Source organism: Flavihumibacter cheonanensis, assembly GCF_022352215.1.
Classification (GTDB): Bacteria; Bacteroidota; Bacteroidia; order Chitinophagales; family Chitinophagaceae; genus Flavihumibacter; species Flavihumibacter cheonanensis.
This window is the reverse complement of record NZ_JAKRWF010000003.1, coordinates 1-57,671: the sequence shown is the minus strand read 5'-3', so window position 1 is coordinate 57,671 and position 57,671 is coordinate 1. Positions and strand designations below refer to the sequence as shown.

At 40.7% G+C, this 57,671-nt stretch carries 49 protein-coding genes and 1 tRNA gene (1 of these 50 running past the window's edge); 31 read left to right on the top strand and 19 right to left on the bottom strand.

Translation table 11 applies throughout. The features are described 5' to 3' along the window. Positions 1–1,660, bottom strand: partial view of a SusC/RagA family TonB-linked outer membrane protein gene (locus MD536_RS14130; RefSeq protein WP_239601260.1) — the 5' portion only. The gene continues 1,454 nt to the left of window position 1, outside the view; 1,660 of the gene's 3,114 nt are visible here — the first part of the coding sequence; its start codon is at positions 1,658–1,660; its stop codon lies off the left edge, out of view. Positions 1,661–2,188: 528 nt separating this feature from the next. Beyond that, the gene (locus MD536_RS14125; protein ID WP_239601258.1) at positions 2,189–2,770 is read right to left on the bottom strand and encodes an RNA polymerase sigma factor; all 582 of its coding nucleotides are present in this window, start codon (positions 2,768–2,770) and stop codon (positions 2,189–2,191) included. 303 nt (positions 2,771–3,073) lie between these two features. Between MD536_RS14125 and uvrA the strand changes: the two genes are divergently transcribed. After that, positions 3,074–5,878 carry an excinuclease ABC subunit UvrA gene (gene uvrA / locus MD536_RS14120; protein WP_239601256.1) on the top strand — a complete coding sequence of 935 codons (2,805 nt, stop codon included), beginning with the start codon at positions 3,074–3,076 and terminating at the stop codon, positions 5,876–5,878. Here the strand turns inward: uvrA and MD536_RS14115 are convergent. The 4 genes from MD536_RS14115 to glyA all read right to left on the bottom strand — a co-directional run bounded on the left by MD536_RS14115 (position 5,871) and on the right by glyA (position 9,288). Next, a complete protein-coding gene (locus MD536_RS14115) occupies positions 5,871–6,296 on the bottom strand; it encodes a DUF4293 domain-containing protein (RefSeq protein ID WP_234866951.1) in 426 nt (141 codons plus the stop codon). The genes uvrA and MD536_RS14115 overlap by 8 nt on opposite strands. Before the next feature lie 39 nt (positions 6,297–6,335). Next, positions 6,336–6,977: a hypothetical protein gene (locus tag MD536_RS14110; RefSeq protein WP_239601255.1), complete on the bottom strand. Its 642-nt coding sequence runs from the start codon at positions 6,975–6,977 to the stop codon at positions 6,336–6,338. Next, on the bottom strand, positions 6,971–7,915 hold the full coding sequence (locus MD536_RS14105; RefSeq protein ID WP_239601253.1) for a hypothetical protein: 945 nt from the start codon (positions 7,913–7,915) through the stop codon (positions 6,971–6,973). Before MD536_RS14105 ends, MD536_RS14110 begins: the two co-directional genes overlap by 7 nt. A gap of 92 nt (positions 7,916–8,007) precedes the next feature. Next, complete coding sequence (glyA, locus tag MD536_RS14100) at positions 8,008–9,288, bottom strand: serine hydroxymethyltransferase (protein WP_239601252.1); 1,281 nt, start codon at positions 9,286–9,288, stop codon at positions 8,008–8,010. Positions 9,289–9,383: 95 nt separating this feature from the next. Here glyA and MD536_RS14095 point away from each other — a divergent pair, with 95 nt between their 5' ends. Genes MD536_RS14095 through MD536_RS14085 form a run of 3 tightly spaced genes read left to right on the top strand, consistent with a single transcriptional unit; the run spans position 9,384 to position 11,780 of the window. Then, complete coding sequence (locus MD536_RS14095) at positions 9,384–10,382, top strand: sugar phosphate nucleotidyltransferase (protein ID WP_239601250.1); 999 nt, start codon at positions 9,384–9,386, stop codon at positions 10,380–10,382. Between the two features lie 8 nt (positions 10,383–10,390). After that, a complete protein-coding gene (locus tag MD536_RS14090) occupies positions 10,391–11,344 on the top strand; it encodes an NAD(P)H-dependent flavin oxidoreductase (RefSeq protein ID WP_239601249.1) in 954 nt (317 codons plus the stop codon). A gap of 10 nt (positions 11,345–11,354) precedes the next feature. Next, a complete protein-coding gene (locus MD536_RS14085; RefSeq protein ID WP_239601247.1) occupies positions 11,355–11,780 on the top strand; it encodes a carboxypeptidase-like regulatory domain-containing protein in 426 nt (141 codons plus the stop codon). 71 nt (positions 11,781–11,851) lie between these two features. On the opposite strand, the gene MD536_RS14080 is transcribed toward MD536_RS14085, so the two are convergent. The 4 genes from MD536_RS14080 to MD536_RS14065 form a co-directional block, all read right to left on the bottom strand. Beyond that, on the bottom strand, positions 11,852–12,616 hold the full coding sequence (locus MD536_RS14080; protein ID WP_239601245.1) for a hypothetical protein: 765 nt from the start codon (positions 12,614–12,616) through the stop codon (positions 11,852–11,854). 252 nt (positions 12,617–12,868) lie between these two features. Beyond that, the gene (locus tag MD536_RS14075) at positions 12,869–14,161 is read right to left on the bottom strand and encodes an ABC transporter permease (RefSeq protein WP_239601243.1); all 1,293 of its coding nucleotides are present in this window, start codon (positions 14,159–14,161) and stop codon (positions 12,869–12,871) included. A 16-nt stretch (positions 14,162–14,177) separates the two neighbouring features. Then, entirely contained in the window at positions 14,178–15,110 is a 933-nt protein-coding gene (locus MD536_RS14070; protein WP_239601242.1) for an ABC transporter ATP-binding protein, read from the bottom strand. A gap of 85 nt (positions 15,111–15,195) precedes the next feature. Continuing rightward, positions 15,196–16,752, bottom strand: coding sequence for an NAD(P)/FAD-dependent oxidoreductase (locus MD536_RS14065; RefSeq protein WP_239601240.1), 1,557 nt, complete (start codon positions 16,750–16,752; stop codon positions 15,196–15,198). 137 nt (positions 16,753–16,889) lie between these two features. Between MD536_RS14065 and MD536_RS14060 the strand changes: the two genes are divergently transcribed. The 9 genes from MD536_RS14060 (at position 16,890) to MD536_RS14020 (ending at position 26,550) form a co-directional block, all read left to right on the top strand. Further along, positions 16,890–17,645, top strand: a complete 756-nt coding sequence (locus MD536_RS14060; RefSeq protein ID WP_239601239.1) for a 5'-nucleotidase C-terminal domain-containing protein — start codon at positions 16,890–16,892, stop codon at positions 17,643–17,645. Further along, on the top strand, positions 17,635–18,573 hold the full coding sequence (locus MD536_RS14055; protein ID WP_239601237.1) for a bifunctional metallophosphatase/5'-nucleotidase: 939 nt from the start codon (positions 17,635–17,637) through the stop codon (positions 18,571–18,573). The genes MD536_RS14060 and MD536_RS14055 overlap by 11 nt, the downstream gene beginning before the upstream one ends. Before the next feature lie 93 nt (positions 18,574–18,666). Continuing rightward, positions 18,667–20,100, top strand: a complete 1,434-nt coding sequence (gene dnaA / locus MD536_RS14050; RefSeq protein WP_234866936.1) for a chromosomal replication initiator protein DnaA — start codon at positions 18,667–18,669, stop codon at positions 20,098–20,100. A 78-nt stretch (positions 20,101–20,178) separates the two neighbouring features. Beyond that, positions 20,179–20,269, top strand: a tRNA-Ser gene (locus MD536_RS14045). A 545-nt stretch (positions 20,270–20,814) separates the two neighbouring features. After that, positions 20,815–21,408: a hypothetical protein gene (locus tag MD536_RS14040; RefSeq protein ID WP_239601235.1), complete on the top strand. Its 594-nt coding sequence runs from the start codon at positions 20,815–20,817 to the stop codon at positions 21,406–21,408. 221 nt (positions 21,409–21,629) lie between these two features. Further along, entirely contained in the window at positions 21,630–22,499 is an 870-nt protein-coding gene (locus MD536_RS14035; protein ID WP_239601233.1) for a toll/interleukin-1 receptor domain-containing protein, read from the top strand. Between the two features lie 227 nt (positions 22,500–22,726). Further along, positions 22,727–24,088 (top strand): hypothetical protein, encoded by a 1,362-nt coding sequence (locus MD536_RS14030; protein WP_239601232.1) that lies wholly within the window; start codon positions 22,727–22,729, stop codon positions 24,086–24,088. Positions 24,089–24,302: 214 nt separating this feature from the next. After that, complete coding sequence (gene dgt / locus MD536_RS14025) at positions 24,303–25,868, top strand: dGTP triphosphohydrolase (protein ID WP_239601230.1); 1,566 nt, start codon at positions 24,303–24,305, stop codon at positions 25,866–25,868. Continuing rightward, a complete protein-coding gene (locus MD536_RS14020) occupies positions 25,849–26,550 on the top strand; it encodes a hypothetical protein (protein ID WP_239601228.1) in 702 nt (233 codons plus the stop codon). Before dgt ends, MD536_RS14020 begins: the two co-directional genes overlap by 20 nt. A gap of 381 nt (positions 26,551–26,931) precedes the next feature. Here the strand turns inward: MD536_RS14020 and MD536_RS14015 are convergent, their stop codons facing one another. Then, complete coding sequence (locus MD536_RS14015) at positions 26,932–27,324, bottom strand: transposase (protein WP_239601227.1); 393 nt, start codon at positions 27,322–27,324, stop codon at positions 26,932–26,934. 636 nt (positions 27,325–27,960) lie between these two features. Between MD536_RS14015 and MD536_RS14010 the strand changes: the two genes are divergently transcribed. From MD536_RS14010 to MD536_RS13995, 4 genes are all read left to right on the top strand, one after another. Continuing rightward, positions 27,961–28,419 (top strand): DUF4145 domain-containing protein, encoded by a 459-nt coding sequence (locus MD536_RS14010; RefSeq protein ID WP_239601225.1) that lies wholly within the window; start codon positions 27,961–27,963, stop codon positions 28,417–28,419. Positions 28,420–28,828: 409 nt separating this feature from the next. Then, positions 28,829–29,374, top strand: a complete 546-nt coding sequence (locus tag MD536_RS14005; protein WP_239601223.1) for a hypothetical protein — start codon at positions 28,829–28,831, stop codon at positions 29,372–29,374. Positions 29,375–29,602: 228 nt separating this feature from the next. Next, on the top strand, positions 29,603–30,637 hold the full coding sequence (locus MD536_RS14000; RefSeq protein ID WP_239601222.1) for a hypothetical protein: 1,035 nt from the start codon (positions 29,603–29,605) through the stop codon (positions 30,635–30,637). Positions 30,638–30,780: 143 nt separating this feature from the next. After that, entirely contained in the window at positions 30,781–31,338 is a 558-nt protein-coding gene (locus MD536_RS13995) for a hypothetical protein (protein WP_239601220.1), read from the top strand. A gap of 46 nt (positions 31,339–31,384) precedes the next feature. On the opposite strand, the gene MD536_RS13990 is transcribed toward MD536_RS13995, so the two are convergent. Genes MD536_RS13990 through MD536_RS13980 form a run of 3 tightly spaced genes read right to left on the bottom strand, consistent with a single transcriptional unit; the run spans position 31,385 to position 36,974 of the window. Beyond that, on the bottom strand, positions 31,385–31,960 hold the full coding sequence (locus MD536_RS13990) for a hypothetical protein (RefSeq protein WP_239601218.1): 576 nt from the start codon (positions 31,958–31,960) through the stop codon (positions 31,385–31,387). Continuing rightward, positions 31,953–34,094 (bottom strand): DEAD/DEAH box helicase, encoded by a 2,142-nt coding sequence (locus tag MD536_RS13985; RefSeq protein WP_239601217.1) that lies wholly within the window; start codon positions 34,092–34,094, stop codon positions 31,953–31,955. The genes MD536_RS13990 and MD536_RS13985 overlap by 8 nt, the downstream gene beginning before the upstream one ends. 12 nt (positions 34,095–34,106) lie before the next feature. Next, the gene (locus tag MD536_RS13980) at positions 34,107–36,974 is read right to left on the bottom strand and encodes a BREX system ATP-binding domain-containing protein (protein WP_239601215.1); all 2,868 of its coding nucleotides are present in this window, start codon (positions 36,972–36,974) and stop codon (positions 34,107–34,109) included. Positions 36,975–37,024: 50 nt separating this feature from the next. Between MD536_RS13980 and MD536_RS13975 the strand changes: the two genes are divergently transcribed. Then, entirely contained in the window at positions 37,025–37,219 is a 195-nt protein-coding gene (locus MD536_RS13975; RefSeq protein WP_239601213.1) for a hypothetical protein, read from the top strand. Continuing rightward, a complete protein-coding gene (locus tag MD536_RS13970; protein ID WP_239601211.1) occupies positions 37,201–37,926 on the top strand; it encodes a hypothetical protein in 726 nt (241 codons plus the stop codon). The genes MD536_RS13975 and MD536_RS13970 overlap by 19 nt, the downstream gene beginning before the upstream one ends. 90 nt (positions 37,927–38,016) lie before the next feature. Here the strand turns inward: MD536_RS13970 and MD536_RS13965 are convergent, their stop codons facing one another. Next, positions 38,017–39,294 carry an SIR2 family protein gene (locus MD536_RS13965; RefSeq protein ID WP_239601209.1) on the bottom strand — a complete coding sequence of 426 codons (1,278 nt, stop codon included), beginning with the start codon at positions 39,292–39,294 and terminating at the stop codon, positions 38,017–38,019. Between the two features lie 244 nt (positions 39,295–39,538). After that, entirely contained in the window at positions 39,539–40,819 is a 1,281-nt protein-coding gene (locus MD536_RS13960; RefSeq protein ID WP_239601208.1) for a TlpA family protein disulfide reductase, read from the bottom strand. A gap of 158 nt (positions 40,820–40,977) precedes the next feature. On the opposite strand from MD536_RS13960, the gene MD536_RS13955 reads away from it, so the two are divergent. Further along, positions 40,978–41,355, top strand: a complete 378-nt coding sequence (locus MD536_RS13955; protein WP_239601206.1) for a helix-turn-helix domain-containing protein — start codon at positions 40,978–40,980, stop codon at positions 41,353–41,355. A 209-nt stretch (positions 41,356–41,564) separates the two neighbouring features. Here the strand turns inward: MD536_RS13955 and MD536_RS13950 are convergent, their stop codons facing one another. Next, positions 41,565–41,810, bottom strand: coding sequence for a helix-turn-helix domain-containing protein (locus MD536_RS13950; RefSeq protein WP_239601204.1), 246 nt, complete (start codon positions 41,808–41,810; stop codon positions 41,565–41,567). Positions 41,811–41,908: 98 nt separating this feature from the next. Here MD536_RS13950 and MD536_RS13945 point away from each other — a divergent pair, with 98 nt between their 5' ends. The 4 genes from MD536_RS13945 to MD536_RS13930 all read left to right on the top strand — a co-directional run bounded on the left by MD536_RS13945 (position 41,909) and on the right by MD536_RS13930 (position 48,799). After that, the gene (locus tag MD536_RS13945; RefSeq protein ID WP_239601202.1) at positions 41,909–42,496 is read left to right on the top strand and encodes an RNA polymerase sigma factor; all 588 of its coding nucleotides are present in this window, start codon (positions 41,909–41,911) and stop codon (positions 42,494–42,496) included. 72 nt (positions 42,497–42,568) lie between these two features. Beyond that, on the top strand, positions 42,569–43,768 hold the full coding sequence (locus MD536_RS13940; protein WP_239601201.1) for a FecR family protein: 1,200 nt from the start codon (positions 42,569–42,571) through the stop codon (positions 43,766–43,768). 148 nt (positions 43,769–43,916) lie between these two features. After that, positions 43,917–47,444 carry a SusC/RagA family TonB-linked outer membrane protein gene (locus MD536_RS13935; protein ID WP_239601199.1) on the top strand — a complete coding sequence of 1,176 codons (3,528 nt, stop codon included), beginning with the start codon at positions 43,917–43,919 and terminating at the stop codon, positions 47,442–47,444. Positions 47,445–47,455: 11 nt separating this feature from the next. Beyond that, the gene (locus tag MD536_RS13930) at positions 47,456–48,799 is read left to right on the top strand and encodes a RagB/SusD family nutrient uptake outer membrane protein (RefSeq protein ID WP_239601191.1); all 1,344 of its coding nucleotides are present in this window, start codon (positions 47,456–47,458) and stop codon (positions 48,797–48,799) included. A gap of 35 nt (positions 48,800–48,834) precedes the next feature. Here MD536_RS13930 and MD536_RS13925 read toward each other — a convergent pair whose 3' ends face one another. Beyond that, positions 48,835–49,131 carry a hypothetical protein gene (locus tag MD536_RS13925; RefSeq protein ID WP_239601188.1) on the bottom strand — a complete coding sequence of 99 codons (297 nt, stop codon included), beginning with the start codon at positions 49,129–49,131 and terminating at the stop codon, positions 48,835–48,837. 154 nt (positions 49,132–49,285) lie between these two features. Then, complete coding sequence (locus tag MD536_RS13920; protein WP_239601186.1) at positions 49,286–50,020, bottom strand: helix-turn-helix domain-containing protein; 735 nt, start codon at positions 50,018–50,020, stop codon at positions 49,286–49,288. 326 nt (positions 50,021–50,346) lie between these two features. Between MD536_RS13920 and MD536_RS13915 the strand changes: the two genes are divergently transcribed. The 7 genes from MD536_RS13915 to MD536_RS13885 form a co-directional block, all read left to right on the top strand. Further along, positions 50,347–51,273 carry a helix-turn-helix domain-containing protein gene (locus MD536_RS13915; RefSeq protein ID WP_239601184.1) on the top strand — a complete coding sequence of 309 codons (927 nt, stop codon included), beginning with the start codon at positions 50,347–50,349 and terminating at the stop codon, positions 51,271–51,273. A 224-nt stretch (positions 51,274–51,497) separates the two neighbouring features. Beyond that, on the top strand, positions 51,498–51,953 hold the full coding sequence (locus MD536_RS13910) for a hypothetical protein (RefSeq protein WP_239601182.1): 456 nt from the start codon (positions 51,498–51,500) through the stop codon (positions 51,951–51,953). A 51-nt stretch (positions 51,954–52,004) separates the two neighbouring features. Next, the gene (locus MD536_RS13905) at positions 52,005–52,322 is read left to right on the top strand and encodes a LytR/AlgR family response regulator transcription factor (protein WP_239601180.1); all 318 of its coding nucleotides are present in this window, start codon (positions 52,005–52,007) and stop codon (positions 52,320–52,322) included. Positions 52,323–52,557: 235 nt separating this feature from the next. Then, positions 52,558–53,124, top strand: coding sequence for a hypothetical protein (locus tag MD536_RS13900; protein ID WP_239601179.1), 567 nt, complete (start codon positions 52,558–52,560; stop codon positions 53,122–53,124). A 2-nt stretch (positions 53,125–53,126) separates the two neighbouring features. Then, positions 53,127–53,519, top strand: coding sequence for a DUF5675 family protein (locus MD536_RS13895; RefSeq protein WP_239601177.1), 393 nt, complete (start codon positions 53,127–53,129; stop codon positions 53,517–53,519). Continuing rightward, complete coding sequence (locus MD536_RS13890) at positions 53,516–53,743, top strand: hypothetical protein (RefSeq protein ID WP_234864721.1); 228 nt, start codon at positions 53,516–53,518, stop codon at positions 53,741–53,743. Before MD536_RS13895 ends, MD536_RS13890 begins: the two co-directional genes overlap by 4 nt. Positions 53,744–54,331: 588 nt before the next feature. Beyond that, on the top strand, positions 54,332–57,671 hold a 3,340-nt coding region (locus MD536_RS13885; protein ID WP_239601175.1), incomplete at its 3' end, for a hypothetical protein.

Genomic DNA, 57,671 nt, shown 5'->3' with positions numbered 1-57,671 from the left:
CCTGTGTGGTGGAAATAAAATCTTCGGTAATGTTCTTGTTCAAGGTAGCATTGATCTCATGGTTGATCAGGAACTGCTGGTTGTTACCAACGGATGCATATCCATTTTGAGTTGGGTCAAGAGTAGGACCACCACCCCAGAAACCCGGACTCGCATTGTAGGTGTAAGGAGGAATATAAGTGGTACCCACCTGTGAAATATTATCGATACCCATGGTATAATCAATGGTCAGATCCTTCATGGGTTTCAATTTCAAACCAAGCGAACTGATAATGCGGTTGGTCTGGTTGCGCTGTTTGATGTCTTCAATAATGCTAACCGGGTTGATACGTCCGCGTTCACCCACTGCCTGCAGGTTTCCATTGGCATCTCTCTGCCAGATATCATGGAAATTACCAATGATGGTAACACTGTTGATGGGAGAGAAGAAAGAGTTGCCATCGGGCTTCTCATTCGCCAGGCTGTTCACGTAGTTCAGTCCGGCATTCACACTAATCCATTTGGTGATTTCCTGGTCGAGGTTGACCCGGAAACTGAAACGCTGGAAATCAGTATTCTTGATGATACCCTGGTTGTAGAGGTGAGAAGCAGACATGAAATACTTGGTCTTGTCTTTTCCTCCGCGTACAGAGATATTATTGTCAGTACCGATGCCTGTGCGGAAGATATAATCCCAGTAATTGTAACGGGTAACAGGAGTGGTATTGGTTAATCCGGTTAGGAGAATGTCCTGGGTAACTGCACCCGGACCATCAGCCGGTCCGCCGAATTTGGTAGGCGCTTTGTTATACCCCACATCTTTTCTCAGCTGGTTCATGTTAACCGATGTATTGAAACTAACCACAGGAGCGCCGGAACTTCCTCTTTTGGTGAAGATCTGTACTACCCCAGCGTTCGCGCGACTACCATAAATAGCTGCAGCAGCTGCACCATTCAGGATTTCCACGCGCTCAATATCGGCGGGGTTGATATCCACCAGGCGGTTCGGGGCAGGAGAAATCAAGCCATCATAAGCATCCTGTGTATTGGTAACCCGGCGGGCACTGTTGCTTACGATCACACCATCCACAATATAAAGCGGTTCACTGGAACCATTGATGGTGCTGGTACCGCGCAGGCGCACAGAAATACTTCCTCCGGGGTCTCCACTGTTCTGTATGATCTGGGCACCGGGCGTTTTACCCTGCATGGCTGCCAACACGTTACCAGTGGCACCCTTGGTGAGCTCATCGCCTTTTACAGTGGCAACAAAATTACCCAACTGGCGACGCGTAGTACCCAGGGAAGTACCAGTTACAATCACTTCATCCATGCTGGTGGCGTCTGATTTCAGGCTGGCATCCAGGGAATAGGAGCTTACACCTGCTGTAATGGTCAGCGACTGTGTAATGGTTTTAAAAGCAATTCCTGAAAACTCCAGTACATAACGTCCGGGTTTCAGATCGCTGGTGATGGTATAGCTACCGGTTTCATCAGTAGTGGCACCAGCTGTGGTGGTTCTTACCTGTACAGAAATGGAAGGAAGCGGTAGTCCGTTTTCGTCGGTTACTTTTCCGGAAATGCTTACCTGTCCGATTACTGCCAGGGCAAACAACTGAAGCGGCAGGCCCAACAACAGCACCTTCCAACTCCTTCGTTTTGCACTTGTTCTTGAGTTCATAAAAGCAGTGTTTAGTTAAAATGAATGATGATTTCAAAACCTGCTGCATAAAACCGAAATACAGGCATGCACCTTATCGTACCTCAGCGTGGGTAGTCGGATGGAGGAAGGGCAGTTTAGTTCTCTCAATTTTAAGCAGCACCTGAAATTAACTATTATTTCGATACGATTGTTGCAAAAAACGGCAAAAAAATGCAGAAAATCTCAGATAAACTTATCAAATCAGAATAAATATTTCATAATCAGGGTAATAATGAGGAGGATCTGTAGGAAATTGCGGGAATGGAAGGAAGAGGAGACAAAGGAGACAAAGGAGGCATGGAAGAGGGACATAAAAAAAGCCCCCGGGTGGGGGCTTCAGTTAGGCGTCATTCTGTAACAGCCTTCTGGCTGGCAAGCGAACATCGGAAATGTCAGAGGGAGCTACAGAATGACATTATCTTGATTTGCTAATCGTTGTTTTACTATAGCAATATTACAGTGTAAAATTGTTTCAGTTCTTTTTTATTGTTTAAATAATCTTTAAAACTAGAGTGCAATATTTTTCTCTGTCATCATCTTACGCAGGTTGATCAAACCATAACGCATCCGACCCAGCGCAGTATTGATGCTGCAATTGGTAAGCGCTGCGATTTCTTTAAAACTCAACTCAGCATAATGACGCAGAATGATTACTTCGCGCTGATCCTCTGGTAAACGATCCAGCATCTGACGAACGCGGTCATGACTCTGACGCTTCATCATTTTTGCATCCGCACCTTCTTCTGTGAAATTGATCACTTCAAAGATGTCGCGATCATCACTGGTTTTGATTGCAGGAGAACGCTTCACTTTTCTAAAGTGGTCAACACAAAGGTTGTGTGCTATACGCATTGCCCAGGGAAGGAACTTGCCTTCTTCTGTGTAGCGGCCCGCACGCAGCGTGTCAATAATTTTAATGAGTACATCCTGGAAAATATCTTCTGCGAGATACTTGTCTTTCACGAGGAAAAGAATGGATGTGTACAACTTGTCTTTGTGGCGGAGAATAAGAGTTTCAAGGGCTGCCATGTCACCATCCATGAACAAATGGATGAGTTCATTGTCGGTTTTTACGCAAAGTGATTTCATAAACATCTACGGTTTTAGTATTAAATGGGATATTGGTTACTTGGATTTTTGGGAAAATTACGAGTGTATTAGTAATTCTACGATAGGCGAAGTATTTATGGTTTTTGTTTTGGACGTTTGGTTTACTAAAAATAATAATTTATTTGAAAAAACAAGAGGTTGTTAAAATTAATTTCCAGTTATCGAAAAATATCGTTCAATAGTCTAAAGGAATTTACCTAGATACATACGAAAAGACATAAAAAGGAGTTTGTTTTTCCCAACTATTTTTTTGGCAGCACGTTATCGTAGCTTTGCATGTCTATGAAATCAGCTACCAAACCCGCGCCTACCCAGACGCAGGATATCTATATAAAAGGTGCACGTGTCCACAACCTGAAAAATATCGATGTTACCATTCCCCGCAATAAACTGGTGGTGGTAACCGGAGTTTCCGGCTCTGGTAAAAGTTCCCTCACCATCGATACCTTATTTGCAGAAGGGCAGCGTCGCTACGCGGAAAGTTTATCCGCTTATGCCCGCCAGTTCCTGATGCGCATGAACAAACCTGATGTTGATTTTATTAAAGGGCTCTGTCCGGCTATTGCCATCGAACAAAAAGTGATCACCCGCACCCCACGCTCCACAGTAGGCAGTATGACAGAAATCTATGATTACCTGCGACTCCTCTTTGCGCGTGTCGGACATACCATTTCTCCTGTATCCGGTAAACGTGTTCGCAAAGATGATGTGGCCGATGTGGTGGATGCTATTAAAAAGCTGAAAGAAAGTGCCAAAGTGCTGGTACTGGTTCCATTTCACTTACATGCCAATCGCTCGGTTCCGGAAGAACTTAATATATTATTGCAGAAAGGCTTCAGTCGCCTCTACGATGGAGAACTCCTGCGCATTGAAGACCTGCTCGATTCTTTCCAGGAAGGCGGTGGCAAACCCTGGAAACCTTCTCCCAAAAAACCGGTATACTTATTAGTTGACCGGCTCGTGGTAAAAGCATTTGATGAAGATGACTTACATCGCATCGCTGATTCCATCGGCACAGCTTTCTATGAAGGAGAAGGCGCTGTTGAACTCCAGGTAGATGGTAACCAACACCTGCATTTTTCCAATCGCTTTGAACTGGATGGCATCACGTTTGAAGAGCCGGTTCCCAATCTCTTTTCTTTTAATAATCCCTTTGGTGCCTGTCCCACTTGCGAAGGTTTCAGCCAGGTACTCGGCATTGATGAAGACCTGGTGATCCCCGACAAACGGTTAAGTGTATACGAAGGAGCAGTAGCTCCCTGGAAAGGAGAAAAACTCGGCTGGTGGAAAGAGCAGTTTGTAAAAGCTTCCAAAGCTACCGGCTTCCCGATTCATAAACCCATTGTTGACTTAACCAAAGAACAATACCGCCAGCTCTGGAAAGGCATCTCGCCCGCACTCGGCATTGATGATTTCTTCCAGGAAGTAGAAGCCAATTTATACAAGGTACAGTATCGTGTGTTATTATCCCGCTACCGCGGACGTACTACCTGTCCCGATTGTGAAGGTTATCGCCTGCGCAAGGAAGCCCTCTATGTAAAAGTGGGCGATAAACATATTGGTGAACTCTGCGAACTTCCGGTGCGGGATCTGCAGCAATGGTTTGCTGATCTGAAATTATCCGACAATGAACGCCAGATCGCTAAACGGATCCTGATCGAAATTGAAACCCGTATTGGTACCTTAATGGATGTGGGACTAGGTTATCTTACCCTTTCCCGCTTAGCCAACTCCCTCAGTGGTGGTGAAAGTCAGCGTATCCAATTGACCCGAAGTTTAGGCTCCAACCTCACGAACTCTTTATACATCCTGGATGAACCTTCTATTGGATTGCATTCACGCGATACAGAACGTTTAATCGGGGTGCTTAAAAACCTGCGTGATCTTGGCAACACGGTGGTGGTAGTTGAGCACGATGAAATGATGATGCGCGAGGCAGATTATATCATCGATATGGGGCCCCTGGCTTCTCATCTCGGTGGCGAAGTAGTGGCAGCCGGCAATTATGATGAACTGATCGCCAACAAAAAAAGTTTAACCGGAAAATACCTCAGCGGTGCTCTTACGATTGATGCACCCGAGAAACCAAGAAAATGGATTCGTTCCATCACAGTAAAAGGCGCGCGACAGCACAACCTCAAAAATATTGATGTCGAATTTCCACTCGGGGTATTCACCGCCGTTAGTGGCGTGAGTGGTTCCGGTAAAACCACTCTCGTAAAACAGATTCTTTATCCCGCCCTGCAAAAACTGAAAGGAGAATCCTCTCCTAAAGTGGGCATGCACAAATCCATTGAAGGAGATGTGGATTTTATCACGCAGATTGAACTGGTGGATCAGAATCCGATTGGTAAATCCTCGCGTTCGAATCCGGTTACCTATATCAAAGCATACGACGAGATAAGAGATCTCTATGCTTCCCAACCTCTTAGTAAAATGCGCGGTTTCCAGCCCAAACATTTTTCTTTCAACGTGGATGGCGGAAGATGTGATGCCTGTAAAGGAGAAGGCGAACAAATTGTTGAAATGCAATTCCTCGCGGATGTACACCTCACCTGTGATGTCTGCGGCGGTAAACGGTTTAAAGAAGAAGTGCTGGAAGTTACCTACCAGGAAAAAAATATCCACGATGTACTCGAAATGAGTGTAGACCAGGCCATGGAATTTTTTGCCAAAGAAAAAGATGTGGTGAATAAAATCAAGGCACTGAGTGATGTGGGTCTCGGTTATGTGAAACTCGGCCAGTCTTCGGATACTCTTTCCGGCGGAGAAGCACAACGGGTGAAGCTGGCTTCCTTCCTGGGGCGCGGGCGTTCACAGGGACATATCTTCTTCATCTTTGATGAGCCCACTACCGGCCTGCATTTTCACGATATCAAAAAACTGCTGGCTTCTTTTAATGCACTCGTGGAACAGGGACATACCATCCTCGTAATTGAACACAATACCGATGTGATCAAATCCGCCGATTGGGTCATAGACCTCGGACCAGAAGCCGGTGATGAAGGAGGGGAGCTAGTGTATGCCGGACTGCCATCCGGACTTAAAAAGAATAAAAAAAGCTGGACGGCCCGGTTTCTTACCTAAGCCGGTCCAGGCTTTTAATGAGTTTCTCGTCTTTTCGGATACCCCTGGCCGCGAGTATCAGGAAGATCAGCATCGCGATGGGCAGTAGGCCACCCCACTGGTACGTGCCCTGGGTCATATTGGTGGAAGTCTTGAAGCCTTCAACAGAATAGACCTGCAAGCCAATTACCACCGCCGATGCTAATATGCCTAACCAAACCAGTTGCAACTGGGTCTTCCGGTTTTTAAACAGGAAAATGGTAATAGTTGCCAGCGTTGCAATACCAACTGCCAATGCAAAGGAAAGCAGGCTTTCTGTTGCCAGGAAATGCCGAACTGTACCATCTGGCAGGGTTGCTGCAAACAAAGGAACTTTCGCCATCGCAAAGCCACAAATGGCAGCCAGTGCCAGCCAAACCGATTGTATACGTTGAATCATATGCTTGTCTGATTGAGTAGCGTAAAGATATAGAAATTGCTAATTGCCGGCTTGCAACTCCTGCTGGTAAAAAGTCAGCGCCAGCTCAGAATAGGAATAACTGCGCTTGCTCCATTCACTTAATTTGAATCGCTCCCGGCCGGCAAGAATCTTAATATCCTCAGTGCTGCGATGAAAACCCGCATTGTAAGCAGCCGCATAAAAACGGAGTTTATCTGCTGCAGAGGACCATCGCATGTTAACACAGCGTTTGTCCATAACAGATAGAAAACGATGTAGGTATTCAAACTGTCCGGCTGTGCTAGTCAGGGCAGCAATTCTTTTCTCCCGATTCACCGCTGTTTCTTTCAACGCATCCAACCGCGCCACAAAACTGGGTTTCATCTGAAAAGGCCCGATGGAAAAATCCGCATAGGCTGCACCCAACTGGATATACAAAACCTGGAGCGCAATCGTCTCCAACTGATCCCGGAACTGTGAATACCGGAGCAACTCGGGATACACAATCGCTTTTGCAAAAGCTGGATCATGGCCCTGTTTGCGCAAGGCTTCCCATCTGCCAGCTTCCTGCTGCATCCAAAGTTTTGCTTTAACAGCCGCTTCATGCAATTCAGGATCTGCCTTGCTCTGTGCCAGCAGACAGCAAGGTAAAATCATCAGTATAGTAACAAACTTTACCATGGTATACTGCTGAGCACTACTTCTTTTGATGCATTCACTTGCAGATAATGCAGGGTGCTTGAACCGCCCTTGGTTTCCACGGTAGGTACAAAAGCCCGCTCAATCAATTTGCCATCTGACAAATTGATGCCTTTGTAATTGATCTCCGCGTATTTGCTGGCATCCGCATTAAAGATGTAGGAAGCGCTGGAATTGAGGCGTTTCAGTGTATAGAGCGATTTCCCATCACGGTATACTTTCTGGGCATCGGTCTGCTGATCAGGATCCATTATAATTACCGAGCTGCCATTGAGGTCGTATGCCTGGGCATAATTGCCATAGGGACCAACCTTGTTGCCAGCCTCGGTATAATATACCTTTTGCATATTGGCATCCATGGTTTCAAATAGAAAAGTTCCGGTAGCCGGATTAACAAGAATCTTACTCATTATCACACCGGGTAGTTGAATTTTTTTACCACCGGGCAGATGCACGGTGCTATTCATACCACCGGTGTTTTCATCGCTTACCATGGATATGAATGCCAGTCTTTTTTTAACCGGATCTTCTGCCACTGCGGCTGGTATATGACCCGGCTCCAGGGTGCCCACTACTTTGCCACCCAATTTGATTTGCATCTTTCCATCGGAAGTATAACCCATTTCGGGTTGTGTCTTCGTTTCCTGGAATTGTTGCATGGAACTTCCTGTTAACCCCCCTTTAGGCAACAGATACTCCGGCAACTTATCTAACGGACCGGTTCTGCCTTTCTCGGTATTGATGAAAAACTTCCCTTTGATCTTGGTAATGATGCTGTAACCGCCGCCGCCGGCGCCAACCAGCAAACGGGATTCATTGTAAACGATGCTTTCGCCTTCCTGCAGGGTGAATAGCTTTTTTTCTGTCTGGAATTCCGGCATAAACAGAAAACTCCAGATCAATAAGAGGATCGGGTTCATTTGGGTGTAATATTAGGGTGATGAAGTACTATGAATTTACAATAAAAAAAGCGACTCATTGAGCCGCTTTTACACTATTTCGTTGCATCTTCTTATCCTAATTCCGGATACAGGGGGAACTGCGCCATGAATTCATTTACCTGCTTGCGAACCGAATCCAGTTTGGCTTCATCATCCGCATTCATCAACACCGTGTCAATTGCATCCACCACAAATTCCATATCAGTTGCTTTCATTCCCCGGCTGGTAATCGCAGGTACACCCACCCGGATACCCGAAGTAACAAAAGCTGATTTATCATCAAAGGGAACCATATTTTTATTCAGGGTGATATCTGCCTTACCCAATACCTGCTCGGCTTTTTTACCACTGATATTTTTATTGCGAAGATCAATCAGCATCAGGTGGTTGTCGGTTCCATTGCTGATGATCTGGTAACCCCTGCTTACCAGGGCAGCAGACATCGCCTGCGCGTTTTCAATAACCTGTTTTGCATAAACAGTGAACTCATCACTCAGCAATTCACCAAAAGCTACTGCTTTGGCAGCAATTACATGCTCGAGCGGACCACCCTGTGTACCCGGGAATACCGCCATATCCAGCAGGTTGCTCATCATCCGGATATTTCCTTTCGGATCTTTCAAACCGAAGGGATTTTCAAAATCGGTTTTCATCAGGATGATACCACCACGTGGACCGCGTAATGTTTTATGCGTAGTAGAGGTTACAAAATGACAATGTTCAAAAGGAGAGGACAACAATCCTTTGGCAATCAATCCGGCCGGGTGGGCCATATCACACAAAACAAAAGCACCTACTTCATCTGCTACTTTGCGAATGCGGGCATAATCCCAATCGCGGCTATAGGCAGATGCTCCACAGATAATCAGTTTGGGTTTTTCTTCGCGCGCTACTTTTTCCAGCATGGCATAATCCACCAGTCCGGTTTCTTTTTCTACACCATAAAACAATGGCTGATAAATCTTGCCACTGAAGTTCACACTGGAACCATGGGTAAGGTGACCACCCATGCTGAGGTCGAGTCCCAGGATTTTATCTCCCGGTTGCAATATAGCCAGCATAAGTGCCGCATTGGCCTGTGCACCACTGTGCGGTTGCACGTTCGCATACTCACAATTAAAGACCTGTTTGATGCGATCAATCGCCAGTTGTTCTACCTGATCCACAATTTCACAGCCACCATAATACCTGCGACCCGGATAGCCTTCCGCGTATTTGTTGGTTAACACACTTCCCATGGCCTGCATTACCTGCAGGGAGGTGAAGTTTTCAGAAGCGATCAGCTCAATACCATGGCGTTGGCGCTCCAATTCTTTATTGATCAGGTCGAAAACCAGTGAATCATGCATCATGAAATCTAAAATTTGCCGCAAAAATACAGCATCGCTTCCAATTGGCACCTTTATTATCCTTGCGATTGATTTTTCCCTAATTTCACCCCCAAGTTATGAAAGCGATTATCCCCGTAGCCGGTGCTGGTACCAAGCTACGCCCTCATACATATACCCAGCCAAAAGCTCTGATTCCATTGGCGGGAAAAACTATTCTTTCCATTATCGTTGATCAGCTGGTGGAAGCTGGTGTAAAGGAATTTATTTTCATCATCGGGTACCTGGGTGATAAGATCCAGGACTTTGTGGAAGAGAAATACCCTTACCTCGAAACACATTTTATACAACAGCACGAACGCATGGGTATTGGTCACGCGATTCTGCTGACCCGCGAGCTCGTGAAAGAAGATGAAATCATTGTTGTATTGGGCGATAGCATCTGTGAATACGATGTAAAAGAAGTGATTGAATCTGACACTTCCCTCCTGGCAGTGAAGCGTGTAGATGATCCCCGCGATTTTGGAGTAGCCGAAATCAATGAGGAAGGATTGATAACCAAAGTGGTAGAGAAACCCCAGATTCCGAAAAGCAATATGGCCCTTACGGGTATTTACAGAATCCGGGAAACGGCCCTGCTCTTTGAATGCCTGGATAATAATTTCAAAGGCAATGTCACTTCCTATGGCGAATTCAACCTGACCGACGCATTGGAATGTATGATTGGCGGTGGTGCCACCATTCGGGCTTACAAAGTGAAGAACTGGTTCGACTGTGGTAAAAAGGAAAGCCTGCTGGAGAGCAATGCCATCCTGCTCAAGAAAATGGGACAAAGTATTGCGGCTGATAAACCGTTTGAAAATACCATTATCATTCCACCGGTCAGCATTGCCGCGGGCTGTGATATTTCCAACAGCATCATTGGTCCGAATGTAGCCATCGGAGAATGTGTTACGATCAGCGATTCCATTATCAAGGATTCTATCATCGGTTCCTTTGCCGATCTGAAGGATATCGTGCTCACACATTCGCTCATCGGATCCGATACAGAGGTAAGAGGTGAGAGTCGCAGTTTGAATATTGGCGACAATACAGAAATCGATCTCGGTAAACGATAATATTTTTTATGGCGGAACTTTTTAGCAACAACCGGATTTGCGGCTTGTTCGGCATTCAATACCCCATCATTCAAGGCGGAATGATCTGGGCAAGCGGATGGCGTTTAGCCAGTGCCGTTAGTAATGCAGGCGGACTCGGATTACTCGGTGCCGGCAGTATGTATCCCGAGGTGTTGAAGGAACATATTCAACAAATGAAAGCGGCTACCGATAAACCTTTTGGTGTGAATGTGCCCTTGTTGTATCCGGATATTGAGCAATTGATGGATTTGATTATTTCCGAAGGCGTAAAGATTGTATTTACCTCTGCAGGCAATCCGGCTACCTGGACGACCAAACTGAAAGAGCAAGGCATCACGGTGGTGCATGTGGTAAGCAGCAGCAAGTTTGCACGCAAAGCAGAAGCAGCGGGATGTGATGCCGTGGTAGCGGAAGGCTTTGAAGCAGGCGGCCATAATGGGAGAGAGGAAACCACCAGTTTTGTTTTGATTCCTGCGGTACGCGCAGCTGTCAACATTCCGGTGCTGGCAGCAGGGGGTATTGCAACCGGCCGGCAGATGCTGGCAGCCATGGTGCTCGGGGCAGATGGGGTACAACTCGGAACCCGGTTTGTAGCCAGTGAGGAGGCAAGCAGTCACCCCGCGTTCAAGCAGGCCCTGATCAGTTCCCAGGAGGGAGATACCCAACTCAGTATGAAAAAACTGGTACCGGTTCGACTCCTGAAGAATGCCTTCTATCAGCGCGTTTGGGAAGCAGAGCAGCGAGGAGCAGATCCCGCTGAACTGAAGGAGATCCTGGGCAGAGCAAGGGCCAAAAAAGGCATGTTTGAGGGCGATCTGGAAGAGGGTGAACTGGAGATCGGACAAGTGAGTGCCCTGGTAAAAGAAATATTACCAGCTAACGAAATAATTCGTAATTTAATAACTGAGTTCCGGGCGGCTGTGGAAACCAATTACTCGTAAAACTGCAACCATGAAATTATTCAGCACACTGCTTATCAGCGCAAGCCTCCTGGCTGCCGGATCAGCTTTCGCCAACAATGGCACTACTCCCAAACCAGGCAGTGAATTGCCAAAAGAAGATGCCACTGTGCATGGATATGTTGTAGATGCCCTTACCAAAAAGCCAGTACCCGGAGTAACAGTTTCCGCCTCTCATCAAAAGAAAAATTTCAAGAAAGAAGTATCCACCGACGCAAGTGGTTATTTCAAACTCGATGATATGCCTTCCGGGGAAGTCCTGATTTACTTCGATAAGAAAGGCTACCGCATGCTGAAAAAATCTCCGCTTGTACTGAAAGATAAAACCGTCACCAAACTCACCATCGACCTACGCGAAGAAGAAATGGATACGGTGTATGAGCACCCAGTGCTAAGATTGATTGATGGAATATTTTAAGTTACTCTCCCTCTAAATAAGAAAGAGCCTGGCAACGACCAGGCTCTCTTTTTTTTCATATCGGACAAGGTTTAGTCCTTTTTTATATCGAAGCGATTGTTTTTGTTTTCAATCACTGTGTTTTTATCCGGGAAATAGGAGCGGTATTTTTTCAGCGTGGCTTCGGATTGTTTGTTGCCATCAATGATCAAAGCTTCGCCTGTATATTCAATGCGATAATTGGCTTCGTCTTTGATCAGTCCTTCTGCTTTCATTTTGCCGATCATTTCCTTGTAACCTGTTAGCAGCACTCTTACTTTCGCGATTTCTGCTTTCGCATTTTTCAATTCCTTTTCCATATTGGGAATTGATTTTTTGAGTTCGGATTCCATTGATTCCCGCTGCGCCTGCAGTTCTTCTTTCATTCTGGACTGGTCGAGTTTCAATTGAGCCATTGCTTTGTCCAGCTCTTTGAGATGTGCTGCCAGTTCTTCCTTGCTAAGCATATTGGATGCCAGCTCTTCTGAGAGCTGCTTTTTGGAAGCTTCCAGTTCTTTCATGGCTTTGGCCAGTTCCCGTTCAATTTCTCCGGAATTGAGCTTCGCCAGTGCCGCCTGCATGGATTTCTCCACCGACTCCCAGTTTTTACTGCCGAGTTCCAGGGTCAGGGATTTCTCTGCCTTGTCGAGTGATTTCAGATGATCGTCCAATGATCCCGGTACAGTATCCACCATCGGCTGGTCCTCCAGCAGCAACTCACCCATGAGTCCGCCTGAATGAATAAATGGAAAAGCCTGTACACTGCCGATGCTAAGCGCTAAGCCCGCAGCCAAAAAGAGTTGTTTGAATTGTGTCATGGTAAGGAAGGATTTGGTATTACGAATTTGTTCGTATAAATGTACGACTAGTTTCGTAATAAGCAAGAATCACCATGTAATTTTGGAAGATTTAACAAGTAAGTGAGATGTGAGACGTGAGATGTGAGACGTCAGACGTGAGACGTGAGACGTTTGGAGCAATCACCCCGAAATAAAAAAAGAGGCACTCGATTCTTGAGTGCCTCTTCGAAGTATTTGGGTCCATGCGTCTCACGTCTGACGTCTGACGTCTCACATTCTTGCCCACTTCCACAACTCCTTCCACGTTACCTTCTTCCCGTACATCAGAATTCCGGTACGATAGATCTTAGCCGCCAGCCAGGTGGTACCGAGGAAACCGCCGATCAACAGAGCAATAGAAAGGATCAGCTCCCAGGCCGGAACACCATAGGGAATCCGGGCCATCATCACAATGGGAGAAGTGAGGGGGAAGAGACTGCCAAAGATGGCAAGCCCGCCATCGGGATTGTTGATCGCCTGGGTCATGATCACAAAAGCAAAGATGATGGGCATTGTGATGGGCAACATCAACTGCTGCGCATCCTGCGGATCTTCATTCACCGCACTGCCTACTGCAGCAAAGAGAGAAGAATACAGGAGATAACCACCCAGGAAATAAATGATAAAGAGTCCGACAATCATGAACATATTCACCGACTGCAAATTGTTCATAATAGTAGTAACCATCGAGGATTTAGCAGCACCAGCCTGGTCTACCGCCGCCTGTGCAGCACCCGCCTGCTCCATCACCTGCGGGAACAATACCGGAATCAATAACTGCAACGACAACATCAATACACCCCAGATCAGGAACTGCAACAATCCTACTGCACCAATCCCTACAATCTTGCCAATCATCAACTGATAAGGCTTCACACTGCTCACCATCACTTCCGCAATGCGGTTGGTCTTCTCTTCCATCACACCGCGCATTACCATCGAACCATAAATAAAGAGCACGAGGTAAATCAGGAATCCACATATAAAACCGAGCGCGGTAGCAAATCCGGCATTGCCTGTTTTACCATCCGACTTGGATATTTTCAGATCCACCTTGGTTTTGTTGGTCTCCACCTGCTCCAGGGTAACTCCGGGTGCCAGCAGGGTTTGCAGACTGCTTTTCTCCAGCGCCTTGTTAATGCGACTCTCAATTTTGCCCTGTGTCATCAGTCCCACGTTATTGCGGGTATGATACTGCAGACTATCGCGCCGGCTGATGCTATCCGGCAGCAGGATATAACCGGAATATTTTTTATCCACCAGGTCTTTCTGCAATTGCGCGGTATCGGCTTGTTTCAGAAAAGTAAAACTCAGTGTCTTGTCAGACTGGATCTTGTTTTCCAATACGCCCTTACTATCTACAATGGCTACCCGAATATCCTCTTCCCCTTTTACACTGAAATAAATGATCAGTCCATACAGGCCAAAAATTAAAATTGGCAACAGAATGGTGGAGAGTAAAAACGTCTTTTTCTGCACGCGACTTAAAAACTCGCGTTTTATGATGATAAATGTCTTGTTCATGGTTCTGTGTTAATGGTTAGGAAGCGGCTTGAAAAGCACGGGTGGTTGCATGGGTTCCTTCTACCAGGCGAATGAAGATATCATTCAGCGATGGCAGGATTTCGGTAAAGCCAAGCACGGGTACCTGGTTGCGAATCAACTCTTCCAGTACTGCATTGGTACTTGTACCTGTTGCTAACTGAATCGTGTATTCATGACCGTTTTGTTGTACCAGTTGGAATTGTGCAGAAGCCGGTAAGTTAATCCCTTCTTCTGTCAGCACCTTGAACTGGTTCTTCTTGTATTCCTGCTTCACGCCATGTACTGTGCCATCCAATATTTTCTGTCCCTTGTTCACCAGGATGATCTGGTCGCAGATCTCTTCTACCTGCTCCATCCGGTGGGTACTGAAGATCACCGTACAGCCTCTTTTCGCGAGGTTGTAAATCTCTTCCTTAATCAGGTTGGCATTTACGGGATCCAAACCGCTGAAGGGCTCATCGAGAATGATCAGCTTGGGCTCGTGCAGTACAGTTGTCACAAACTGCAGTTTTTGTCCCATCCCCTTACTGAGGTCCTCTACTTTTTTGTTCCACCAGCTCTGCATTTCGAATTTCTCGAACCAGGTCTTGACTTTGTCCAGGGCCTCCGCCTTGGAGAGTCCTTTTAACTGGGCCAGGTACACGGCCTGCTCGCCGATCTTCATTTTCTTGTAGAGTCCGCGTTCTTCGGGCATGTAGCCGATGTGCAGGATATCATCCTCCGCTTTGAAAGGGCGGCCATCAAAAGTGATTTGTCCGCCATCGGGATAAAAGATCCCTGTTATCATGCGCAGTAAGGTCGTTTTACCGGCACCGTTAGGTCCGAGTAAGCCGAAAATACTACCCCGCTCAATCGAAAAACTGATATCATCTACGGCTTTGTGTGCGCCGTAATGTTTTTTCAGGTTGTGAACCTCCAATAAAGGCATATCTGGTGTTGTTGGTTTAGAAAGTTATAGTTGCTGTCTATTGGATGCCGGAAAAACCAAAACATTACAGTGGCCACCAAAAATATTATTGTTGGTAGATGGCAGCCAGGACCCGCGCAATGCGTTCTCCGTCCATGGCGGCACTTACAATGCCTCCTGCATAACCAGCGCCCTCACCAGCAGGGTATAAATTTCCTATCTGCGGGTGATTCAGCAACTCCGGGTCTCTGGGTATTCTCACCGGGGAAGAGGTGCGCGACTCGGTAGCTACTACCACAGCATCGCGGGTATAATAGCCTTTCATCTTTTTTCCGAATGCCTGGAAACCACCGGCCAGGCTCTTAAACACAAAGTCCGGTAGCACTTCCCAAAGCGGCGCGGACTTGATCCCGGGCAGATAAGAACAATCCGGTAAATCAGTCGAAATTCGTTTCTGTACAAAATCCGTCATACGCAGCGCCGGACCAACCAACTGTCCGCCCCCTGCTGCAAAAGCGCGCTGCTCTACCTGGCGCTGAAACTCCATGGCACCAAGGGGACCTTTAAACCGTTGCCAGTCTTTTTCTTCTATGCTTACCACCATACCGGAATTCGCATAAGGGTTGTTGCGCTTGGAGGGACTCCAGCCATTGACCACCAACTCACCCGGAGCAGTAGCCGCCGGCGCGATGATACCCCCCGGACACATACAGAAAGAAAATACCCCGCGGTTCTCCACCTGTTGCACCAGGCTATAGGAAGCAGGCGGCAGGAATTCTCCGCGGGTGGGACAATGATATTGTATCCGATCAATCAGCTCCTGCGGGTGTTCAATGCGCACCCCCAGGGCGAAGGGCTTGGCTTCAATCAGTATCTGCTGGCGATGGAGCAATTCAAAAATATCCCGGGCCGAATGACCAGTAGCCAGGATCACGGCATCACCCTCAAATCGGTTGCTCGAGGCTGTTAGGACTGCTTTAACCTGGTTGTTGACCAGCTCAAAACCGGTCATCTTTTCTTCAAAGAGGAAGAGGCCACCACTCTGCAGGATCTGTTCCCGCATGGCTACCATAATATGCGGCAGTTTGTTGGTGCCGATATGGGGATGCGCTTCATAGAGGATCCGCTCATCCGCCCCGAACTGCACAAAGAGTTGCAGGATGCGGTCGATATTGCCTCTTTTGGTTGAACGGGTATAGAGTTTACCATCACTATAGGTGCCGGCCCCTCCTTCTCCAAAACAGTAATTGCTTTCGGGATTGACAATGCCCTGTTTGTTCATCGCAGCCAGATCGCGCCGGCGGCTCCGGACATCCTTGCCTCTTTCCAGGATCACCGGGCGAATGCCCAGCTCAATCAGTTGCAGGGCGGCAAAAATGCCACAGGGCCCCGCACCCACTATAATCACCTGGTGTTGGGCGTTTCGTACATCCGGGAACTGAAATACCTGGTGGGGCCGTTCCACAAAAGGTTCATTGATAAAGGCACGCAGACTAAGGTTTATCCTTATCTGCCGGCCCCGGGCATCAATGGATTTTTTGAGAATATGGAAACCGGTGATGGCTTGTCGCGATTGACCACTGGCAGCGGCCAGGTAGTCAAGAATGGACTCGGGATGAGCAGCTTCCGCCGGACTCACCTGTATCGTGAAGGTTTGTTGCATGGTTAGGTAGTTGTCCTAAAACAAGGCAAAAGTAGTTCGTCTAAATTTAACCGCTGCGTAAAAACACTTCATTTATATTTGCACCCCTTTATTGAGGTAGCAACACCTTAATAAAGTTGTATCTTAAGTTTTCGTCTATGTCCATGTATTCGTCTGCCTCCATACGAGTGGCAGTCCTGCTAGCTGTATTTGCTATAACAGGCTGTGCCACCTCCTACCAGCCCTCGCAGGTTCAGTATGATTCTGTGCGAATCACTGATAAAGCGCCAAGGGATCCCAAACTTGAAGCCATACTAAGTCCCTACGCCGATAGCGTGAACAGCAGCATGAACAAAGTGATAGCAGAGCTGGCTATATCCATGGAGAAAAAAATGCCGGAAGGTACCCTGAACAACCTGGTAGCCGATGCCCTGCTGGCAGAAGCAAAAAAGGCCTATGGTGTTGTGGATGCGGCTTTCGTAAATTATGGTGGTGTGCGCATCTCACAAATTCCAGCCGGACCCATCACCATCGGAAAAGTATTTGAGTTAATGCCCTTCGATAACCTGCTGATCATCCAGGAGCTGAAAGGAAGCGTGTTCCAGGAATTCCTGAACAGAATTGCGGAACGTGGAGGCTGGCCGGTAGCTGGCGTGCAATTTGTGATAAAGGATAAAAAAGCGATTGATGTACTCGTAGGAGGCAAGCCACTGGATCCGCAGGCAACTTACCGGGTAGCTAATTCCGATTATATCGCGAATGGTGGAGATGATTGTGATATGCTGAGAAAGCTGCCACAGATCAATAAAGGCATATTAATGCGGGATGCTTTCCTGCATTATTTCGAAGCACAGGCAAAGCAGGGAAAAAAACTGAATGCAGCACTTGAAAACAGAATTCGCTATGCTCAATAGAAGAAAATTTTTACAAACGGCAGGAATGGCAACCGGTGCCTTGCTGACACAGCGGGTACTGGGACAGGAAGGACTGGAAGAAAATCCGGTACAACAATTGACCCTCTTACATACCAATGATGTACACAGCCGGCTGGAACCCTTTCCGATGGATGGTAGTCGAAACCAGGGATTGGGAGGAGTAGCAGCAAGAGCGGAAGCAATCAGGACCATCCGGGAAAAAACAGAGCAGGTATTATTAGTAGATGCAGGAGATATCTTCCAGGGCACACCTTATTTCAATTTCTACAAAGGGGAGCCGGAGATGAAAGCCATGCAGGCAATGGGTTATGAAGCAGCCACGATGGGCAATCATGATTTTGATGCGGGACTGGAAAATTTTGCAACACAGTTACAACATGTGCAATTTCCGATCGTGGTAGGCAATTATGATTTCACGCATACACCGATGGAAGGTAAAACAAGACCTTACCATATTGTAAAGAAAGGAAAATTGAAAATCGGACTAACAGGTGTTGGTATTGAGTTGAAAGGATTGGTGCCTGACAACCTGGCTGGAAACACGGTTTATTTAGATCCGATTGCAACAGCAAACAAGTGGGCAGCGCATTTGAAGCGAAACGAAGGATGTGACCTGGTTGTCTGTTTGTCACATTTGGGATACAAGTATCGGGAAGCGAATAAAGTGAGTGATGAAATACTGGCACGAGAAACAGAACATATTGATGTGATTATAGGTGGACATACACATACGTTTTTAGATGCACCTGTTGTGTATAAAAATAAATTTGGATCGGATGTGATAGTGAATCAGGTGGGGTGGGCTGGAATCGTTCTAGGCCGCATGGACTTTGAGTTTCAGCGGAATAAAAAGAAAAATTTGGAGCGATCTCACAGTGTTATTATTGGCAAAAAAACAAGTGAGTAAAAAATTTTTTTTTCAACGAAAAAATTTGATATTCGTCCCCCTACGTTAATTTTTTATCAACGTACTACTAACAAAAAAACTTCACGCTCACAAATGACCAAAACCTTAGATACAGTCTGGAATAGTTGTCTGGAGATCATCAAGGATATCGTGGAGTGGCAGCATTTCAAAACCTGGTTCGAACCAATCAAACCCGTTGAACTCAAGAACACCGTACTCGTGATTCAGGTACCCAGTCAATTTTTTTATGAGTATCTTGAAGAGCATTATGTAAACCTGTTGGCAAAAACATTGCGCAGGGTGTTAGGGAAAGACGCACAGTTGGAATATCGTATCATGGTGGATAGTGGTAATCATAAAAGCAAGCCATTAACAGTGGATGTACCAGCACATGGTTACAAGACCTATTCCAATAATGAAATGGACTTCCCGTTGGTGATCAACAATCCGGTAAAGAATCCTTTTGTGATTCCTGGATTAAAGAAGATGCAAATTGATCCGCAGTTAAATCCCATTTATACATTTGATGCATATATAGAAGGTGATTGCAATCGCGTGGCACGCCGGGCCGGTAAAACGGTGGCGGAGAAACCAGGTGCGAATTCATTCAATCCATTGGTCATATATGGTGGCGTAGGATTGGGTAAAACGCATTTGGCGCAGGCGATTGGGAATGAGGTGAAGCGCATCAATCCGAACAAAGTGGTATTGTATGTGAGTTCGGAGAAATTCATCAACCAGTTTGTGGATCATAGCCGGAACAATGCGATCAATGATTTCATACATTTTTATCAGTTGATCGATGTGTTGATCATTGATGACGTACAGTTCTTCAATCGGGCGGAAAAATCGCAGGATGCGTTTTTTGCGATCTTCAACCATTTGCACCAGAGTGGCAAGCAGTTGATCTTAACTTCAGACAAGGCGCCGAAGGATCTGGAGGGCGTGCAGGAAAGATTGCTGAGTCGTTTCCGGTGGGGCTTGAGTGCGGATTTGCAGATGCCGGATTATGAGACGCGGATAGAGATATTGGAGCGGAAGATGAAGAACGATGGATTGGACATGCCGAAGGAGGTAGTAAAGTACCTGGCCTACAATATCAATAACAACGTGCGGGAGCTGGAAGGGGCCTTGATATCGCTTTTGGCACAATCTTCGCTGAACCGTAGGGAAATTGACCTCGATTTGGCCAAGAAAGTACTCCGTAACTTTGTGAAGACCTCTTCCAAGGAAATCACTATTGAAGCGATCCAGAAGATGGTCTGCGATTATTTTGATGTTCCGTATGATAAGTTGCTGCAGAAGACCCGGAAGCGGGAGATTGTGCAGGCCAGGCAGATTACGATGTACCTGGCGAAATCCTTTACCAAGAATTCGTTGAAGACGATCGGCGAGCATTTTGGGGGCCGGGATCATACCACGGTGATCCACAGTTGCCAGACGGTGAAGGATTTGATGGATACGGACACGATCTTCCGGGAGAATGTGATGGAATTGCAGCAGAAAGTGCAGTTAGCCAGCTTGTAAAATTTCGGGTGAAATATTTGGGTGGAAACCCTGGAAATAGCTATTTTTGCGCTCCCTGAATGCGATTCGGGGACGGTAGGTGAGGTGCCTGAGTGGCCGAAAGGGCCGGTTTGCTAAACCGTTGTACGGGCTTAAACCTGTACCGAGGGTTCGAATCCCTCCCTCACCGCAGGAAATGCAGTCTTCTTTGAAGGCTGCATTTTTTTGTGCCGTTCGGGGGTGTGTGCACCGTCCATTCGGCAGAAGTTGATCGTCCATTCAGTCATCCGGCACTGTTCCGGCACCGAATATTGACTGTTGTTTTACTGTTATTGAAGCGTTAGTGAAGCCTTCCTGAAGCGTTCGGGCGGGGTTTTGGGGAGGGGGGTATTTTTCCCGTAACTCCGGGAAATTACGGTTTCCCGGAATAAAAAGATTTTCAAATTAATTATATTGTTGATACTTATTCTGTGACTCCCGGATGGGAGTGATGTGGCGAAGCTATGGAGTGAAAAGGAGCGGGTCATTAGTACCCTGCTAATTAAAATTTGAAAAAACGCAACTGCAAATAATTTTTCGTTTTCACTTGGAAAAACTGATTTGCGCAATTACAATATGACTTAATGCGAAGAACAGGCTTGATAATGGATGAATTATTTTTTTAAAGAAGCGCGTCTAATCGCGTAAATAAATGCGTTAGCAGTGATTCTTAAGACAGCAAATGGATCGTAAATAATGATGCACAAACTTTTTCTGATAATTTTGATTTTATTCCAAAGCTTTTTATCGACAGGCCAAATTTCGAGTGGGAAATCGCCGAGTGCACTATCGGACTCAGTTGAATTTGGTGGAAACCCAAACTGCATATATAAACTTACATACAATCCAACTGAAAGACTTCAGCTATTTCCTTTTGTATCAGCGCATGAAGTTTGGCTAGTTTCTTTTCCATATTTCTTTGACAAGAATATTCCTTTGCTTTCGTTTGACAGGCTTGCTATTGATAGTTCCATCTTCAAGGAGACAGCGAAATTGACAGCGGGAGCTGTAGATAGCCTCACTGACATTTTATATAACCTAAGTTATTCTCATCAAATTGACTCTCTGAACGGATATCCAATTTTGTATGCAGTAGGAGAAAAGGACTGCTATATGCCTCGAAACGCAATTTTATTCATTGACTTAAAAGGAAAAACATTTGGTTACATAGAGTTGTGCTTTGAATGCAACCGACATAGGGAAAGTTCTAAAGCAATCCAAACAGGGGATTTTTGCTTGCAGAAGTATAATCAACTGAAATTGTATTTCATCCAGCATTCGGTCAAATAAGGATCGACCGAATTGGACTAAAACTATTACGACTGAACACCCTACTAACGATGGCATTGGCGGCAGGCGGGCGGGACAGCTATGAAATTGAACATTAAATTATATAATCAGCGGCAGAATATTGCGGCGGTAGGAGAAAAGTTCTCCGCAACCAGGCGGACGGAATATTAAATCCGCCCGACCGCCAATGCCCGGCCATTAGGCGCTATTCATTGAACTCGATGAAACCGAAAGTATTTTTATCACATAGTAAAAAAGACAAAGATTTCATAATCAAAATTGCTGAATCTTTACGTTTAGCAAGAATTGAGTGTTGGTATGACGATTGGGAAATACCTCCGGGTGAATCTATCAGGCGAAAAATATTTGAAGATGGACTGCCGAGCTGTGATTTGTTTCTAATATATCTATCTGAACACTCAATCTCTTCTTATTGGGTGCAAAAAGAGCTTGACTCAATGTTAAGCATCGAATCAGAATCTAAAGACAAACTTTTACTTCCTTTTATCAACAAAAATGAGCTGCGAGCAAGTTTGTCGCCAGACTTGAAAGCACTAAGCGTTCCAGAATTAAATAATGAAAATTATATCGAACCAATATGCAAACTAATTGCTCGGACTTGGGAAATCTTCTCAAACAAACAACTGAATAAACAGAAAGAAGGTTTTCTTCATAGCCAAACTCTTCTTAGGAATCAAGTTCTTGAATTGGAGAATAAAATACTTCAAATTCAACTTTCCGGAAACGCTGACATTGAACGTTTGAGACAAAATTTACAAAATACAAAGTATACACACAATGAAGTGACACTTACTTTAGAAGAAATATTCAAATCCATTTGCGTAATGCTTGCCGATGGATCATCGAAGTACGACCTAACTAACAAAATAAGTCATGATTTCAAGTACGAGCATGATGTTTGGGGTTTTGGCAACAACCAAATAGAATTTGCAAAAGAAATTCCTGAATTATTAGGCAGACTTGTTATTCTAGGCGTTATTACAAGAATACCATCTACAAGCGAATATGTCAATGAGGAATATAGTCTTTCTTCATTTGGCATCAAAGTCGCAAATAAATTAATGACTTGACAACAGCGCCTAACAGGTAATATGGCGGGCGACGAAAATATTCTCAACTTTTGTTCGCTATTCAGCTTCGGTTTCTTCAGACGAATAACGCGAGGCAACAGAATAATTAATGAGCTTTTGTATCTTTAATCTGCAGCGGCACCGGGCAGACATAACACAGAATACCGCCAAATCGCCAATGCTTTAACGTTACTAGTAATGCAACTCACCAATACATCCAGAACGTCATGAAAGAAAGTTCAGAAGTGCCAACTATTAAGTATAAGTTTGATTCTATCATTAAAGACTTCATTGCGAAGATTGAAAGCTTAAAGGAGACAATGCCATTAGTTATGATATTGATGTCATTTAACAATAGCGAGTCTCATAAAAAGTTTGCCGACTTTATTGACAAAAATGGTATCCCCGAAAATTCTGATGATGGAGAAGAAAAGCTAACATTTTCTCCTGAAGACAGTCACAATTTCAGTATTTTCGAAAAAAACGCTTCCATTGCTTCTAATGCGCTTGAAATTATTCCAAAAAGTCTTTTCGTAACACTCATAAGTGAGTTTGACTCTTTCCTTGGTAGGTTAATTCGGGAAATCTTCAACGCGAAGCCCGAGATACTAAATGCAAGCGAGAAAAATCTGACTTTCCAAAGATTAATCGAACTTAAAAGCATCGAGGAAGCTAAAGAGTACATTATAGAAAAGGAAGTTGAAGCTATTTTACGAGAGAGTCATTCCGAACATTTTAACTGGCTTGAAAATAAGCTTGGAATTACATTGAGAAAAGACCTTTCAGTGTGGGAAAAGTTTGTTGAAATAACTGAAAGGAGAAACCTATTTGTTCATTGTGACGGCGTTGTTTCAAGTCAATACTTAAGTAATTGCAGAGGTGCAAAAGTTAAATTTGAGAAGCAAATTCAAGTTGGTGAAAAACTTGATGTCTCACCAGAGTATTTTGATTTGGCTTATAAGAGCCTATATGAAATTTCTGTCAAGCTTACTCAAGTTATTTGGAGAAAATTATTAACTAATGATTTAGAAAAAGCTGACGAAAGCTTAAATGACATATGTTTTGAATTACTCAAAAACAGACATTTTGATTTGGCAGATATTCTTCTTGACTTCGCGACGAACGTTCTCAAAAAGCACCACAACGAAGAGACGAAAAATGTTTTTATCGTTAACAAAGCACTTTCTCTCAAACTTGGAGGACAAGAAGAAAAGTGTAGAGATATAGTTTGTTCTAAAGATTGGAGCGCATGCAGTGATAAGTTTAAAATTGCTAAAGAGGCATTGCTTGACAATTTTGATGAAGTTCGTAGACTTATGATAAAAATAGGAGATGACGGAGAGATAAATAAGGTTAGCTATAAAATATGGCCATTATTTGAAGGGTTTAGAAAAACACAAGAATTTCCCCAGTGCTATCAAGATGTTTTCGGCGAAGAATACAAGCCAATTGAAACGCCCAAAAAGCTAATCGAAGAACTTTTTTCGAAGGCAAAAAAGTCTGACCAGGAAAAGTTAGAATATGAAAAAGAATTAGAAGAGCAAATTCCTCAAGAAGACAGCACTACTTCCAACAGAAATATTGGCTGAAGGAGGGCGGGACGTTGGTGCTTCAACAAAAGATGAATGATGGGCAGTGGATCAAACTTGTTGCGATTTCTATTAGGTTATTAGAATTATAATTGAAAATTTGTAAATAAATAAATTGCTTGACCGAGCGGGACGTTAGTTATGACCCTGCCTTCGCCAATACATGAACGTTGGCGATAAGCATAAAATGATATCATAAATTAAACCAAAATCCATGAATTGGGAAAAATTACTTAGCAATTTTCGACTAAGAGAATCAAATAGAGGAACAGACACAAGGAATGATTTCGAGAGCGATTTTGGTCGAATTATATTCAGTCCTGCAATAAGGAGAATGCATGACAAAACTCAAGTATTTCCTTTGACAGCAGACGATAATATACACTCAAGACTTACTCATTCAATGGAAGTAATGGCAATTGGACATTCTTTAGGAATTAAAATATGTGAGGACGAAGAATTTGTCAAAAAAATTGGTAAGACCAAAACTTACTTGTATAGAGAGATTCCGATAATACTCAAAAATTCATGCTTAATCCACGATATTGGAAACCCACCCTTTGGGCATTTCGGGGAAACTGTATTTCAGAATTACTTTGTTAACTTTTTCGAAAATAATCCATCACTTATCCGTACAGATGAAGAAAAGCAAGATTTTACCTTTTTTGATGGCAATGCACAGGGCTTTAGAGTTGTTACAAAACTTCAAATATTAAATGATAAATACGGGTTAAACTTGACGGCTGCAACACTTGGTTCATATTTGAAATATCCAAACTACGGAACTAAAGTAAAATCAAAAATACATAAAAAGAAAAGAGGGGTATTCCAATCAGAAATTGAATATCTAAAAAAAATTGCAGAGGAATGCGGATTAGAGATAGACGGTGAAATTGTAAGACATCCACTTTGTTTTTTAATGGAGGCCGCTGATTCAATTTGCTATTTAGTCATGGATATTGAAGATGGCTTTAATAAAGGGTGGTACGACTTCGATTTTATTGTTAAAGAACTTAGCAGTGTTGACGGCATAACAGAAGAAGCTGAAAAGATTAAAAGCAGTAATACAGGAGTTGGCGAGGAAATTACAAGAATGGTAAAATTCAGAATATTCTTAATACAGTATCTTGTAGATTTAGCTGCAAAAAACTTTCTAGAAAATTATCATTTTATTTTAAACGGCAAGTATAACAAGGAATTAATATTCCATGACGACAAAGGTTTGGCGGAAAAGTTACAAAAATTTTGCTACAGCAAAATTTTTCCAAGTAGAGATATTACTTCGCTTGAGTTAACCGGGCATTCTGTGATAAGTGGGTTATTGGATATTTATATTGGTTTTGTGTTTCATAAAGAGGAAGCCTACAGAAAAAGGGCTGCTGGTTTAATTTCTGATAGTATAATCCGAGTTTCTATTGAAGAAAACAAACAGTCTATCTTTTTAAATAGAGTTTCACAATTAAAAGAAAAAGCAAGTAAAGAAACCGATTCTGCAACAAAGTACAAAATCACAAAAAAATGCACCTTCCTTGAAACTTCTCTCAAAGAATTAAATAATTTAGAGGAAAAATTGAAAAATTCCAAAACAAAGGAAGAAAGCAAAGCTATTTTGAACGAACTTCGAGGAGCTGAAAATAAGGTTTATACTATCGTAAATCCGACATTAGATGATTTGAATAATTATTATAAACTTAGGGTAATCGTAGACTATATTTCAGGAATGACAGACCAATTTGCTTTATCTCAATATCAAAAACTAAGTGGCCAAAAAATTATCTGATATAGAACAACTAATCAAAGAAAAGGAAAAAGATTTTATTCCATATTTGAAAGAACTTTTGGATAAAGAAGTTTTTTCCTTTCTTATTGATTTAAGTAAACTTGATAGTCTGTACTTATTCAGTGGAATTATCAGAAACTATTTTCTTGGAGTTAAAGAAGTAAGAGATGTTGACATTATGATTGACAGCTCAAAAGATATTAGTGGATTTGTAAGTAAATTTAAACATAGAAAAAATAGCTACGGCGGATATAAGATATTTATCAATGACACTACAGTAGACCTTTGGTATTTGCAAGATACCTGGGCATTACATAATTCTCAAAAGGTTATAGAGTTTGAATTGGAAAAATATATTCCAAATACAGCTTTTTTTAACTTCTCTTCTATCCTCTATTCTTTCGAAGAGAATAGTTTTATTTATACCAAATATTTTTTACGATTCCTTAGGGACAAAAAAATTGACTACGTATTTGAACCAAATGCTAACTACGCTTTATGCGTTGTAAACAGTTTTTATTACCAAGACAAATTAAAACTTGACTTTACTGACAAACTAAAGGAGTATTTACAGAAGTTGAATAAAAAATATTCGTCAGATTATGAAAATGTTCAACTAAAACATTTTGGAGAAATAATTTATTCGAAGACTGAAATTCAAAAGGAAATCGCCGAGATGTAGACACAGTAAAGTCCTTCCGCCAACAACATAACTTCGTATGGTACGAAGCACCAATGATGAAGCAGCTGATGCACAGAATCTCGGTTGCCCGACTATTACTTATGGTATTTGAATAGTAGATGTTACTTGTTTAAGAGAAGAAATCAGGAGGACTTTTCTGATCTGGTAATGTTCAATGTATTAACCTCCTTATTAAGGAAACATCTTTTTAGTTCGGATCAGCATTTTCACTTTATTCTCCTGCCAATTAGTACTGTTTTTCACAAATAACGGGTATGATTTTCCTAGGCCTGTTCAGCAATTCGCTTTAAAAAGGTTGACTTTACACTTGATGTTACTTGTTTCACTATTTAATAGGTGGTCCCCGTTGATCATAATGCATCACATGTTGTATTTGTCTTTTTTGCAACAGGGACAAATCACCTCAAAGGGGGGGTAGTACTGCAGTAGGTTCCTCTTTTTTAATGCTTTTATTTTCGGTGTTAATTGTTCCCGGATCGTTAAAAGTGTTGTTTGCATTACCACATTACTCAACATACCATAATACTGGATCCACACAAATCCTTTAGGCAGGATATGCAGCGTAATACGTCTGATAAATTTTACTGCAGAGAATGCCATTTCTTTTTTAGTACCCAACTGTCGGTAATCCATATAGGTATACTGAACAGTTTGGTCATAGATGCCATGATTGCTGATCGCAATCATGTATGTATTGCACCCTAGGTATTCAATAACCTGGTCTGGACCATCAAATGGACGTTTGGCGTACACTACAAAAGGGTTGCAAAAAGCTGGTTGAACAATTCTGACGCTTGTTCAAGAAACGCTATGCGCAGCGGTGCCACATACCTGGCTAGAATAGGGCTCTTACTGCTTTAACCTGATAGAGAAACTAAAATTTTCACCGTGTGCTCTTCCATAGACCAACGGATCTGATTCCACAACCCGGAATAATACAATGCAAGTGCGGATGCTAGGTCTAAGTTTGTACCCAGGTATGCAAAATGTTGATCATGCCGGTTTGGGCACCCAGGTGTTGGGATCCAATTCTTGGGATTGAATCGTATACCAGGCAGTAGAAAACAACAAACCGTATACAGCTGACGGTTGATATAGTGCCAACTGCTTAATCGCCTCCGGCAAAATCCTACTTGCAAAATAAACTACTACCGCTCTAAACGCCAACTTTATACAGCATAAGGCTTTATATTATCGGAGAGGGATAATGAAACTTCAGCTGTAGATCAATGGTGAGCATCAGTGCAGGCATGTTACGTTTTTAATTAATCTTTTGATTATAAATATGAACTTTTGAATATAAATAATCGACAGAGCCGGGCTGGATGTTAGTAATGGCTCTGGAAATTAAAGTTTTTCAATATTTTATGAATTGTTTTTGAAACGTATATGAAAGGACAATACATTTCTCCAGAATTAAATTTAAAAGCATTCAATTGCGCACATTGCCATGTTTACTCACATCAGGCATGGTATTTTTTAAGATCTTCTCAAGAGGCAAACGGTTACGGATACCAGCATGAGGATAGGCGATTTCGTGTATCATATTGTGAGCGTTGTGGAAAAAGTACAATTTGGCATGGCGAACTAATAATTTATCCTCAAACATCCATTGTTGAACCGCCAAATAAAGATCTTCCAGAAGATATAATCAACGACTATGAGGAAGCTGCTCTAGTATTGGGTACTTCGCCAAGAAGTGCTGCAGCATTATTACGCTTGGCAATTCAGAAACTGTGTAAAGTGCTTGGTGAGCCTGGAAAAGATATAAATACAGACATTAAGAACTTGGTAGCAAAAGGGCTTCCAAGCAAAGTCCAAGAAGCGCTAGCAGTGTTCGGGTTATAGGTAATGAAGCCGTTCATCCTGGAGAACTTAACCTAAACGACAATAGAGATATTGCGAATAAGTTATTTAAACTCGTAAACTTTATTGCAACGAAGCTTATTACAGAACCAAAAGAGATTGATGAAATTTATGCTTCCTTGCCGCAAGGAAAACTTGACGGAATTAAACAGAGAGACAAAAAATGAGTTTATTCAACCAAAAGTTTGCCGTTAGTCTGGCGGACGGAATAACTATCGGCAGTTATACTACTATCAGCTAATATCGTGCTGACCAAATTCTATTTGGCATTTAGTTATTAGCATCTACTTCAGTTTTTCAATCGGCTTCAGTTGCAGGGCTTGTATAAATCAACAATACCATCCCTGCGGCAAGCATCTAACGTTATACACAATAGCTTAAATTAAAAAAAATGGAAATTTTCGAAACATGGTTTGACATTCGTGAAGAATCGTCAGACACTGAAAACGTACTCCTTTTTTTATCTGAGTTGCCTTTGAAATTTCGAATAATTACAAACAAGAGTAATTCTAATTTCCTTTTGCAATTAAAGATTTCAGAATCAGAAAGCATTTCTGTGGAAAGCTTTTTAGCTGCTTTAGAGGAAGCAAGTCGAATATTAATTCAGAACTTAGAAACCATAAGAAAACAACTTTATTTGGATGGTTATCGACGTCGCTTCGAATCAAGGCTATCCCAAGTAGGTTTTACTAATAGGTCTCTACGACTAAAAGCAGCGACGTTAAATTTTCACTGGCGACGTGTTAGACGTAGGGTTGGTGATGCTGTAGACTCAATAATTGATTTTTCCAACAATCCGATAGTTAGAGTCCTGCGTCGGTTTCTTGAATATTTAAATTCTATTTTGGGAAGTTTGACTAAAGTTATTCCGGGTGTTGAGGCTATAAAAGAGATTAAGGAAATATTGGAATCCTTTTTAGGAATCGCTGACGACTAAAATAATTCATATTACATAGCATTGCTTAAAGCTTGGCAGGACCGAAGAAACTTTGGCATTCGTAATTCTAATATGCGACTAATTCCAGACGATGTTGTGTTATTTAGCCTTTATTTTATTTATTAAACTTTTGTATTTCAATTTGTCTTCAGTTATCAGCTGACAAAGCGGTAATAGAACGCCTTCAGCCATGCCGGTCCGATTGATTTCATATTTTCAACTAAAACTATGGATAAAACAATACGAGAATCAGTATCAGTTACTCAGTTTCTAACGTATACTGTAACAGATCTTTTACGGCAAGAATTGGGTGTAAAAAGTTTTCAAGAAGTTGAGCATATTTTGAGTGACACAAAACGTATGTTGGATGAAATGATTTCTATAGCCGAAAGTCATGAATCAATTCCAATCGGTCTAAAGAATTTAATATTTACTTACATTAATGAGTTTAATGTTTTTGCTGCGGAAATTAAAAACTATAATATAGATAATGATCCATCGAATTTTCAGCTGAGAAATCGTATTATAACAAATATTCAAAACTGGTATCTGAATATTTTTCAAGGATTTGATAATAATAGAAACATAAATAACTTTCTGCAAGTCTATAACTCTTTGAAAATACACAGCTTGCTAGGCCTTCAAAAAGATAAGGCAGAAATTGATAAGTTAAAAGAAGAAACCGAAACAGCTAATAAAAAGGCAAATGAAGTAATAAGTTTGCTGCAATCAAAAGCTTCCGCAGAGACAGTACAAGATTATGCTACAATTTTTCAAATGCAATCATTAAAACATTCAAATTTTATTATCGGATTTAAACCGTTGCGGTTTAGATTGGGAAATGCAGAAGTTTGGTTGTTTATTTCATTAATTCAAATCTTCTCTTTTGGACTACTTGTTGTAAATATAAATAGAATATTTCCAATAGATTTTAGTAATAAGCCGTCAATTGTGACTGTAGAATTAATAACAAGGATATTAATTATAAGCTTTTCTATTTATTTAATATCCTTTGCTTTCAAACAATACAATATTCAAAAACACTTACACACACTTAATAGACATAGACAAAATACGCTGAACTCATTTAAATTATTTATTGAATCGTTAGACGCAAATGACATTGCAACGAGAAATGCTCTAATGATGGAAGTCGCTAAAGCAATTTATGAATCTGGTCAATCAGGGTTTATAAGTGGTAAAGAAAGTACTGACAATACTCCTTCAATAATCGAAATGACAAGATTTGTAAATCAAAAATAAAATACGACTAATATTTAAATGACTTATAAGGCAGTTTGAGATTCGAACAATAAGTGATGATTGATCCTGCTCTACATCTGCTGTGCCTGGGTATAGTTGTATACGTCAAGATCCACAAAAAAATAATATATTACTTATAATTCATGGCGAACATTTTTGATAATGATAAAGAATTTAAAGCTTCAATTGGTGCTTTTGTAATTGCATTTTCTGAATTTGAGTTTGGTCTAAATTATTTATGTGATTTAACTGAATTTGATTTATATAACAAAGATTATTATGTTGTAAAATACTTGGGAATGACGTTTGAAAGTAAAATGAAGACCATCAATGATTATATCGATATTCATATGAAGGAATTCAGTCTCAAGTGGGAAAGAATCAAGAGCGAGGTTGGTCCTATTAATAAAGAACGACGATATATTGTACACGGATTTATGGACTATTATCTACCTAATGAGTCAATACGTACATATGTAAAGGAAAAAGGAGAAATTATTTCTAAAGATTTATCTATTAAACATATAAAAAATCTAACAAATAAGCTTCACCATTTAAATAATGGAGAACATGGAATAAAGGGTCAGTTTCATATTGATTTTACTAAAAGGCGTGTTGATAAATGGAATGAATTGGTTAATGATAAATTCAAAATAGTTTATAAAGTCAATTCTGATATTGTTTCTGAATGGAAAGGATAATAAACTTAAATTTTTAACTCTTGGTACTCTTTTCTGAGAATTCAAATTAATGGAGTTCAAAATTTTTTGCATCATGACGTATTCTTTTCATTGCTGAATTTAATATTTCAATCATTTCATTATATTGGATGCTTAATTCATTATAGATATTTCCGGAATTTTGTTGAGTTTCAGAATCATTTTCAATATTTGAAATTTTAAATTGTTCTGTTATTGAAAGAATTCTATCATGGGCGTCTATTAATTGTTGTGTAATGTCTTCAAAGTCATAATAATATGGAATTACTGCAATAATATATTCGTATGATGAATTGAATTTCTCCATATGATTATTCAATTCATTTAGCTTTTCTTCTATTGAAGGATCTTCTTCAGTATTTATGCTATTTTCTGATTTTGAAAGATGAGCGAATATATTTTTACTTTTCCAGAGAACTCCAACCATAATATTTAAGGCTCCCATTATTTGTTCAGATGCTGTTATTTTCCTCTCAAAATATATCTTATAAAGTTGCTGTTTGAATTGTCTATTTGTTAGAAGAACATCGGCTATTTTTGATAAAATAACCGTACCTAATGATGAGGTCAATGCTATAATTACTGAATACTGAGTTTCAACCATAATTATTTATTTTATTAAGTTTTATGAATAGGCCCTGATAATCCATAGATCTCTCAATAATTGTTTTCCTGGCTATATCTTCTGACAGACAGTTGCTAAACTTTGAGAACCAGGATGCTTTCACATGATTCTTTGTTAAGTTGGTCATTTCTTCTTCTGTAAGGGTTTTTAGTTTTTCAATGAATTGCTGCCAATCAAAATATTCACGGTTGTTTTCTTTCTCTAGTGATAAGTATTGGTAAGTAACCCTAAGTTCAACTCCCTCCAGTACAAGGGCCATTTTTGCAATAGCCCGGTTTATTTTATCGCCACAATAGGTCCATAGAATTGTGTTCAATCCTTCTTCTGAGTCTTGAATGACCCAGGTTCCGGGCTGCCAGCCTATATCAGAAACACTATTCCGAAAATGTTTTAAGACCAATTTGGCATCCCGATCAAGGAAGTATAATTCCTCCTGGGAGTGTAATATTCTTCCAACCTCTTGAGCCACTTCGTAAGGAACATCCGAGCCATGGTAGGTTACCCACTTTGGAGCGATGCCAGATTTGTTTTCCACAGCTTTGATCCGCTGCATTTCATGATCAATTTCCTTTGCCTGCCATTCTTTCCCCCCTAATATAAATACAAAGGGTGCTGTCAGCGTTTTGGCAAATGCTATGTCCAATGTTCCTATAACATTCTTCCCATTTACCACTTCATACATTGGGCCACTGTCAAAAATTGCAAATAGCCGCCTGTAGTTCATTTTTAGAAATTCCGCCTCAGTTTGATCGCCGGTAACCAATAAATCAGCACCCACTTTCCGCAAATAATCGGTTTGAATCATATTGGCAATTAATTCATCAAATTCTGACCGGGAAATCGAAGAGAAACAGTATGCATTTTTCAAAATTTCCCAGCTTTTGTCCGGTGTTATGCCTTGTTTCTGGAGTGTTAAGCAAATAATCTGATGCGCTAGTATATGGAATGCTTTTTTAGGAAACAATACATTTTCAGAAATCCCCTTCAACCCTAGATTAACACTGGCAATTAATAGCAGTAGGTCTTGCTCATCGCTGCAAAAACCCAGAAAATATTGCGGCTTCCCTTCTCTCCGGCCTGTCCTGCCTACCCGTTGTAAAAATGAACCTGCACTAGCCAGACCTTCAATCTGTATTACTTTGTCGAGTTCTCCTATATCAATCCCTAGTTCAAGAGTTGAAGTTGATATTATTGCATTTAGGTCACCTTCTCCCTTATCTATTTTTATTAATCGTTCTGCCTCTTCTCTCATGAATTTACTTACGGATGAATGGTGCGTTCTTACTTTAAATGGGTACTTGTTTCCTTGCAATTCATTAATCTGATTCAGTTTTCCCGCCAGTTCTTCAGTAAATGTTCTGGATCGGGAAAAAACAATTGATTTGTGCTTTACCAATTCATTGTAAACAGCCACATCCATCCCTTCTCCATCATTTTTAAAGAACTTGATCTGAAAATTTTTTTCCTTTTGCTTCTTGGTTACGACTTTAATGGCAATTCCTTTTCTGTGAGGTTGTAACCAATCCATTAATTCCTCCGGATTACCAATAGTGGCTGTAATCGCGATTCGCTGAACAGGGTGGTCAAGGGGGTATGTCAATCTTTCCATCAGGCTCACCAAATGTGATCCTCTTTCAGTCAAGGCAAAATAGTGGGCTTCGTCAATTACTATTGTTTCCAGGCTTGCAAATACGTCTGTCCAGTTTGCCCTACGCAGCAAGATCGCTTCCAGGGATTCTGGTGTGGTGAGTAAAATGTCGGAGGGAAACAACATCTGCTTGATCTTATCGGTTTGACTTACATCACCATGCCATTTAAAGGCTTCGAGGTAACATTTTTTGGAATAATCACAAACCCGAATAGCCAAATCATTCAGCAAGGCTTTTAGTGGAGCGATATACAATACTTTAATGCCTGTATTCTTATTTCTTGCTATCCTGGATAATAAGGGAAATAAGACTGCTTCTGTCTTGCCTCCGGCAGTAGGAGCTTCTATAACGCAGTCCTGGCGATTATAAATCGGGTCAAATGCCTGTTGTTGAATTTCTGTTAATCCACCGCGCCATTTATCCGCCACAAATTCCTGCAGGCGGGGATGCAATTTATGTGTCATTGGCTGAACTTTCTAGTTTACGGATGTGTAAGATGGTGATATTACAGTATCCTTTTTGAGAAACTGGGCAAGCGATACCCCTCTGTTCTCTTCACAAAGATCAAGCATCTGAATAAATTCCCGGAGAACCGGACGTGGCTTCCTGTCCACCACTTCATCGCCAGACATGGTCCAGTCGTTCAGCAATTCTGATATTGTTTCATCATCTGCAAACTGCCGGGCATCCCAATTATAAGCATTCCCATATAGATCTCTCACTTTGAGCAAGACGTCGCTTAATCTTTCTTTATTCAGGGCCTCCAGACGAATTATAGGCTGGCGCATGCTGACAAAGTGGTGATCGACCCTGGACATGACTCTTTCTGATAAAGCTTCATAGCTTTTTAAGCCGTATCGTTCGTCTTCGAAGAATTCATCTGTGCCAGTGAATACCAGTAAGCAGCCCGGTAGTGCATTCCTACCGGCTTCATCAATTAGCAGGCGGAGTGTTTCAAGTGCCTGTTCCCGCTGCCGGGCATGTGGAAATTTCCGGATCAATTCCAATTCATCCACCAGTAATAACAGCCCTTTATATCTGGCACCACTTATAATTTTAAGTAAGGCTCTCATCCGGGGAAATACATTATTTGCTTCCAGGTTACCCTTTACCCCAATTTCCCGTAAAGCCTGTGCTGAAAGTGATCGGCTGCCGGTAATCCAGGAAACTGCATTTGAAACCAGCTCCATATTGCCACTTACCTTTCCTTCGTAAAATGCCCTAAGAGCTTGTGGGAAGCCAGGTTCGATATCATTTAGGTTCGCTAGTTCTGATTCAATCGTCCGATCAACTATCTGATTTAGCTTTTCCTGATTGGCTGGACTATCAGGCGATAGCTGTTCGATTTTGGCAGTCTTGGTATAAATATTCAGGAGCCAGGACTCCAGGATATCTACCAGGGCACTGGAATCCACTTTTTCGGGTGTTCTTAGCCCCGCTATTAGGCCGGAAAAGAAAATAGGAAGGTCAGATAGTGGTTGATCGTGCCCGATATTGATGAAGGATACGGCATATTCCTGATCCAGAGCATATTCTTTCAACCAGCTACACAGAAAAGTTTTACCGGAACCATACTGTCCCCGAATAAATTTAAAGTGCGATTTCTCAGCTGCTACTTCGGCCAATAATTCTGATAAATGTGTCCTAACAGTGGGTTGCCCTACAGCCAGCATTGCCAAATTGTGATTCGGTACTACTCCGTGGCGCAGGGCATCAATAATATCGCGTGCAGATTTGCGCTCCAGGACATTGTCATCCAATATTTCGCTACCTACCCACTGGTAGATGTTTGCATTCTGGATGCTTTTAATCTGGACAATCTTTTTTCCGAAGCGTTTCATTTTGGCAATCAGTTCTGCCATGTTAGCTTTATGCAGGAACCAGCCTAGCCGGTGTTTGGCAACGATACGCTCTATGTCCTGCTCTGTAATTGATTTGGCGTCTTTTAGAATTGCAAGTACTACTTTTTCACTGTGATCCAGCTCAGGGTATTTTTCATTTACCTCATCCCAGTTGGTTGGTAATGGTACCTGCTCCTGTATTTCCTGGTGAATACTAATTTCACTGGTTGGAAGAGGAGGTGCAATGGGCAGGTCAATTGCAGATTCGCCAGCTGTGAATGGAATATGTTGATTTGTAATGACCGTTGGAACATAATCGATAATCCGGTCAACCAGTTCCTGTTTTGCGCCTGTACTATGAAGCATCAGTTTACGACAAAGTTGGGCAAGGTCTTCTTTTCTCAACTGGCTTAAAATGGAACGTTCTGACCAGTTACTCTCTACAATACGTTTAACCTTTTCCTCCTTGGTGCCGCTAACCATCAATTCATTTTTATACATGACGTCGTATAATTGCTGGCCGGTTAAGTTTAAGAGGATTCTTGAATAGGTCTCAGGGTCCATTTCCCGGAGTTCTGGTTCCTTTGGAATTATGGATTGGGGTACTTCAATAACCTTTTCTTTTAAATCGGAATCTGTATCAAAGAATTCAATAATGTTGGCGATTACAATATTTTTTACCCCACTGCTGGAAATATTATTCCTTCGGCAGACGTCTCTCAGGGATTCAAGGCTATAGGTGTTCAGGATTTCAGTGGGCGGGATTAAGCTATTCATCAGGCGCTCAATTAGCTGGTCTTTAGAACCACTTATGTTTAAATTAAAGCTGCCAAGTGCAAAAGCAAGTTCTTCTTTACTAAGTGTATTCAATAATCGCTTGAAGGCATTATCGGTAATTTCAATGCCAAAAACCTTTTTAATACGGACTGCTACTTCTTCTGCAATAACATAGGAACTATCAACCGCCAATAATATACCGGTGCTTAGTAAATGGTTTCTGGCAACATAGTATTCGTGTTCCAGGTCCCAATTATTGAGGATAGATTCATCGTGCATAAGGACAAAGTGTTCTCTATCCCAGATGCCCAATTCTTCCTTAACGAGTTCCAGGATATGGGCTTCACTGTGGTCAATAACGCCATCGTTTTCCCATGCCTTTTTTAGGATTTTAATATAAAGCTGGGGGTATTTCTCCTGGGTCTTCTTGTTGGATTTTGCTGACTCTTTCAAGGAGGCGGTGTTTTCTAATACCCTGGCTTTAAAGCCTTCCACATCAGACAAATAGCCGGGAGATTGTAAAATGGTATTCAGGATGGCGTAGGTAGGAGGGCGGCTATATAGGATTTTATCGGAGATATAGGATTGTGAACTTAAGGCTGAGACGATTTCCTGAACGATTACAGGTTGGGGGAGTCTAAGGTTAATAGCTTCGTCTACCTTGTCTGATGAAATCTGGTCAAGTACAACCGTATCGTACTTCAGGAGAATTTCTTGAAGATTCATAGAAGAGGTTTGGGTTTAAATGGCAAAATCAGAATCGGAATTTTTAATATATGAAAAAATATCCATTAATATACAAGGGGGCTGATTTTTTTGCCTTTGATCAACCAATTTTAATGGCAACTAAAAATACTATAAGATGTGGACGAGTTTTTACGGGATACCGTAAAGTAGGAAAGGGGTATTTAGGTAATATTGGTTATTGTAAAAATAAAATTCATAAAACAAAGTGTCTAAGGGAACCGTAAATAAAAAGGAATCACAAAAAACAGATTATTCCGTTTTAGTACTGCTGTTAGTTGGCCTGATATTCTTGTATTACAATGTTTTTCGGAAAGATAAAGTGAATGATACTGAATCAACATCTTCTGAATATCAAACAGTGGTTGCAGCATATTCTGTAATCAATATTGAATTAAACAACAAACGTGCTTTTAATGTTTCTGTTCGGATCTATGAAAAATTGCCGGATATTCAATTAATGGAAATAGCCAACAAAGTAAAATCAGATATAGATGCTGTTTCAGATAGAGGAGTGGTGTTTTTTCTGCTGCCTGAAATGCAGGAAAGAAATGGGCCTTGGGCAGCCGTTGATTATAATCCGGAAATAAAGGTTAGAATTATTGGGAAATCAATAGAAGATGAAAGGAAGATCCGATCCGGATTGGGGAATGTTACTGACTACGTTGGCCTTTGGATGGATGATGGCATACCAGGTGATGCGATTATACGAATTCGTAATGATAAGGTGGAGGGATTTGTGCTAGAATTAATTTCTCTGTATGATCCCAAACCTAGTAATTTGGCAACGTCAATAAAAAGAGTAAAAAAAGATGGTAAAACTATATATCTTGATCTGGACAATAAGGGACAATATTTTGTAGTTGAGGAGAATGGTGATTTGTCTATGTATGATAGTTATGGGTTTAATTCAAAATATTTAAAATTGCGGTAATAGCTTACAGATGCTTAATTTTATTTAGATTGCGATCATTACGAAGTAATAAATAAGTGAAGTATGGTAGTTTATTTTGTTTTAGGAAATTTATTCTATTCCGTTATCTAATTCCCACTTCATGAATTCTTCAAATGTCATCGTATAAGCAATATGCTTATTATTTACGTAGTAATGAATATTATGTTCTCTGTTTGAAATTGGATGAGTCAACTCACTATTTCTATTCAATAATAGTGTTTTGAAGACTTTTTCATCAATGTTATTCTTCAAGAAATACGGATCTATTATTTTTAATTTCAAAGATTTGTTATGTCTTAATCCAGTCAATATTGCTTGGTTAATATGTTCGTCACCAAATGAGTATCCTATAATATACAACTGCTCTACATTGCATAAATCCCTATCAAATGCGGCTTGCATTTGTTTAAACGGGCTAATCATAGATTTTTGGACTTTTTGATATCCTGTTATTATTGGAGAAATAAATATTGATCGTTCTTTTTCAATTTCAATTGTTGTGGAAGTATTATTTATTGGTAAACATGGATAGTCGTGTTGAAAAATTTCTGGATTTGTATATCCACGTTCATCTATATGTTTAACTTTCCAATAGATTGAACCGTGTAGATTATATTGAAAATTTCTATAGGTATTATCTATTATCGCTTTTACATTGGGCTTGTTATCGGAATTAGGGTTAAAATTGTTTGTTTGGAATCCATTAAATAGCTCTATAGAATTATACTTTAATAAGTGAATGTAGAGGTGATCGTAGTTAAGTGTATAATATCGCAACCCAGTCAATTTTTCATGAAATTGCGCCCATTGTAGAAATAATTTAGAGATTTGAGTAATATTTTCTGGATTATTTAGTCCCATTTGGTATTTATAAGAATACCTAATAATTTCATTATTAATTGAAGTAATTAATACATTTAATAAATATTGAAAATAGTAAACTTCAGGATTGCTATTTTGTGAATTACTTCTTGAATATTCAAATAGTTTTCCTTTCGGAATATTTAATCTCCAATTAGGATTGTTTTTTGTTTTTGGGAGGTCAAAATTTAATATTTCTGAATCATATTTTGATTCAAACAAGCTGCCAATAATTGAAGGCTGAGAATTATTCTGACTCTTTGCGTGAAAGGAAGCTAATTCTTCAATTGCACTAATAATCATTTCAAAGTTTACATCCTTTTTTTTGTCACTAAGAGTATTATACAAGAATTCAGTTATTGTTGTTTCATTATCTGTGCATTTAAATCCTACATTTCTTATTAATTCTGTAAGTTCTGATGTTGTGGGACCACCCCATGCAATGGCTGCACCCGCACCAAATAAATATGCTTTTGAATTTTCCATCTAATTTTATTTGATCAAGAGCAGAATTTAGCATTTATGTTTTTAATTAACAAATCCCCGAAGAATCGGGGATTTTCAAAGTGGGTAAAACTAAAAACACCACTTTCACACATGAGAAAAATGGTAACCGGGCGATGTCAGATTCGTGCCGGTTATTTTTTACCTGTGGGTTGATTTCCGGCAATGGGGGTGCCGGTCCATTCGCTTGCCTGGGCGATGTAACTAAACATTTTTATTGATTATACTATTTTCTTCGGATGACCAGTACTTTTAATTGTGCACTGGATGGTCTTAATTCCAGATTGTATTTACGCAATTCTTCGGCAATTACATTTAATTCGCGAAGCGGTCTGTCAAAATACAGATCCACATTGAAGGATATGCCCGTTTGATTTACCACAGGCAGCTTAAATTCCGGAACCTGATTTAGAATCTTGACAATTTTTTCTATACTGCCATTCTGCAGATATGGATTCTTTAAACTGTATAAGGTTGATTTTGAACTTGACCCATCTGATCTGAGAGCCCCTTTTTTACCGGTATATACTAGCGCATAACAGGGCACCTTCCTTGTTTCCAAAAGCACGCTATAATCTGTATAACGGTTGATTGTTTCAAAAATGGATGGAAACAAAGATTCCGGTTGGTTTTTGGGTACCAATACTCCTAAACTGTATATGGAAGTGTTTAGATCTTCAAAAATGCTATCCCTGGTTAATTGGTTCTTTTCATTGTCCGTATCAATAATTATCCGGTTTTCTGTAATGGAATTATCCATTCTATGTGCAACTTCCTTTACAATTGTTAACAAAGACTGATTGGCTATATTTAAGCCATAGGGTTTTTCACCTGGTCCAAAAGAATACCTACTATCTCCCAGTCCATGATAATATCCTTTAATAAATACCGAATGCTGCAGTAACTGTTCCATTGGTAAAATTTCTTTGGCGAAAAGTGGGTGTTTTATATCCACATCGTTTTTAATGTTTAATTGTGTTTTTTCATTTTCCAGTACATTTATTATTTGTTTCCGGTTTATTTCATCAGTTCCGGTTAATGCCAGCAATTTGCCCTCTGGGGTTATCCAGGCATAATGTGGCGCATATTCGCAATTGAACAAGATTCTTGCAATGCTGTCTTTATATATAGTCGGGAGGTTTAGTTTGCGTTTATTGCGATGTTCCCACTTACTCAGAAAACTACAAATGACTTCCTCTGAACTGACTGAATTATCAATATTCACCAGCATGATGGTTAGGCTATTCTTGAATTCCTGCTGAAGGGAATCCATGTTTGGGAAATTCTTAATGCAGGGTGGGCAATACATGCTCCAAAAGCCCAGGATTAACCATTTACCACGGTGATCCTCTATGCTCGTTGATTTAAAGGATCCATTAGCTACAAATTCAAATTTTATATTGGGAACCTGTTCTCCCAGGTTCAGCGGTTTGATTTTGCTGTCAGATTGAGCACGACTCTGCAATGCCACTGTCAGGCATATTTGCAGTAATAAAAGGTATTTCATGTACAACAGATTTGTGTTAGGAAAACATAATTCCTTTCGGTTGTACAATCTTGCTAGTGAGAATTTTTGCGGAATTGCTAAATTGAGGGCTGATTTTGGATTACGATAATCAAGTTTTGAGAATTTTATCCAAATTTGTTGTTCCTTAAATCTTATCTATGTCTACTACTACATTAAAAATACTTCGCGACCTCCATGGGTACAAACAGGAAGAACTGGCTGAAGTCCTGAATATTAGTCAGAATTCATACAGTCGGTTGGAACGAAATCCCAAAGCACTCACCGCTGATCAGGCTCAAAAACTGGCGGAGTTTTATAATGTTGCGATAAATGATTTGTTATCTGAATCAGCCCCAATAATTACTTTTACTGGTTCAACATTCAATTCTGGTAGTAACGCTTTCAATAATAACATCGAAGAACAAAACTACCATTATCACGATAAAGAGGTTGGAGCTTTAAAGGAGGAAGTTGAATATTTAAGAGCGCAGAATATGCAACTACTTAAACTGCTCGAGAAATATTCAAGTCAGTAGGTTTTTTTCCTTTCGATAAAAGCAGCTTTTTGAGAATGCAATTCTGAATTCTCAGGTAATTTATTTGATCGATTAAGTTTTTCTTTATCTGAAATTCAGAAATCGTATTCTTATTTGTATATGGAGCTTTAGGTAACAACTGAACTGCTGTACTCCCCTGATGAAATTGACAGTCTTTAAATAATACTATAATAGGTTGAGGTTTCATATCATTCCTCCTCCTCTTCTTCCTTATCAGTAAATAATTCTACCAATTCAACCTTTAGAGCTACCGCTAGTTTTACGATTGTAAGAAACTCTATATTATTAAGGCCATTTTCTATTCTACTAATTTCTGCTCTATTGATTCCAGTGCGTAATTCCAGGTCCAATTGAGAAATATCCAGCTCCTTCCGCAACGCTTTAATGCGTTTGCCGAACAGTATTAATTCTTTCTCAAAACGTTTGTTGGACATAGTTGAAAAGTCCAATAAAGCGCCTGTTTAAAAAGTGGGTTATAGTACACATTATTGAATTTCTTTTTATATTTGGTAGGAGGAAGCATGAATACCGAATGCAAGAAGATCTTCAATATGACCACTGGATTTCCTTTCAAAAGGGCGAGGAGAGGGGCTTCACCTTCTTCTTCAAAGCATATTATCCTTCCTTCTGTCAGTTCGCCAACCACCTTATAAATGAACCTGCAGAGAGCGAAAGCCTGGTTTCAGAAGCTTTCCTTGCTGTTTTTAAGCATCGGGCAAAACTTGGCAGTCCTGCAGAATTGAAGCGCTACTGTTATAAAGCAATCCGGAATAGCTGCCTGCAATGGCTCAAGGAAAAACAAAAACGGGAAAACCTGCACCAGGAATGGAGTTATACTTCCGAATCAACTGAGGATCATGTACTGAATGCCATGATTCGTTCTGAATTATTTGAATCCCTCCACCAGCTAATTGAATCCCTCCCCCCTCAATGTTCCAAAATACTTTCCAAACTCTACATCGAAGGTCAATCGGTTAAAGAAATTGCCGAAGAACTCAACCTCTCTGTCTCTACGGTCAAAAACCAGAAAAAAATAGGGCTTGACTACCTCAAAAAATCCTTCCAGACAAATTTATTTATGTCGGTTTTGGTCTTTTTTATGCGTTATGTTATTATATAGGATACAGGCTTACGCTTTCAAAAATTATTGAGTATCTTATTGTAGCTGTCTGTCTGTTTAAATAGACCAATCATGCATTTTGGAAATAACGGGAATGATCAACCGCCCCTGGATAAAGCGCAACGCATTGCCTACCTGATAGCAGGCTATGTGCGCAATACCCTTTCCGAAAAAGAAAGGGATGAACTGGATGATTGGATCTGTGAAAATGAAATGAATGAGGATACTTTTCTGGAATTGATTGATCCTAAGTTTCAAGAACAAGGTATCGAAGAACGAAAATCATATAATAGCGCCCTTGCTATAGAAAAAATTCGTGAAAAACTGCAGTTCCATCAGCCAGCCACCCCGGTTAAACCAATCCGAAAGTGGCTGGCACCTTTGGCTGCTGCTGCACTTGTTCTTTTGGCGGTATTGCTGTATTGGATCTATGCTCAACCAGATCCAACAGCTCCCCCCAACTCAATAAATCAATTGGCTTCCTTAACCCCTGCTGAACATAAGGCTACCATTTCCATCCAGAATGGTGCTACCTATTCCCTGGATAGCCTTCCCCAACAGGTACTGGCTGGTTCAGGTTTGGAAATAGATACTGTAAATGGTTTTATGCGGTATAGACCTGGTTCTGGTACTGCCGAACTGCATACCATCCGGGTGCCCAGGGGTGCTCAATTTCAATTGCAGTTGCCCGATGGTTCACTGGTTTGGTTAAACGCGGAAAGCAGTATCCAATTTCTGTCTGTTATGAATCAAAATGAACGGGTGGTGGACGTTTCCGGAGAGCTTTTTTTTGATGTTAAAAAAGATCCTTCCAGAAAGTTTATTGTTCGTTCCCGGGACCTTCAGGTAGAAGTACTGGGTACCCGTTTCAATGTTAACCTGAATTCTTTTGATCACTTACCTAAAGTGTTTTTGCAGGAAGGAGCTATTCAATTATCGGCCACTAAAAATGCTGGCATTAATGAAAAATTAGTGCCCGGACAAATGGCAACGCTTAAATCGAGCCAGTTGCAAGTTGCCAGGCCAAATGAAGAACTGGTTCTGGCCTGGAAAAATGGCTGGTTTGAATTCGAAAATGCTTCTATAGAAGAAATTATGGAAGAGGTGAAAAGATGGTACAATGTAGAGGTGGAATTCTCTGGTAAAATAAACGATCGGTTTACAGCCAGTATTGAAAGAAACCTACCGGCAGACGGACTGCTGGAACTACTTCAAATGACGGGTAAAGTAAGGTTTGAATACAAAGAAGGAAAAATCATTGTTAAACCCTAAAAATAGATTGCCTATGCTTTAAAAAACAGGCTAAAAAAACCGCTTCGTATTGCGGACGAAGCGGTTGAAGAATGGCCAATTATCAGTACAATCTTGCTGATTGAATCCCTGGAAGGATTTTATTAATTAACCAAAACTGACTAAAGGTATGAAAAAATTCATACTAGATGGCATTGCCATTTCCAGCACCCCTGCATTTAATCTAAACTCTAAATGTATGCGGTTAACGATTATCTTAACCTTATTCTGTGTACTCAATGGTTTCGCCCACGGTTATGGGCAACAACTGTCCCTGAAAATGGAAAATGCTTCTCTGGTTACTTTTTTTACAGAGTTGCGTAAACAAACAGGTTATCGCTTTATATATACCGAAGAAACCATTCGCAATGCAAAGCCAATAACGATTGAGGTAAAACAACAACCACTTCAGGTGGTGCTGGAAATGGCGTTGGCCAATCAACCCCTTCAATTTAAAATTGCCAATCAATATGTTATAATTAAAGAAAAAGAGATAAGTCCTGTTCCTCCTCCAGCTCCTGTTATTCCTATTGAAATCAATGGCATTGTGCTGGATGAAAAAGGACAACCGCTTTCCGGTGCTACTATCCAAATTAAGGCTAGTGGTAAAATGGTTAGCACTGATAAAGAGGGCCGGTTTAGTTTACTTGTACCGGATAAAGCAGCTGTCCTCATTATTACCAATATTGGGTATGAAAGAAAAGAACTGGTTGTGTCGGACCAATCGGAACTCATTATCAGACTTCAGCCAAGGCCCAGTGAACTCGAAGATGTGGTGGTGAATTTAAATACGGGGTATCAAGTGTTGCCAGGCGAAAGAGCTACAGGTTCCTTTACCCAGCTCAACAATACCCAGTTAAATAAGCAGGCTGGCCCCAATATCCTGGAACGCATGCGGGGTATTACCAATGGGGTATTGTTTGATTCCAAGCGAACCAATGCCACAACCAAAAGGCTTGACATCACCATCCGGGGATTAAGCAGTATTCAGGCTTCCCGGGATCCATTGGTCGTGTTGGATAATTTTCCCTATGAGGGAGATATTAATAACATCAATCCGAATGATATTGAGTCAATAACTGTTTTGAAAGATGCCGCAGCCGCTTCTATCTGGGGAGCAAGGGCAGGTAACGGTGTTATTGTGATCAATACCAAAAAAGCCCGGTTTAACCAGGAAACCAAAGTGAATTTCGCTGCCAACCTCACCCTGGTAGAAGAACCGGATTTATCAACCATCCCACTGATTTCTTCCTCCGACTTTGTGGATACAGAATTATTCCTATTTAGCAGAAGATTTCGATTCGCGGATACTGCTTCAATAAATAAACCTGCTTTTTCGGAAGCATATGAAATACTGTTCAAACGGAGAAATGGTTTGATTTCAGCCGCAGATTCCGCAGCACAAATTGATGCACTCCGCAGAAGGGATATTCGTGATGAGTATAGGAAACATTTTTATCAGCCAGCCTTCAACCAACAGTATTCCATCAGTATGTCGGGTGGTGATAAACAAATGAATTGGCTTTTTTCTACGGGCTTTGATTATAACAAATCAGAACTAAACCAACCCTACCGGCGACTTACCTTAAATCTGGTGAATAATTTTCTGATAGGAAAGCGACTGACTATTTCTACGGGTATGAATTATTTCAATATTCAAACCAGCAATGGAAACCCAGCTTATGGCTCTATTGCAACGGCGGTTGGGCAATTAGAACCCTATACCCGTTTTGCTGACGAAGCTGGTAACCCTATACCGGTTCGAAATACCTACCGTTTGTCTTTTCTGGATACCGTAGGAGGTGGAAAGCTCCTTGACTGGCACTACTATGCTTTGAATGATCACCGGTTTGTTAATAACAGGAACCTGACGAATTCAATCCTATTAAACCTGGGAATACGGTATGATATCTTGCCAGGACTGAATGTTGATGTTAAATACCGCTTTGAACACCAGATGGGTGATAATCAAACGGAATATACTCAGCAAAGCTTTTTTGCCAGAGATCTTATTAATAGATTTTCTCAGTTAGATTATAATACAGGTCAGGTGGTTCATAAAGTGCCAATTGGTGGAATCATGGATAGACGTACTTCTTCATTGTATCATCATTCAGGTAGAGTTCAGCTTAATTTTTCCAGGCAGATTGGCAATTCTTCGATTAGCTGGATTGGAGGTACGGAAGTTCGCCAGGTAATAACAGCCTTAGACGGGAACAGGTTATATGGATTCAATTCTAATAATCTGGGTGTCACCAATATAGATTTGGCTAGTGCATGGCCTAGTTTTGTTACAGGATTCTCGAATTTTATACCGGATGGCAGGGTCATAGACAGATTTAATAACCGATTTGTTTCTGTTTATACCAACCTGGGTTATAACTATAAAGACAGATACTTTCTCACGGCCAGTGCAAGGCAGGATGCTTCTAATTTGTTTGGAGTTAATACCAATAATAAATGGAATCCATTATGGTCAGCAGGTTTTGGCTGGGAGTTGAGTCGCGAGAATTTTTACAAGTTCGATTTGCTCCCTTATCTGCGATTAAACCTGACCTACGGCTATTCCGGAAATATTGATCCCTCACAAGCTGGTGTTACAACCATCCGATATGTCTCAACCAATCAATTTTTGGGAACACCGGAAGCTGATTTTGATCGTTTTGCCAATCCTGATTTGCGTTGGGAAAAAGTGGGTCAAACCAATATTGGACTCAGTTTTCGTTCAAAGAATGATCGGGTAACCGGTAGTATTGAATATTTCAATAAAAATGCGAAAGATCTACTGGTTCGAGTTCCCATCGATTATACCGCGGGCCTGAACAGGCCTACCATTATCCGAAATGCGGGAAGGCTTGTTACCAGGGGAGTGGATATTTCCTTGAATTCAGTAAATATCAAAAATAGAAACTTTAGCTGGACCAGTTCTCTTCTTGTAAATGTTGCAAAGGATAAACTAAAGGAATTTTACAACCCACGTAGTTCAAATACGCTGGTAAGTGAAGGTGGAGTAGGTGGTATTTTAGAGCGTCCTCTTTATGCCATTTATTCCTATCAATGGGCGGGTTTGGACCCTGAAACTGGAAAACCACTTGGGTATTTGGATGGCAAAGTTTCTAACAATTACAGTTCTATTACCAATTCCCGCTATCCGGTGGATCAATTACGTTACCATGGACGAGATGTTCCCCCAACGTATGGTGCCTTAACCAATACCTTTCATTTCGGTCGGTTTTCGGTGGGAGCTACTATATTGTATCGGTTTAATTATTACTTCAGGAAAAACTCACTGAACTATTATCAATTGTTTAATCAGAATATTGGCCATTCGGATTTTTCGCTTCGCTGGCAGGAACCGGGAGATGAACTAAACACCTTTGTTCCGGCATTTACCTATCCGGCCAATACCCGGCAGGATGCTTTTTACCAACGATCTGAAGTTCTGGTATCCAGGGCTGATAATATTCGATTGCAACTGGTGAACCTGAATTATAGTCCGAAAATTCGAACAAACAAGTTGTTTTCCTCAATGGAGATTTTTGCAATCGGCTCTAATCTTGGTTTGATTTGGAAGAAAACCAACTTTGATGTGGACCCAGATTTTCAGGATATCAGACCTGCCAGGGCCTATACCTTGGGTATTCGTGTTAACCGTTAAACTAATTGACTATGAAATACATCATTTTATTCTCACTCTCATTAGTCTTTGCCTCCTGTTCAAAATATTTGGATGAAAAGCCAGATGAGAAACTTAGTGCGATGAACTCATTGGAGGATTGTCAGGCAATATTGGATAGGAGCCTATATGTTAGCAGATTTGGAATAGGATCGCTGGAAACATCAGCAGATAATTATTATTTAAATCCGGATTTCTGGACTCAGATTGCTGAAGAGGATCGGAACATGTATAGATGGGCTCCAGAAAATATATATCCACGTTATGGATTGACGGGTAATGATTGGGCCTACTGTTATGATAATATTTTCCGTGCGAATGCGGTATTGGAAAAAGTAGATGAATTTAAAGATAATGGTCAGGAATATAGGAATGTAAAAGGCCAGGCTTATTTTGTAAGAGCACATCATTATTTACAGGCGGTTTGGACCTGGGCATTGGCTTATCAGAAAGCAAATGCCACATCCCAATTAGGTTTGCCATTAAGAACCGGTACTAATTTTAATGAGGAGGTGGGGCGCTCTAATTTAGAACAAACTTACCAACAAATAGTCCAAGATGCTTACAGGGCAATTGAGTACTTGCCAATAACTCCTCAGCATGTCTATCGGGCTTCAAAGCCTGCAGCAATGGCATTATTGGCCAGGATGTTTCTCTCCATGAATCAATACGATAGCTGTTATAAGTATTCGGCGATGGCCTGGTCCCTTAAATCAGACTTGCTAGACTATAATAACCCTTCTGAAGTAAATGTTACCGCAGATAAACCATTTCAAAACTTTAATAAAGAGGTGATTTTTGAATATGGATCCATTCTTGGGTTAACCAATCCGCAGTACTCATTTATTGATACAAATCTGGTAAGGAGTTATTCTGACAGTGATATAAGAAAATATGCTTTTTTTATTCCCTTAGGTAATCAGTTTACCTACAAGGGATCATACAACAATAATTCAAATTTTGCTGGAATAACAGCTGCTGAAGTTTTATTAATGAAAATAGAGTCGGCAGCTCGTTTGGATAATTCATCCGAAGCAGTTGAAGGATTAAACCAGTTTTTGCTGCATAGAATTCAAACTGATCAGTTCATTCCTTATGTATTTACCAATAAGGAAAATTTGATTGCAGATATTTTACAGGAAAGAAGAAAGGAGTTGCTCATGCGAGGTCTTCGATTTATGGATATTAAACGATTAAATGTTTTGGGGGCTGGAATTATCATGAAGAGATTAATAAATGGAGAAGAAATCGTATTACCTCCTAATGATTTAAGATATGCATTGGCAATTCCTGAAGATGTAATTGCTCTATCGAAAATAGTTCAAAATCCAAGATAAGTAAAAGGCTGCCGAAAATGTCGGCAGCCTTCTATTTATGACCGAGTATCAAGTGTGTTAATGTTCGCAAATCCATTATCTCCTATTTCATCTACCAAATCCATGATAGTGACTACTGAGCTTGATTTAGGCGAAACCAGGCATTTAATTTGACCTTCAGATTCGCATTCTTCTAAGTCACTTGTACTCCAATTGTCAGGATCCAGATAATCTGGATTAACACTTGGTCCAGTGTATTTGAAAGTTTGGGTATATGGCTTTTCCTTAGCTGGTGAAAACGCCAGAATACCACCTGTGAGAATGGCCACAAAGGCCAGCAGATACAATTTCATAAACATAAAATTTAATGATTATGCCTACTCTTTTATTCAGGTTTTCAGCAATTTCCCTGCCGTTGCAACGTGAAATAAAGTTCCTGTAATAATCCTATAATATTTTATTTATGAATGTCGCTAGAAGTCGGATTTATTACAGATTCCGTCATTTTTAACCACTACGCCGTTCTTTTTTGAATTTCCCGGGAGTGGTGTTATATACTTCTTTAAATGCTTCAATAAAAACAGGTGGTCGCCAACCAGATTTATAAGCTGATTCTTTTACAGAATAGCCACTTAAAAGATACTCTGTTGCTTTTGCCAGCCTTAATTTTCGTTGATAATCTGCGGGTGTATGATGGTAAATTGCTTTAAACAATTGCTTGAATTTGGTTAGGCCCATACCTATTTCATCTGCCAAAGACTGTAAAGTTCGCTGTTGTAATAAATCCTCTGACAGGAGTCGCTCTACCTGTTGAATTTTTTCATAATCCTCCTGGTTATAGTCTTGGATAGGGTTATGCCCGTTTAAATTAACTAGCAGGTTAAACAAAATATCTCCCACTTTATTGTCTATGAAATGCCTTCGTAATTCAGATTCGAGTTTGCATTTTAATATCTGCAGAATATATTCTCTTGATTCAAGTGGCGTGTAATATGCGCCTCCATAAGTATCATTGTTGTTTTCCTTATATAAGGTCTGAAATAAACCCTTCATTTCTTTCAATAAATTTCCCTTGTATTGAAGAAAAATTACTTCTACCAATGTTTTATTTGTATTGTTCCAATTAATGCTGCTAGCGTCCTGTACCCTTAACCATTGATTAGCTGAAATTTTAGTTTCCTGATTGCTATTTATGGATAGGATAGATGTCCCGGTAATACAAAATATAATTGTCTCCTGCAAAGGGTCCAGTTTGCATCGGTAGGGAAAGCTATGCTTAGAGCAGAGTGTATGATAGGAGAGGGTGTAATCTTCCGAATTTATTTCCTGCATGGTCAGGTAGCCATCGTCAAACCAATAGGTACAAATTGGGTGTTCCACAAGCCTACACCCCGGAAAGTTAGGGGGTAGCATATTGGATATCTCCAGTTTGTAGGGAATATGGGTATCAATCAACGGCATGAATGGGCTAGGGTTTGGCGGATAAAATAATAAAAATTTAATCTTCCTGCGCCCACACTTTATTTATTTGACCATTTTGGTTATTTTTTCTAAACCTTATCTTTTCATTGGTCGGCAAATTTTCACATAGCGATCTTGGTCCGATTCGGTTTTTCAAACGCGAACCGGATTTTTTTACGGGTTCCCGTATTCGAGGTACCCAATTCGGGCATGCATCCGCATTTAATGGTACAATCTATATACAGCAGTATGTAAATTCTTCATTTGCAATTTCCTATATCGATTTTGAACTCGCTAAATCAGTTGAATTGAAATGGGATTTCCCTGCTTTCAACTACTTCATGCTTTTCGTACTGGATGGTAAAATTGCTTTTGACGTTGGTTCCGGGCCATCTGCTACGCTTTCTAAAGGTTATTATACCTGCCTATCCAGTGCTCCGCAATCCTTACAGCTATTTGAAGAGGAACATGCCATTATCCTGGTTGTAGCCAGTAACAGCAACAACCCATTTGAACAGCTAAGCTTGCCAGATAAATCGGCGCTCATCCTTCCGTTTCCAGCTGCTATGAAACTGCTGCTGGATGAGTTTCTTTCCAATGAATACAATGAATTGCTGCTGGATCTCTACTATGAAAAAGTGGTGAGGGATCTGCTCTTCTTTTACTTCCTATCCATACAGGAAAATTCTAATTCAGGCAGATCCGCCATTCCGGAACCTATTAAAGCAGCCCATGACATCATCCACCATGCCAGCAGAGATAGGTTTTATTCATTGGCTGAACTGGCCGAACTCACCGGCATTAGTGAAAGCACGCTTAAAAAAGGTTATAAAAAATATTATGGTACCAGTCCATTTGATCAGCAGGTATTAATACGCCTGAAATGGGCGCGCGAGCAACTGGAAAATACCGATCTCCCTTCTTCTGAATTATTCAGGGAGGCAGGTTATGCCTATTTAACTGGTTTTTTGAAAGCCTTTAAAAAGCAATACGGCTTATCCCCAAACGAATGGCGCAAGCGGCATAAAAAGTAAAGTATTATCCAATCAGGTAAGTTTATTTATCCAAAAAGACTGCTTGCGCTGCATGCACCATTGGATTAGTTGAGTACTAAGGATGATTTTTTGACTGTTTCGATTTTTGGTTGATGGCTCAGTTTGATTCGTTCAGGGTAGCTATTTTATTACTCACGGTACTTCATTTGGAAATGAACAAAGCATTGCTTTATACTTGATACTGTTAAACCAAAACAGTTCCTATGTACAAAGTTAAAGCCCCCAAATTCCGCCACAACAACTATAATTTTGTAAGAAGAATGCGGTATGCGAAACAAGCAACTAAAGATTCTTTTTTCAGAACCTTGTACCGCATGCTGCGTAAACCTGGTTATTCTCTTTTTGAAACCGCCCTCCTGGATAGCATGATGGCCCCCAATATTGTTGCTGTTGGCTGGAATCACTATACCGGTCAGCAAAATGATGAAATTCCGATTGTCGTATTTGATGATACCGCTGTTGCGAGTGTGCAGATCACTATTTACGACAGGAATGGCGATCTGATTGAAACTGGTTATGCATTACCAACCGATAGATTTCAAGATTGGGTTTATACCGTATTGAAAGAGAACAGGGCAATTGAAGGTTGTAGAATAGTAGTGGAGGCAATGGACTGGCCCTGCAACAAAACCACTAAGTCTTACCGTGTCCCGCTTTAAAATGGGTGATTTAACGGTTTGAAAATTTCTATGCGGTTCTTAGTTTTAAGTATGCGTAAGGATATCTTCATTAGCTATCAGCATAAAATAATCCGAATCAATCCGGCAGATATAATTCTGGTGGAGGCCACCGGTGAATACAGTCAGCTTAAAACCACTACCAAAAACTATCTGCTGCATACCCCCATCATCAAATTGGAAGCCGTTTTATTACCCCATGGCTTTTTCAGAGTACATAGAAAATTTATCATCTCGCTTAGCCGGATCACGCATGTAGAACGTAAACGCGTTATCCTGGGAGATCTGCAGATTCCCATCGGTTATAGCTTTTATAAAAACTTTTTAAACCAGCTCGATATCCTGCAATAAAACCTGGTTCAGGTTCTGATTCTCCAACCGGTGGCTGTCGTTTGGCAGTAGGGGAGGAACGACCCCTTGTTGTCACTCCGGTTTTTTTTCACTTAGCCTGATCTGAAGTTAGTCAGACCTAACCCCGACGTTACCAAGAGGTTACCATGAGGTTTCCATCAGGTTACAAATAGGTTACAAAAAGCTAACAAAAAGGTTAGGTTCCTATTTAAAAATCCTATTAAAAACCAAAACAATGGCAAGAAACAAAAACAATATCCTCGCCCGCGGCTTCAGTGGAGCCGTAGGCAAACAATTGGTGCTCCGTACCAGTGGCGAACGTACCTTCCTGGCGAACCGCCCCAGCAAAAATCCCAATCGGGTTCCAACACCAGCACAGGAAGCTGTGCAGTTGAAATTTCGTGAGTCGGTGATTTACGCAAAAGCTGCTATCCAGGATCCTGCATTGAAGCTCGATTACCAGGCAGCAGCCAGACCCGGTCAGTCGGCTTTTAATGTCGCCTTCAACGATGCTTACAAAGGCCCGGAATTGTCCAACCTCAATACCGAAGCCTATGCCGGCAACCCGGGAAACATCATCACGGTACGTGCCATCGATAATTTCTTTATTGATTCGGTTCGGATCAGCATTTTGGATTCAACCGGAGCAGTACTGGAAGAAGGTGCAGCCACACCCAATGCAAACGGGCTTGATTTCAGTTATACGGTTACACAGTCCAATGCCAGCCTGCCGGGAACAACCATCCGTGCGGTGGCAGAAGACCTGCCGAAGAACAGAACCATCCTGGATAAAGTCCTTTAATCATGGAACTGTTCTTATATCGTGAATATCATCCGTTGGGAACAAACGGCATCCTGGTCTGTAACAACAGCCTGGTATGTTATACCATTGAACTGCCCTGGCAGGATAACCGTAGAATGGTATCCTGTATACCCGAAGGTCGTTATCAGTTGGTGGAGCGATACAGCGAAAAGCACCGGTTTCACCTGCTGGTGAAAGGTGTTCCCGATCGTACGCTGATTCTGATCCACCGTGCCAACCATGCAGCCAAAGAGCTCAAAGGTTGCATAGCTCCGGTAACAGAACTAACGGCACCGGGTAAGGGAAAAGGATCCGCCCGTGCATTCAAGGTTTTGATGCGCCTCGTTTTTAAATCCATATCCGATGAAGAACCCGTAAAATTAAATATACTATGAAACAGCACGAAATAGACAGGCTCTCTATTATAGGTCGCGCCAATGCCGAAACGCCCAGTTTCTTTTTGAAACTGCGCAACATTGGATTGGTACTGGCTTCAGTCAGTGCCGCCATTTTGGCTGCGCCCATCACGCTGCCCGCAATCGTCAGCACCATCGCCGGTTATATCGGTGTAGCAGGTGCCGTTGCCAGCGCTGTAAGTCAGGTTACGGTTAAAGGTTAACCGTTAGTTTGGATGTGCGAATGCCCGATCATTTGATCGGGCATCTTTTGTGGTGTGAAAATTGGATAGGCTGTAATGCAACATTGGTATATGTTTCAGCGTTTAATAATTTGATTAGGTTGTTCAAACAGATTCTGCTTGGCCTAGTCATATCCTCATCTAAAAAACTTAGTATAAACGAAGTTTGTTTATCTTGCTGCTCCAGTTGCATTAATCTATTCTGTAATATTTTACCTATTCGTACCTAGCAAACGCCTGTTGGTGTAATAATTGAATTCCCTTCTTGTGATTATTTTTTCTTCTAGTGCAAAACGAATATTGAAAATCAATTTGTTCTGAGGCTGATTTTCAGATGCTAAATTCTTTAGAAAAAAATACCGTGTTTTAACGGGTTGTTTTTTAAGCAAACATTTTCTTCTTTCGTAATCGAAACAGAAACTGCTGATACTTCTAATCTGATTAAACCTACTCTTCACTTGAAAGTTTTAATTCAAGTTGTGATTCGGTGTATCTGGTAGATAAATTCAGTTTTGATTCAATTCTGTTTAATCCTACTCATATAGTTATCAACTGTTAATATCTACTGGAATGTCAAAAAAGTTTTTTTTGCTATTGCTAATGCTTTGCTGTGTTTTAATCTCTTACTCACAAACAAATCCCTTTAATGAAGTAAGTATTGCTTCTCCAAATGCCGCTTCACTTGGAAAATTTATAGATGCTCCAGTTAATCTTCATAGTGGTTTGCCTCAAATTGGTTTTCCTGTTTTCACAATTAAAGAGGGCCCCATTCAATTGCCCATATCATTAAATTATCATGCAGGTGGCTTAAAGGTTATGGAACCTGCAAGTTGGGTTGGGGCAGGATGGGCTTTAAATACGGGAGGTGTTGTTAGTCGTACTGTACAGGGAATACCAGATGAAGCATTTACTGGTTCTGGTCCAGCTGCAAACAATAATCTTGGATCTCATTTTACCAATTATGGTTATCATAATTACCTAGGTTTTTCTGACGTATTAACAGGGGCTACTATTGGAGATTTGGATGCTGGTCGCTGTGATGGAGAACCAGATATGTTCACTTTCTCATTTGGTAATTATTCGGGTAAATTTATTTTTGGTGAGGAACGAATGCCAATTCTTCTTCCGGAGCAGGACCTAAAAATTGAGTATGTATATGAGCCTGGTTTTAATAAAAGTATCGACGCATTTATATTTACCACACCAGATGGACTAAAATATTATTTTGGTGCTACTCCTGCATCAGGTGATGTTGATCCTGTAGAGAGAACCAATCCCTGGACAGCCACTGGTGGAATGAATCCTACTGCAGCTACTTCTTCGTGGTATTTGAATAAGATACAAACACAGGATGGCTTATTTCAAGTTTCATTTGAATATGAAGTTGAAAGCTACTCATATCCAACAATAGCTATGTTGTCCCTTAATAAACGGGAATTAAATTCTTCAACAAAGAAAGAATATGCACTTGTTAAGAATATTGTTAGTGGGGTGAGAGTAAAAAAGATAACATGGACAAGCGGTTCCATTAATTTCATTCCTGGGCAAACAAGAATTGATTTAGCAGGTACTGCTTCCAATGGTGTTAATGATGATGAACCAAATGTATCAGCTAAAACATTGAGTGAAATTGAAATAAAATCGATTGATAATACACTATGTAAAAAGTTTAAGTTTCTATATAGTTATTTTTATGATGCGACCAGCCCATTAAATGGAACTATTTCCAACCATAATATAAATACTGATCGGTATAGATTACGACTTGACACAATTAAGGAATCCAGTTGCGATAATTTGATTAACCTTCCACCCTATACTTTCGAATATTTTACAGAAAAAGTGCCTCGGAGATTATCATTTGGTCAAGATCATTGGGGTTATTACAATGGTCAAACTAACAATAATACGTTAATAGCAAGCTATACACTAAATAAATATACTGAAGTTCCTATGGCTAACCGGGATCCAAACTGGCCAGCCATGCGAGGAGGAAGTCTTAAGAAGATTAAATTCCCCACTGGAGGCACACATGAATATGAGATGGAACCTCATCGAACTTGGGTAAGTTTCAATAAATATAATCAAACCATTAGACACAGTAAAGGGATAGGATTCGACGGTACTTATGTGCCCAGTTATACGAGTCCCAATTTGACTTTGACAGCTAATGCCTATAAGTTGACTATTAGTCTCAGCAGCCCTTTTCAAACTACTAATGCATCAGCGACTGTTTATTTGAAGAATTTGTCCAATCAAATTTTATACCAGGTAAATGTTAATAACAATACCAGGAGTAATAATCTGACCTTTGATGTTCCCCCCGGCCAGTATTATTTATACTTAGTCATGTCAAATAGAACTGCTCCTGAAGGTTGCTCTATTAATCTTTTTGAAATGGTTCCTTATCAATACGAAACCGATGAAATCGTAGGCGGCTTGAGAGTCAAATCGACTAAAATATCAGATAAACCCGGTAGTGAGATAATTACGGATTACTCCTATATGGATGGAGCTAAATCAAGTGGCATTCTTTATATGCGTCCTACATATGTTCAGGTTATCAGAAATGATAATAATATCTATGTTCCAAAGGTATTGCCAAATGGATTTATATCATACGAATTAAATCCGTGTAGTAGCAATGGTTGTGAATCTTGTGATTTTGGTGCTGAACGAGATTATTTTGTCTCTGCTGCTCCAATACGACCAATGGAGCATTCACAAGGACAGCATATAGGTTATAATGAGGTAAAAGTATCCAAGAACGGTAATGGGTACCAGATTTATCGATTTTATGGTTCTAATTTTTGGGACTTTGACTACCGTGATGTAGTTACCAGGAATGTTAATCCTATGGATGCATGTAGTTTAACTATTCCGAACTATCCAGAAGCGCCCCCACCTATGGATTTTAAAAGAGGTGAGTTGAAGTATGTTGCCAGTTTTGATAATTCTGGAAATATTTTGGAAGACCGAACCATCATTCCGGAATATCAAGTTTCAGAAATATTTACCCCTGGAATAATTACATATCATCCTTTACCTCCGTCTACATTTATTACAAAAACAACATATGAAATTAGATCACAAAAGAAAACAAAGTCGACTGAGATATTAACAAAATTTGCCGCTGGTAATCAAGTATTGATAAATACAGTAGTAACAGAATATTCTAGTAAATGGCACAATTATCCAACATCGGTTACACAAACCAATTCAAAAGGGGAAAATATAAAATCAACGTATAGGTATTCAAGTGACTTGCAACCTTCAACTAATTTAAGCTTAACTACATGTGCTTCCGAATACAATACTGCAATAAATAATGAAAATGCAAACTATACTGCTGCAAATGCAGCTTGTACTACTCAAGAATGTAAAGGTTTAGCATTAAAAAATCATTATGCTAATTTGTTTATAATTAGAAGAAATTATATTGATTGTAGAAAGGTAAATTACACAAATTCGAATAATACATACGTATCAAATATTACAGCTGCAAAAAATTCTGCAAGTTCTGAACTTAAACCAATTTTTGATTTAATTCTTAGTGGACGTAATGCACTGATTGAAGAGCAAAAGTTTAATAATACATTTTTAATATCATCTCAATATATTCAGCAAAACTATGGACTTACGACTCCGCTTTTCGTCCATCCTGAAAAAATGTATACAATTCCATTAAGTAGTCCCTCAGTTTCAAATTCACAAGTTTCTCTTTCAGGTAATTCGTTAGTGAAGGATAGCCGTTATGAGTTGGATGCGAGTGTGGTGATGCGCGGTAGTAGTGTGTTGGATCAGGTGACCAAGCGTGGTAATCAGCCGGTATCGTATTTGTATGATTCAACGAATACGGAGGTGGTGGCAGAGGTGTCAGGCGCTTCGTTGGCAGATGTTGCTTTTACTT

Coding starts and splice junctions, on each gene's coding strand:
- MD536_RS13945 (WP_239601202.1), top strand. CDS start 41,909: ATGCAAGAAGATCTTCAATATGACCACTGGATTTCCTTTCAAAAGGGC.
- MD536_RS14095 (WP_239601250.1), top strand. CDS start 9,384: ATGAAAGCGATTATCCCCGTAGCCGGTGCTGGTACCAAGCTACGCCCT.
- MD536_RS13895 (WP_239601177.1), top strand. CDS start 53,127: ATGGAACTGTTCTTATATCGTGAATATCATCCGTTGGGAACAAACGGC.
- MD536_RS13930 (WP_239601191.1), top strand. CDS start 47,456: ATGAAATACATCATTTTATTCTCACTCTCATTAGTCTTTGCCTCCTGT.
- MD536_RS14085 (WP_239601247.1), top strand. CDS start 11,355: ATGAAATTATTCAGCACACTGCTTATCAGCGCAAGCCTCCTGGCTGCC.
- MD536_RS13965 (WP_239601209.1), bottom strand. CDS start 39,294: ATGGAAAATTCAAAAGCATATTTATTTGGTGCGGGTGCAGCCATTGCA.
- MD536_RS13950 (WP_239601204.1), bottom strand. CDS start 41,810: ATGTCCAACAAACGTTTTGAGAAAGAATTAATACTGTTCGGCAAACGC.
- MD536_RS13955 (WP_239601206.1), top strand. CDS start 40,978: ATGTCTACTACTACATTAAAAATACTTCGCGACCTCCATGGGTACAAA.
- MD536_RS14070 (WP_239601242.1), bottom strand. CDS start 15,110: ATGCCTTTATTGGAGGTTCACAACCTGAAAAAACATTACGGCGCACAC.
- uvrA (WP_239601256.1), top strand. CDS start 3,074: ATGAAATCAGCTACCAAACCCGCGCCTACCCAGACGCAGGATATCTAT.
- MD536_RS13990 (WP_239601218.1), bottom strand. CDS start 31,960: ATGGTTGAAACTCAGTATTCAGTAATTATAGCATTGACCTCATCATTA.
- MD536_RS14035 (WP_239601233.1), top strand. CDS start 21,630: ATGAAACCGAAAGTATTTTTATCACATAGTAAAAAAGACAAAGATTTC.
- MD536_RS14055 (WP_239601237.1), top strand. CDS start 17,635: ATGCTCAATAGAAGAAAATTTTTACAAACGGCAGGAATGGCAACCGGT.
- MD536_RS13910 (WP_239601182.1), top strand. CDS start 51,498: ATGTACAAAGTTAAAGCCCCCAAATTCCGCCACAACAACTATAATTTT.
- MD536_RS13940 (WP_239601201.1), top strand. CDS start 42,569: ATGCATTTTGGAAATAACGGGAATGATCAACCGCCCCTGGATAAAGCG.
- MD536_RS13980 (WP_239601215.1), bottom strand. CDS start 36,974: ATGAATCTTCAAGAAATTCTCCTGAAGTACGATACGGTTGTACTTGAC.
- MD536_RS14000 (WP_239601222.1), top strand. CDS start 29,603: ATGGATAAAACAATACGAGAATCAGTATCAGTTACTCAGTTTCTAACG.
- MD536_RS13975 (WP_239601213.1), top strand. CDS start 37,025: ATGAAAAAATATCCATTAATATACAAGGGGGCTGATTTTTTTGCCTTT.
- MD536_RS14090 (WP_239601249.1), top strand. CDS start 10,391: ATGGCGGAACTTTTTAGCAACAACCGGATTTGCGGCTTGTTCGGCATT.
- MD536_RS14075 (WP_239601243.1), bottom strand. CDS start 14,161: ATGAACAAGACATTTATCATCATAAAACGCGAGTTTTTAAGTCGCGTG.
- MD536_RS13890 (WP_234864721.1), top strand. CDS start 53,516: ATGAAACAGCACGAAATAGACAGGCTCTCTATTATAGGTCGCGCCAAT.
- MD536_RS14115 (WP_234866951.1), bottom strand. CDS start 6,296: ATGATTCAACGTATACAATCGGTTTGGCTGGCACTGGCTGCCATTTGT.
- MD536_RS14010 (WP_239601225.1), top strand. CDS start 27,961: ATGAAAGGACAATACATTTCTCCAGAATTAAATTTAAAAGCATTCAAT.
- MD536_RS13925 (WP_239601188.1), bottom strand. CDS start 49,131: ATGAAATTGTATCTGCTGGCCTTTGTGGCCATTCTCACAGGTGGTATT.
- MD536_RS14110 (WP_239601255.1), bottom strand. CDS start 6,977: ATGGTAAAGTTTGTTACTATACTGATGATTTTACCTTGCTGTCTGCTG.
- glyA (WP_239601252.1), bottom strand. CDS start 9,288: ATGATGCATGATTCACTGGTTTTCGACCTGATCAATAAAGAATTGGAG.
- MD536_RS13960 (WP_239601208.1), bottom strand. CDS start 40,819: ATGAAATACCTTTTATTACTGCAAATATGCCTGACAGTGGCATTGCAG.
- MD536_RS13985 (WP_239601217.1), bottom strand. CDS start 34,094: ATGACACATAAATTGCATCCCCGCCTGCAGGAATTTGTGGCGGATAAA.
- MD536_RS14080 (WP_239601245.1), bottom strand. CDS start 12,616: ATGACACAATTCAAACAACTCTTTTTGGCTGCGGGCTTAGCGCTTAGC.
- MD536_RS14040 (WP_239601235.1), top strand. CDS start 20,815: ATGATGCACAAACTTTTTCTGATAATTTTGATTTTATTCCAAAGCTTT.
- MD536_RS14105 (WP_239601253.1), bottom strand. CDS start 7,915: ATGAACCCGATCCTCTTATTGATCTGGAGTTTTCTGTTTATGCCGGAA.
- MD536_RS14065 (WP_239601240.1), bottom strand. CDS start 16,752: ATGCAACAAACCTTCACGATACAGGTGAGTCCGGCGGAAGCTGCTCAT.
- dnaA (WP_234866936.1), top strand. CDS start 18,667: ATGACCAAAACCTTAGATACAGTCTGGAATAGTTGTCTGGAGATCATC.
- MD536_RS13900 (WP_239601179.1), top strand. CDS start 52,558: ATGGCAAGAAACAAAAACAATATCCTCGCCCGCGGCTTCAGTGGAGCC.
- dgt (WP_239601230.1), top strand. CDS start 24,303: ATGAATTGGGAAAAATTACTTAGCAATTTTCGACTAAGAGAATCAAAT.
- MD536_RS13995 (WP_239601220.1), top strand. CDS start 30,781: ATGGCGAACATTTTTGATAATGATAAAGAATTTAAAGCTTCAATTGGT.
- MD536_RS14030 (WP_239601232.1), top strand. CDS start 22,727: ATGAAAGAAAGTTCAGAAGTGCCAACTATTAAGTATAAGTTTGATTCT.
- MD536_RS14060 (WP_239601239.1), top strand. CDS start 16,890: ATGTCCATGTATTCGTCTGCCTCCATACGAGTGGCAGTCCTGCTAGCT.
- MD536_RS13905 (WP_239601180.1), top strand. CDS start 52,005: ATGCGTAAGGATATCTTCATTAGCTATCAGCATAAAATAATCCGAATC.
- MD536_RS13935 (WP_239601199.1), top strand. CDS start 43,917: ATGAAAAAATTCATACTAGATGGCATTGCCATTTCCAGCACCCCTGCA.
- MD536_RS14125 (WP_239601258.1), bottom strand. CDS start 2,770: ATGAAATCACTTTGCGTAAAAACCGACAATGAACTCATCCATTTGTTC.
- MD536_RS14005 (WP_239601223.1), top strand. CDS start 28,829: ATGGAAATTTTCGAAACATGGTTTGACATTCGTGAAGAATCGTCAGAC.